Source organism: Terrimesophilobacter mesophilus (assembly GCF_014200375.1).
In the GTDB taxonomy this organism is placed as follows: domain Bacteria; phylum Actinomycetota; class Actinomycetes; order Actinomycetales; family Microbacteriaceae; genus Terrimesophilobacter; species Terrimesophilobacter mesophilus.
Genome location: NZ_JACHBP010000001.1, coordinates 1,703,143 through 1,760,225 on the forward strand (window position 1 = coordinate 1,703,143; position 57,083 = coordinate 1,760,225).

49 protein-coding genes, 1 tRNA gene and 1 riboswitch (2 of these 51 only partly in view) are annotated in these 57,083 nt (G+C 67.9%); of the genes, 32 read left to right on the forward strand and 18 right to left on the reverse strand.

The features are described from left to right. A protein-coding gene (locus BKA04_RS12285; protein ID WP_134542275.1) for a helix-turn-helix transcriptional regulator crosses the window boundary here: on the reverse strand, positions 1-590 show its beginning. The gene continues 1,033 nt to the left of window position 1, outside the view; 590 of the gene's 1,623 nt are visible here — the first part of the coding sequence; the start codon lies at positions 588-590; its stop codon lies off the left edge, out of view. Between the two features lie 184 nt (positions 591-774). Next, positions 775-1,839 (reverse strand): LacI family DNA-binding transcriptional regulator, encoded by a 1,065-nt coding sequence (locus BKA04_RS08515; RefSeq protein ID WP_104096031.1) that lies wholly within the window; start codon positions 1,837-1,839, stop codon positions 775-777. Between the two features lie 328 nt (positions 1,840-2,167). Between BKA04_RS08515 and BKA04_RS08520 the strand changes: the two genes are divergently transcribed. The 9 genes from BKA04_RS08520 (at position 2,168) to BKA04_RS08560 (ending at position 15,207) form a co-directional block, all read left to right on the forward strand. Further along, the gene (locus tag BKA04_RS08520) at positions 2,168-3,508 is read left to right on the forward strand and encodes an ABC transporter substrate-binding protein (RefSeq protein WP_104096032.1); all 1,341 of its coding nucleotides are present in this window, start codon (positions 2,168-2,170) and stop codon (positions 3,506-3,508) included. Positions 3,509-3,625: 117 nt separating this feature from the next. Further along, complete coding sequence (locus BKA04_RS08525; protein WP_104096033.1) at positions 3,626-4,759, forward strand: carbohydrate ABC transporter permease; 1,134 nt, start codon at positions 3,626-3,628, stop codon at positions 4,757-4,759. Next, a complete protein-coding gene (locus BKA04_RS08530) occupies positions 4,756-5,736 on the forward strand; it encodes a carbohydrate ABC transporter permease (protein WP_104096034.1) in 981 nt (326 codons plus the stop codon). Before BKA04_RS08525 ends, BKA04_RS08530 begins: the two co-directional genes overlap by 4 nt. Positions 5,737-6,048: 312 nt before the next feature. Next, a complete protein-coding gene (locus BKA04_RS08535; protein WP_104096035.1) occupies positions 6,049-7,365 on the forward strand; it encodes an ABC transporter substrate-binding protein in 1,317 nt (438 codons plus the stop codon). An 18-nt stretch (positions 7,366-7,383) separates the two neighbouring features. Then, positions 7,384-8,760: an ABC transporter permease gene (locus BKA04_RS08540; RefSeq protein WP_104096036.1), complete on the forward strand. Its 1,377-nt coding sequence runs from the start codon at positions 7,384-7,386 to the stop codon at positions 8,758-8,760. Beyond that, positions 8,757-9,638 carry a carbohydrate ABC transporter permease gene (locus tag BKA04_RS08545; RefSeq protein ID WP_232842012.1) on the forward strand — a complete coding sequence of 294 codons (882 nt, stop codon included), beginning with the start codon at positions 8,757-8,759 and terminating at the stop codon, positions 9,636-9,638. The genes BKA04_RS08540 and BKA04_RS08545 overlap by 4 nt, the downstream gene beginning before the upstream one ends. A 41-nt stretch (positions 9,639-9,679) precedes the next feature. After that, entirely contained in the window at positions 9,680-11,530 is a 1,851-nt protein-coding gene (locus tag BKA04_RS08550; RefSeq protein WP_104096037.1) for an ABC transporter ATP-binding protein, read from the forward strand. Positions 11,531-11,615: 85 nt separating this feature from the next. Then, complete coding sequence (locus BKA04_RS12290; protein WP_104096038.1) at positions 11,616-13,781, forward strand: adenylate/guanylate cyclase domain-containing protein; 2,166 nt, start codon at positions 11,616-11,618, stop codon at positions 13,779-13,781. After that, positions 13,774-15,207 carry a mechanosensitive ion channel family protein gene (locus BKA04_RS08560; RefSeq protein ID WP_104096039.1) on the forward strand — a complete coding sequence of 478 codons (1,434 nt, stop codon included), beginning with the start codon at positions 13,774-13,776 and terminating at the stop codon, positions 15,205-15,207. Before BKA04_RS12290 ends, BKA04_RS08560 begins: the two co-directional genes overlap by 8 nt. Before the next feature lie 12 nt (positions 15,208-15,219). Here BKA04_RS08560 and BKA04_RS08565 read toward each other — a convergent pair whose 3' ends face one another. Together BKA04_RS08565 and BKA04_RS08570 are read right to left on the reverse strand one after the other, a co-directional pair. Next, positions 15,220-15,915, reverse strand: a complete 696-nt coding sequence (locus BKA04_RS08565) for a DUF305 domain-containing protein (RefSeq protein ID WP_198413313.1) — start codon at positions 15,913-15,915, stop codon at positions 15,220-15,222. Next, positions 15,893-16,597, reverse strand: a complete 705-nt coding sequence (locus BKA04_RS08570; protein WP_104096040.1) for a DUF3105 domain-containing protein — start codon at positions 16,595-16,597, stop codon at positions 15,893-15,895. Before BKA04_RS08570 ends, BKA04_RS08565 begins: the two co-directional genes overlap by 23 nt. 156 nt (positions 16,598-16,753) lie before the next feature. Here BKA04_RS08570 and BKA04_RS08575 point away from each other — a divergent pair, with 156 nt between their 5' ends. Together BKA04_RS08575 and BKA04_RS08580 are read left to right on the forward strand one after the other, a co-directional pair. Beyond that, a complete protein-coding gene (locus tag BKA04_RS08575) occupies positions 16,754-18,109 on the forward strand; it encodes a cystathionine beta-synthase (protein ID WP_104096041.1) in 1,356 nt (451 codons plus the stop codon). Positions 18,110-18,119: 10 nt separating this feature from the next. Further along, positions 18,120-19,259, forward strand: a complete 1,140-nt coding sequence (locus BKA04_RS08580) for a cystathionine gamma-synthase (protein ID WP_104096042.1) — start codon at positions 18,120-18,122, stop codon at positions 19,257-19,259. On the opposite strand, the gene BKA04_RS08585 is transcribed toward BKA04_RS08580, so the two are convergent. After that, the gene (locus tag BKA04_RS08585) at positions 19,256-20,140 is read right to left on the reverse strand and encodes an EamA family transporter (RefSeq protein WP_232842013.1); all 885 of its coding nucleotides are present in this window, start codon (positions 20,138-20,140) and stop codon (positions 19,256-19,258) included. The genes BKA04_RS08580 and BKA04_RS08585 overlap by 4 nt on opposite strands. A gap of 133 nt (positions 20,141-20,273) precedes the next feature. Between BKA04_RS08585 and BKA04_RS08590 the strand changes: the two genes are divergently transcribed. Further along, positions 20,274-21,584, forward strand: a complete 1,311-nt coding sequence (locus BKA04_RS08590) for an APC family permease (protein ID WP_104096044.1) — start codon at positions 20,274-20,276, stop codon at positions 21,582-21,584. Positions 21,585-21,680: 96 nt separating this feature from the next. Here the strand turns inward: BKA04_RS08590 and BKA04_RS08595 are convergent, their stop codons facing one another. Further along, positions 21,681-23,159 carry a xylulokinase gene (locus BKA04_RS08595; RefSeq protein ID WP_104096045.1) on the reverse strand — a complete coding sequence of 493 codons (1,479 nt, stop codon included), beginning with the start codon at positions 23,157-23,159 and terminating at the stop codon, positions 21,681-21,683. A 32-nt stretch (positions 23,160-23,191) separates the two neighbouring features. After that, complete coding sequence (gene xylA / locus BKA04_RS08600; RefSeq protein WP_104096046.1) at positions 23,192-24,379, reverse strand: xylose isomerase; 1,188 nt, start codon at positions 24,377-24,379, stop codon at positions 23,192-23,194. A gap of 30 nt (positions 24,380-24,409) precedes the next feature. Between xylA and BKA04_RS08605 the strand changes: the two genes are divergently transcribed. The 6 genes from BKA04_RS08605 (at position 24,410) to BKA04_RS08630 (ending at position 31,119) form a co-directional block, all read left to right on the forward strand. After that, positions 24,410-25,576: an ROK family protein gene (locus BKA04_RS08605; protein WP_104096047.1), complete on the forward strand. Its 1,167-nt coding sequence runs from the start codon at positions 24,410-24,412 to the stop codon at positions 25,574-25,576. Positions 25,577-25,669: 93 nt separating this feature from the next. Continuing rightward, complete coding sequence (locus BKA04_RS08610) at positions 25,670-26,899, forward strand: multidrug effflux MFS transporter (RefSeq protein ID WP_104096048.1); 1,230 nt, start codon at positions 25,670-25,672, stop codon at positions 26,897-26,899. Positions 26,900-26,914: 15 nt separating this feature from the next. Further along, positions 26,915-27,583: a phosphatase PAP2 family protein gene (locus BKA04_RS08615; protein WP_104096049.1), complete on the forward strand. Its 669-nt coding sequence runs from the start codon at positions 26,915-26,917 to the stop codon at positions 27,581-27,583. 43 nt (positions 27,584-27,626) lie between these two features. Continuing rightward, positions 27,627-28,892 (forward strand): saccharopine dehydrogenase family protein, encoded by a 1,266-nt coding sequence (locus tag BKA04_RS08620; protein ID WP_104096050.1) that lies wholly within the window; start codon positions 27,627-27,629, stop codon positions 28,890-28,892. A gap of 78 nt (positions 28,893-28,970) precedes the next feature. Next, complete coding sequence (locus BKA04_RS08625; protein ID WP_104096051.1) at positions 28,971-29,303, forward strand: hypothetical protein; 333 nt, start codon at positions 28,971-28,973, stop codon at positions 29,301-29,303. A gap of 37 nt (positions 29,304-29,340) precedes the next feature. After that, a complete protein-coding gene (locus BKA04_RS08630; protein ID WP_104096052.1) occupies positions 29,341-31,119 on the forward strand; it encodes a helicase HerA-like domain-containing protein in 1,779 nt (592 codons plus the stop codon). A gap of 84 nt (positions 31,120-31,203) precedes the next feature. Here the strand turns inward: BKA04_RS08630 and BKA04_RS08635 are convergent. After that, a tRNA-Ser gene (locus tag BKA04_RS08635) sits at positions 31,204-31,291 on the reverse strand. Between the two features lie 111 nt (positions 31,292-31,402). On the opposite strand from BKA04_RS08635, the gene BKA04_RS08640 reads away from it, so the two are divergent. From BKA04_RS08640 to BKA04_RS08650, 3 genes are all read left to right on the forward strand, one after another. Then, positions 31,403-32,590: a hypothetical protein gene (locus BKA04_RS08640; RefSeq protein WP_232842014.1), complete on the forward strand. Its 1,188-nt coding sequence runs from the start codon at positions 31,403-31,405 to the stop codon at positions 32,588-32,590. Positions 32,591-32,593: 3 nt separating this feature from the next. Then, a complete protein-coding gene (locus BKA04_RS08645; protein WP_104096053.1) occupies positions 32,594-35,206 on the forward strand; it encodes a multicopper oxidase domain-containing protein in 2,613 nt (870 codons plus the stop codon). Between the two features lie 220 nt (positions 35,207-35,426). Then, a complete protein-coding gene (locus tag BKA04_RS08650) occupies positions 35,427-36,935 on the forward strand; it encodes an HNH endonuclease signature motif containing protein (protein WP_104096054.1) in 1,509 nt (502 codons plus the stop codon). Between the two features lie 18 nt (positions 36,936-36,953). On the opposite strand, the gene BKA04_RS08655 is transcribed toward BKA04_RS08650, so the two are convergent. Continuing rightward, positions 36,954-37,688 (reverse strand): ferredoxin--NADP reductase, encoded by a 735-nt coding sequence (locus BKA04_RS08655; protein ID WP_198413314.1) that lies wholly within the window; start codon positions 37,686-37,688, stop codon positions 36,954-36,956. A gap of 175 nt (positions 37,689-37,863) precedes the next feature. Here BKA04_RS08655 and BKA04_RS08660 point away from each other — a divergent pair, with 175 nt between their 5' ends. The 5 genes from BKA04_RS08660 to BKA04_RS08680 all read left to right on the forward strand — a co-directional run bounded on the left by BKA04_RS08660 (position 37,864) and on the right by BKA04_RS08680 (position 41,857). Next, complete coding sequence (locus tag BKA04_RS08660) at positions 37,864-39,285, forward strand: MmgE/PrpD family protein (protein ID WP_104096055.1); 1,422 nt, start codon at positions 37,864-37,866, stop codon at positions 39,283-39,285. A gap of 38 nt (positions 39,286-39,323) precedes the next feature. Continuing rightward, complete coding sequence (locus tag BKA04_RS08665) at positions 39,324-40,145, forward strand: phosphosulfolactate synthase (RefSeq protein WP_104096056.1); 822 nt, start codon at positions 39,324-39,326, stop codon at positions 40,143-40,145. Between the two features lie 146 nt (positions 40,146-40,291). After that, complete coding sequence (locus tag BKA04_RS08670) at positions 40,292-40,744, forward strand: iron chaperone (RefSeq protein ID WP_104096710.1); 453 nt, start codon at positions 40,292-40,294, stop codon at positions 40,742-40,744. A gap of 57 nt (positions 40,745-40,801) precedes the next feature. Next, positions 40,802-41,311, forward strand: a complete 510-nt coding sequence (locus BKA04_RS08675; protein WP_104096057.1) for a MogA/MoaB family molybdenum cofactor biosynthesis protein — start codon at positions 40,802-40,804, stop codon at positions 41,309-41,311. Between the two features lie 87 nt (positions 41,312-41,398). Next, entirely contained in the window at positions 41,399-41,857 is a 459-nt protein-coding gene (locus tag BKA04_RS08680; RefSeq protein ID WP_232842015.1) for a luciferase domain-containing protein, read from the forward strand. 28 nt (positions 41,858-41,885) lie between these two features. Here BKA04_RS08680 and BKA04_RS08685 read toward each other — a convergent pair whose 3' ends face one another. The 3 genes from BKA04_RS08685 to BKA04_RS08695 all read right to left on the reverse strand — a co-directional run bounded on the left by BKA04_RS08685 (position 41,886) and on the right by BKA04_RS08695 (position 44,102). Then, positions 41,886-42,203 carry a DUF2249 domain-containing protein gene (locus tag BKA04_RS08685; RefSeq protein WP_104096058.1) on the reverse strand — a complete coding sequence of 106 codons (318 nt, stop codon included), beginning with the start codon at positions 42,201-42,203 and terminating at the stop codon, positions 41,886-41,888. Positions 42,204-42,282: 79 nt separating this feature from the next. Continuing rightward, on the reverse strand, positions 42,283-42,771 hold the full coding sequence (gene moaC, locus BKA04_RS08690; protein WP_104096059.1) for a cyclic pyranopterin monophosphate synthase MoaC: 489 nt from the start codon (positions 42,769-42,771) through the stop codon (positions 42,283-42,285). Further along, positions 42,768-44,102 carry a molybdopterin molybdotransferase MoeA gene (locus BKA04_RS08695; RefSeq protein ID WP_104096060.1) on the reverse strand — a complete coding sequence of 445 codons (1,335 nt, stop codon included), beginning with the start codon at positions 44,100-44,102 and terminating at the stop codon, positions 42,768-42,770. Before BKA04_RS08695 ends, moaC begins: the two co-directional genes overlap by 4 nt. An 88-nt stretch (positions 44,103-44,190) precedes the next feature. On the opposite strand from BKA04_RS08695, the gene BKA04_RS08700 reads away from it, so the two are divergent. The 5 genes from BKA04_RS08700 to BKA04_RS08720 are packed head-to-tail and all read left to right on the forward strand — an operon-like array spanning position 44,191 to position 47,916. Then, positions 44,191-44,592: a TOBE domain-containing protein gene (locus BKA04_RS08700; RefSeq protein WP_104096061.1), complete on the forward strand. Its 402-nt coding sequence runs from the start codon at positions 44,191-44,193 to the stop codon at positions 44,590-44,592. Between the two features lie 2 nt (positions 44,593-44,594). Then, positions 44,595-45,398 carry a molybdate ABC transporter substrate-binding protein gene (gene modA / locus BKA04_RS08705; RefSeq protein ID WP_167309706.1) on the forward strand — a complete coding sequence of 268 codons (804 nt, stop codon included), beginning with the start codon at positions 44,595-44,597 and terminating at the stop codon, positions 45,396-45,398. Beyond that, positions 45,395-46,213 (forward strand): ABC transporter permease, encoded by an 819-nt coding sequence (locus tag BKA04_RS08710; RefSeq protein WP_104096062.1) that lies wholly within the window; start codon positions 45,395-45,397, stop codon positions 46,211-46,213. The genes modA and BKA04_RS08710 overlap by 4 nt, the downstream gene beginning before the upstream one ends. 1 nt (position 46,214) lies before the next feature. Continuing rightward, a complete protein-coding gene (locus BKA04_RS08715; protein WP_104096063.1) occupies positions 46,215-47,333 on the forward strand; it encodes an ABC transporter ATP-binding protein in 1,119 nt (372 codons plus the stop codon). Continuing rightward, a complete protein-coding gene (locus tag BKA04_RS08720; protein WP_325052433.1) occupies positions 47,320-47,916 on the forward strand; it encodes a vitamin K epoxide reductase family protein in 597 nt (198 codons plus the stop codon). Before BKA04_RS08715 ends, BKA04_RS08720 begins: the two co-directional genes overlap by 14 nt. Positions 47,917-47,925: 9 nt before the next feature. Here BKA04_RS08720 and BKA04_RS12295 read toward each other — a convergent pair whose 3' ends face one another. The 6 genes from BKA04_RS12295 to BKA04_RS08750 all read right to left on the reverse strand — a co-directional run bounded on the left by BKA04_RS12295 (position 47,926) and on the right by BKA04_RS08750 (position 56,512). Then, a complete protein-coding gene (locus tag BKA04_RS12295; protein ID WP_198413315.1) occupies positions 47,926-49,122 on the reverse strand; it encodes a cytochrome P450 in 1,197 nt (398 codons plus the stop codon). Beyond that, positions 49,109-51,952, reverse strand: a complete 2,844-nt coding sequence (locus BKA04_RS08730) for a vitamin B12-dependent ribonucleotide reductase (RefSeq protein WP_104096714.1) — start codon at positions 51,950-51,952, stop codon at positions 49,109-49,111. Before BKA04_RS08730 ends, BKA04_RS12295 begins: the two co-directional genes overlap by 14 nt. Positions 51,953-52,051: 99 nt before the next feature. Then, positions 52,052-52,927 (reverse strand): ECF transporter S component, encoded by an 876-nt coding sequence (locus BKA04_RS08735; RefSeq protein ID WP_232842016.1) that lies wholly within the window; start codon positions 52,925-52,927, stop codon positions 52,052-52,054. Then, positions 52,924-54,609 carry an ABC transporter ATP-binding protein gene (locus BKA04_RS08740; protein ID WP_104096065.1) on the reverse strand — a complete coding sequence of 562 codons (1,686 nt, stop codon included), beginning with the start codon at positions 54,607-54,609 and terminating at the stop codon, positions 52,924-52,926. Before BKA04_RS08740 ends, BKA04_RS08735 begins: the two co-directional genes overlap by 4 nt. Next, on the reverse strand, positions 54,606-55,724 hold the full coding sequence (locus tag BKA04_RS08745) for an energy-coupling factor transporter transmembrane component T (RefSeq protein WP_167309707.1): 1,119 nt from the start codon (positions 55,722-55,724) through the stop codon (positions 54,606-54,608). Before BKA04_RS08745 ends, BKA04_RS08740 begins: the two co-directional genes overlap by 4 nt. A 2-nt stretch (positions 55,725-55,726) precedes the next feature. Further along, positions 55,727-56,512, reverse strand: coding sequence for a hypothetical protein (locus BKA04_RS08750; RefSeq protein ID WP_134542276.1), 786 nt, complete (start codon positions 56,510-56,512; stop codon positions 55,727-55,729). Positions 56,513-56,622: 110 nt separating this feature from the next. Beyond that, positions 56,623-56,751, reverse strand: a riboswitch (cobalamin riboswitch). A 37-nt stretch (positions 56,752-56,788) separates the two neighbouring features. Between BKA04_RS08750 and BKA04_RS08755 the strand changes: the two genes are divergently transcribed. Beyond that, positions 56,789-57,083, forward strand: the 5' portion of a protein-coding gene (locus tag BKA04_RS08755) for a cob(I)yrinic acid a,c-diamide adenosyltransferase (protein WP_167309708.1). 257 nt of this gene lie beyond the right edge of the window; 295 of the gene's 552 nt are visible here — the first part of the coding sequence; its start codon is at positions 56,789-56,791; its stop codon lies off the right edge, out of view.

Below are 57,083 nucleotides of genomic sequence, written 5' to 3' on the forward strand. Positions count from 1 at the left end.
ACGACTTCGGGTAAGGCGAGGATGCCGACGCCGAGCCCCAGGCAGAGCCGGAGTCGATCGTGGGCGAGATCGTAGTCGCCCCCGTGGATGGCAACCATTCCCTGTTGCAGCGCCGCACTGGCCTGGCTCGCGACGCGCGTCTGCGGCGCGAGGGTGAGGTCGTCCTCCAGGAGCGCCCACGCCGATTCGAGCGATTCGATGGCTTCGGCGAACCTCCCCAGAGACCGCAGGGCCGCCGCGTGCTGGATCCGCAGCTCCGCGACGGTGTCGACGGTTGTCGTGCCGGATGCCGCTACAAGCGCATCCGCCGTGCGGAAGTATGGAAGGGCGGCCGACCGGCTGGGGGAGCCGATCGACCGAAAGCTCGCGCCCATGGCCGTGAGAATTCTCGGATCCGAAGCCCAGGACTCCGCGGGAAGGCTTTCGATCACCGACCTGAGCGCTGCACCGTCCAGGGGCGCCCACATCCGCCATCCGGAGGACACGACCTCCACCGCGCCGGGGATGTCGCCCGCGGTGAGTGCGGCGGCGACCTCGACCGCTGCCGCCTCGAACGACTTCGTGTGCTGCACTGGACCCCCGACGCTCACTTCTGCTCACTCCGGTGCGCTCGGTGATCGCCCGGCGTTCCCCCTGGGTGTTCCCGATTCACGGGCCGAGGGCACAGGTGAGATTCCGATCGCAGGCATGCGCCATCGCGCAATGACCCTGACCTTGAGACTAGTTGCCCGAGACCACCGTGTCCACCAAAATGCGGACAAACCTTTGCCTGATCTACGGCCTTTCCCGTGAGGCACGTCGTGACTTTGTACCCCGATCCTCCGATGCCGGGGCTGTGGTGCTGCCGCGCACCGCCAGGGAGACCGGCATGGTCCTGCGCAGTTCCCTGGGAGCCTCGCCCTGGTCGGTTCCCGCGAGCGTCTCGAGGATGATGGATGCCGCGGTCGAGCCCTGGCGCGACGGGTACTGTTCGAACGTCGTGAGCCCGAACATGGGAGCGAGCGAGTGGCCGTCGATGCCGACGACGGACAGCTGCGACGGAATCTGGATGCCGAGTTGCCGCGCCGCGACGATGACCCCGACCGCGACCTCGTCGCAGCCCGCGACGATGGCCGTCGGTCGCTGCCGCGGATCGGCGAGAACCTTGAGCGCCCCTTCGTATCCGCCGGGGATGTCGAAGGGCACTGCCCGGAAGTTGTCGTCCGAGTCGAGCCCGGCGGCGGACATCGCGAGCCGGAACCCGGAGAGCCGTTGCGCGTGGACCCGGAAATCCATCTGCTCGTCGAGGTCGCCACCCAGGTGCATGATCTTCCGGTGCCCGAGGTTGATGAGCAGCTCCGTCGCCATCCGCGCCACGTCGACGTCGTCGATGTTGACAGTGGGGATGCCCTCGATGGGGCCGCCGAGGCCCACGATGGGCTTTCCGAGCGAGCGGAGCTGGTCGACCTCCCGGGCCGTCAGCTCGATGCCGATCGCGATGACCGCGTCGACGCGCTTGCGCACGAGGAAGTAGTCGAAGACCCGCCGACGCTGTTCCGCATCCGGGCTCAGGCGATACAGCGTGAGGTCGTATCCGGAACTGATGAGGGCGGATTCGATCCCGTCGAGCACCTCGGCGAAGAACCAGCGGTTGATGAACGGGATGACGACGCCGACGTTCCTCGTCTGCCCCGTGACGAGGCTTGCAGCGTTCGACGACACGACGAATCCGAGATCCGCTGCCGCCTGGACGACGCGCTCACGGGTCGCATCCGAGACATATCCGCGTCCGCTGAGCGCTCGGCTCGCCGTCGATTTCGAGACACCGGCGAGGCGCGCGACGTCTCCGATTGCGCTCACACGGCACCTCCTCTGGGGCTCGGTGCACAGCATATCCAGATTGCCGACGATATGGAACCGGTTCCACACTGGAGCGCTCTCATTTCGATGGCCGGTGCGAAGAAGCAACCGCGTCCGCTGGCGACAAACCGGCTGGTGTGACCGAAACGTTAGCAGTCCGGCCCAGTTTTGCGCTTGCAGTGCGTTCGCTATGTGCCGTACCTTGTGACATGGAACCGGTTCCCGACGGAGGGCACGATTGGCCGTCAGGGGGCACGACCGCACACCACTGAACCCGCGGGTCCTCATACTTCACCCGACGGGATGACCTCACTGAGGAGGGAAGTACATGAGTTCCACCTTGCACAGACGGCTCACGGCTCCACTGGCGGTACTGGCGGTATCGAGCCTGGCCCTGGTCGGCTGCTCCGCCGGCGGCCCGGGCGGCGGGGATACCCACGGCCCCGGCGATGCCGGAAAGGCGGATGGCGTCGTCACCATCTACGGCACCATCTCCGACACCGAAGCCGAACTTCTCCAGCAGTCCTGGGCGGACTGGGAGAAGGCCAACAACATCGAGATCAAGTACGAAGCGAGCAAGGAGTTCGAGACCCAGATCAGCATCCGGGCCCAGGGCGGAAACGCTCCGGACATCGCGATCTTCCCGCAGCCGGGACTTCTGGGCGACCTCGCCTCGCGCGACCTCATCCAGCCGGCCCCCGACGAGGTCAAGGCCAACGTCGAGAAGTACTGGTCGAAGGACTGGGCCAACTACGGCACCACCGACGGCGTCCTGTACGGCGCACCGCTCATGGCGAGCGTCAAGGGCTTCATCTGGTACTCGCCGAAGCAGTTCGCCGACAACGGTTGGACCGTTCCGACGACGTGGCAGGAGCTCCTCGACCTCACGCAGAAGATGCGCGACAAGCTCGGCACTGCGCCGTGGTGCGCCGGATTCGGTTCCGACGCCGCCACCGGATGGCCGGGCACCGACTGGATCGAAGACCTCGTGCTTCGCCAGGCCGGCCCGGAGACCTACGACAAGTGGGTCAGCCACGACGTGAAGTTCTCCGACCCTGCGATCAAGGCCGCGTTCGACTCACTGGGCAAGATCCTGCTGAACCCGGACTACGTGAACGCCGGATTCGGTGACGTCAAGTCGATCAACGCGACGCCGTTCGGCGATGTCGCCCGCGCCATGGGCAACGGAACCTGCTCGCTCACCCACCAGGCATCGTTCTTCGACGGGTTCCTCACGGACCCGAAGAACGGCAACGCCACGGTCGGTCCCGACAAGGACATCTGGGCCTTCATGACCCCGTCCGTCGAGGCCGGCGGCAACGCGGTGACCGGTGGTGGCGAGATCGTCGCGGCGTTCTCCAACGACGCCGACACGATCAAGGTGCAGCAGTACCTGTCGAGCCCGGAGTGGGCGAACAGCCGGGTGAAGCTCGGCGGCGTCATCAGCGCGAACAACGGCCTTGACCCGGCCAACGCGTCGAGCCCGATCCTGTCGGAGGCCATCAAGATCCTTCAGGACCCGAAGACGACGTTCCGCTTCGACGCCTCCGACCTCATGCCGGGGGTTGTCGGCGCGGGTTCGTTCTGGACCGGAATGGTCGACTGGATCAACGGAAAGTCGGTGGATGAGGTTCTCACCACCATCGACGGATCGTGGCCATCCAGCTAGTAACCGGTTGACGGTGGGGCCGACGGAGACGTCGGCCCCACTGTTCCCCCGTCGCGGGCCACTGGTACGCTCGCGGAACACCCCATAGAGTCCGACGACGCACTCGAAAGGTTGCCCATGTCACAGTTCCTCGGCTGGATCGCAACGCTGCCCGCCTGGTTGCAGATCATTCTCGTCATCGCAGCGTTCCTCGCGGTCATCGGGCTTCTCCTGTTCTTCATCGAGATCGCACCCCGCACCGGAAGGCGCTACACGGCGGTCCGGCTCGCGGTCTGCGTGCTCGTTCCCCTCATCGCGATGCTCATTCTCGGTTCCGTCATCTGGGCCGCACTCATCGCAGCCGTGCTCGGCGGCCTCTTCTTCCTTCTGGACTACCGATCCAGACAGGGTGCCGGATACCTGTTCCAGCTGGTCGGATTCCTGGCACCGGCGGTCATCCTCCTCGCCATCGGCCTCATCTACCCGACGATCGGGACGACGATCCAGGCGTTCCAGGACAACCGGAGCAGGAACTTCGTCGGGTTGGACAACTTCATCTGGATCTTCACCCAGCCGTACGGCATCCGCGTCGTCGTCAACACGATCGTCTGGGTCCTCATCGTCCCGACGCTCTCCACCATCTTCGGCCTCGCCTACGCGGCGTTCATCGACAAGTCGCGCGGGGAGAAGATCTTCAAGGCGCTCGTCTTCATGCCCATGGCCATCTCGTTCGTCGGTGCGAGCATCATCTGGAAGTTCGTCTACGACGCGAAACCTGTCGGCCAGGAGCAGATCGGCCTGCTCAACCAGATCGTGGTCTGGTTCGGAGGGGAGCCGGTGTACTGGCTGCAGAACTCGCCGTGGAACACGTTCTTCCTCATCGTCGTCCTCATCTGGATCCAGACCGGATTCGCGATGGTCATCCTCTCCGCGGCGATCAAGGGCGTGCCCGCCGAGCAGCTCGAGGCCGCAGAACTCGACGGAACGAACGCCTGGCAGCGATTCATGAACGTGACGGTTCCGGGCATCCGCAGTTCGCTCATCGTCGTCCTCACCACGATCTCCATCGCGTCGCTCAAGGTCTTCGACATCGTGCGGACGATGACGGCGGGAACGAATGAGACGAGCGTCATCGCAAACGAGATGTACACGCAGTGGAAGGGCTTCGAAACCGGGCGGAGCGCGGCGTTCGCCGTCGTGCTGTTCCTGCTCGTGATGCCGATCATCATCTACAACGCGAGACAGATCAAGAAGCAGAGGGAGATCCGATGAGCGCCGTCACCCCCATCGACCTGCCCATCGACCGGTCGACCGAGAAGCAACTCGCCCGTGGGGAGGCGAAGATCGAAGGGTCGACTGCGGCCAGGCGCACCAAGCGGCGTCTGACGAGCAGATCCGCGACGATCGCCGCACTCATCATCGCGATCCTGTGGACGACGCCGACGCTCGGGCTTCTGATCTCGTCCCTGCGCCCGGCCAAGGAGGTCGCCACCACCGGCTGGTGGACGATCTTCTCCAACTGGGGGTTCACGTTCGACAACTACGTGCAGGTACTCGCAGCGGGCAACACCCAGCTCACGATGAGCGAAGCATTCCTGAACTCGATCGCCATCACGCTGCCGGCGACGGTCATCCCGCTCGTCATCGCATCCCTCGCCGCCTATGCGTTCGCGTGGATCGACTTCAAGGGCAAGGACTGGGTCTTCATCGGGGTGTTCGCGCTCCAGATCGTTCCGCTGCAGATGGCACTCGTGCCGTTGCTCAGCCTGTTCTCGCGCGGAATCACGATCGGCGGAGTCCAGTTGTTCAGCGGCCTGAACCAGGGCACGTCCTACTCGCAGGTGTGGATCGCGCACACCATCTTCGCCCTGCCGCTCGCGATCTTCCTGCTCCACAACTTTGTCTCGGAGATTCCGCGCGAGCTGATCGAGGCGGCGCGGGTGGATGGGGCCGGCCACGGGCAGATCTTCTTCCGGATCATCCTTCCGCTCACGATGCCGGCGATCGCCGCCTTCGGCATCTTCCAATTCCTGTGGGTGTGGAACGACCTGCTCGTCGCACTCGTGTTCGCCGACGGCACCGTCGCCCCGATCACGAAGCTCCTGGCGGAGGTCACCGGTAAGTACGGCCAGGAATGGCACCTGCTCACGGCCGGGGCGTTCATCGCCATCGTCATCCCGCTCGTCGTGTTCTTCGCCCTCCAGCGCTACTTCGTGCGCGGATTGCTCGCGGGTTCGACGAAGGGGTAACAAGCCGACCGGACCCGGCGAAACCGTCTGAACCGTGCGTGGTAAGGGTGCGTTCTCGCCGGGTCCGGTCTTTTCCATGCAGAACTTGTGTCGGCTCTCGACGGATGCTCAAAGCGGGCTGAGAGCGACCTATGAGTACCTGAAAGTCCGGCCGCTCGGCTTGAGCGAATAACTTAGCAAGCCTAACGTTGTGCCCACTATCACCAACCGATTGTCTGCCACAGCGACGAGACACCACAGCGCCCGAGACACCAACCGGCGAAGGACGGGACTCTCCCGCCCGTGTGATTCGACTCCCTAGAAGGAGGAGACATGCGGTTGCCAAGTCAACATAGATCCCTTGCCGCGCTCGCCGTGGCCGTCGTCGCCGGAGTGACGCTCGCCGGCTGTAGTTCAGGCGGCGCGACGCCCGGGACATCGTCGCCGCCGAAAGCGGACCTCTCCGGGGTCACTCTCAACGTCGCAGCCGACTGGTCGGGAGCGGAGCAGGCGAACTTCGAGAAGGTCCTCGCACAGTTCGAGAGCGACACCGGGGCGAAGGTCAACTACACCAGCTACGGAAGCAACGTTGCGACGACCCTGAACACGAAGATCGCCGGAGGGGACCCGCCGGATGTCGCGGTCATCCCGCAGCCGGGGCTTCTGACATCCCTCGCGAAGGCCGGAAGCCTCATCCCGCTCTCCGCAGACACGCTCGCCACGGTCAAGAAGTACTACTCGCAGGACTGGGTGGACCTCGGTTCGGTCGACGGCAAGACCTACGGCGTGTGGTTCAAGGGCTCGAACAAGTCCACCGTCTGGTACAACACGAAGGTCTACGACAACGCGGGTGCGACAGTCCCCAAGACCTGGGATGACTTCGTCGCCGCTCTGCAGAAGGTCTCCGACTCCGGCGTTCCCGGCCTGTCCATCGGGGCGGATGTCGGCTGGCCGCTGACCGACTGGTTCGAGAACGTGTACCTCAGGACGGCGGGTCCGGAGAAGTACGACCAGCTCACCCAGCACACGATCCCGTGGACCGATCCGTCCGTGATCGACGCGCTCACCATCCTGTCGAAGCTGTGGAGCAACAAGGCACTCATCGAGCCGGGTGGAGCGCAGCGGACGTTCGGCGATTCCGTCACCGAGGTGTTCGGCAACCCGCCGAAGGCGGGCACCGTCTACGAGGGGGACTTCGTGGCCGGCAACATCACCTCGCAGACCAAGTCGGTCATCGGAACGGATGCGAAGTTCTTCGACTTCCCTTCGATCAATGGCTCAGGGCCGGCGGTGGTCGGCGGCGGTAACGCTGCCGTCCAGCTGAAGGACAACAAGGGCGCCGCGGCGCTCATGGCCTACCTGGCGAGCCCTGAGGCGGCCACGATCTGGGTGAAGCTCGGCGGATTCACGTCGCCGAACAACGGCGTCGACATGTCGGCGTACCCGGATGACACCTCGCAGCAGATCGCCGCAGCGCTCGTCAACGCGAAGACGTTCCGTTTCGACATGTCCGACCAGGCACCGAGTGCGTTCGGAGGCACTGCGGGTTCGGGCGAGTGGAAGATCCTGTTGGACTTCTACTCCAACCCGACCGACATCCAGGGCACCGCGAAAGCGCTGGAGGCTGCCGCCACGGCTGACTACAAGTAGCCGACGGGTTCGGACATCGTGTCCACAGCAACGGTGCCGGCCAGGGCACCGAAGCGGGGAGGGGTCACGGTTGCTGCTTCAGGCAGCAACCGGCCCTCCCGCTCCCGCGCCCGACGATCGCTCCTGACGGCGATCATCTTCCTCGCGCCCGCGCTGTTCCTGCTGGGTGTTCTCATCGGATATCCGGTGGTCTATTCGGTGTGGCGCTCGCTGTTCGATGCGAGCGGGGACAACTTCGTCGGGGGTGCGAACTACGCCACGATGTTCACCGACCCCGCGACGTTCGTCGCCATCCGCAACAACGTCATCTGGGTGATCGTTGCGCCCATCACCTGCACCGTCCTCGGGCTGATCTTCGCGGTGCTCATGAACCGCATCCGCTGGGCGACGGCGTTCAAGCTCATCATCTTCATGCCGATGGCGATCTCGATGGTCGCCTCCGGCGTCATCTTCCGCACCCTGTTCCAGGAGAATCCGGATCTGGGCGCCGTCAACGCGGGCCTCGTCTCGGTGCACAGCGCCTTCTCGGGCGGCTCGGCCTACCCGGGCGCCCGGCCACGCGACGATTCGGGACTGGAAGGCACCGGAGGATCGATCCGGTCGAGCACGTCGGTGCCCACCGGCGGCAGCCAGAACTTCCCGCTCGTCGGCATCCTCGGCTCGACGCTGCCGGCCGGCGCGACGGATGCCGTGGAGGCTCCCACCGCGAAGCCGACCGACATCTCCGGCACGGTGTGGCTCGATTTCGTGAAGGGCGGCGGCGGGACGAACGGCCAGGTCGGCGACGGCAAGAAGGGCCTGCCCGGCGTCACCGTCGACGCGATCGACGCGTCGGGAGCGGTCGTCGCATCCGCCACCACCGCGAACGACGGCACGTACGACATCACGGGCCTCGCGAGCGGCAGCTACCGGGTGGGGCTGCCGGCAACGAACTTCGCCGCGGCATACTCCGGGGTCTCCTGGCTCGGCCCGACGCTCGTGACGGCGGTCATCATCCTCGCCTACGTGTGGATCTGGGCGGGATTCTCGATGGTCATGATCGCCTCCGGCCTCTCGGCCATGGACATCTCCCTGCAGGAGGCGGCCCGCATCGACGGCGCGAACGAGTGGCAGGTGTTCCGGCGCATCACGGCTCCGCTGCTGTCCCCCGTGCTCATCGTCGTGTTCATCACCCTCATCATCAACGTGCTCAAGATCTTCGACCTCGTCTATGTCATCCCGCCCGGTTCCTCGCTGCCGGATGCCACGGTCATCGCCGTGCAGCTGTGGACGGTTTCGTTCGGCGGCGGCAACGACCAGGGTCTCGGAAGCGCCCTGGCCATCTTCCTGCTGATTCTCGTCCTGCCGTTCATGATCATCAATGTCCGGCGATTCCGGATGGAGCGCGAACAGTGACCGTGGACCTGGGCATCGTGAAGGCGAAGCGCTCCGTCGCCGGGCGCATCCTCGACTTCTTCGGCAAGGGCGTCATGAACGTCGTCCTCATCATCGTCGCCGTGTTCTGGCTCGTACCGACGATCGGGCTCTTCCTCTCCTCCCTTCGCTCGAGCACCGACAACAGCCAGAGCGGATGGTGGACCGTGTTCACCCGACCGGCACAGCTCACGATCGAGAACTACACGAACCTGCTCGGCAACTCGCAGTTCATGGGCTCGTTCCTGAACACGATCGAGATCACGGTCCCCGCAACGATCCTCGTGGTCGTCATCGGGTCGCTGGCCGGGTACGCGTTCGCGTGGATCCGGTTCCCCGGGCGGGACTGGCTGCTCGTCGTCGTGATCGTCCTGCTCGCCGTGCCGCTTCAGGTCTCGCTCATCCCGATCGCCCGGCTGTACGGCAGCATCGGGCTGTTCGGATCCATCCTGGGCGTCATCCTGTTCCACACCGCGTACGGGCTGCCGTTCGCGATCTTCCTGCTGCGGAACTTCTTCACCCAGATCCCGGGGGAGATGCTGGAGGCGGCGCGCATCGACGGGGCGAGCGAGTGGCGGATCTTCGCCCGCATCATCCTGCCCCTCGGCCTGCCGGCCATCGCGAGTCTCAGCATCTTCCAGTTCCTGTGGACATGGAACGACATGCTCGTCGCCCTGATCTTCACGAATGCGACATCGCAGCCGGTGACGGTGGCCATCCAGAGCCAGTTGCGGCAGTTCGGCGCCAACATCGACATCCTCTCGGCGGGCGCCTTCCTGTCCATGATCATCCCGCTCATCGTGTTCTTCGCGTTCCAGCGGTTCTTCGTCTCCGCGCTCCTCGCCGGCTCCACGAAATAGCCTGCTGAACCCTCGGGGAGGTGACAAGGCACAATGAGGGGATGAGCGGAATGCGCGGCGGCGGCAGAAGTCGCATCAGCAGCGGGGATGTCGATGTGCAGCGGGCGGCCAACGCGGCCGCACCGAAGGTGGACGGCCTGTTCCGACGTATCACCGAACTGTTCATCCCGCATCGAACGGCCCTCATCACGACGGGCATCCTCGTCGTCATCGGAGCCGCGCTGTCCGTCCTGCCACCGCTGCTCACCCAGCAGGCCTTCGACCACGGTCTGTTCCCCGCCGGCGGCCCGAACCTCCCGGTGCTGGGCGGCATCGTCGCGCTCATGGTCGCCATCTATCTCACGTCCGGTGCGCTCGGAGTCTGGCAGACCTGGCTCACCTCCACGGTCGGCAACAGGGTCATGGGCTCGCTGCGCGTCAAACTCTTCGACCACCTGCAGCGCATGGAGCTCGCCTTCTTCACGCGGACGAAGACGGGCATCATCCAGTCCCGGCTGCAGAACGATGTCGGTGGCGTCTCCGGCGTTCTGACGAACACCGTCTCGAGCGTGCTCGGCAACACCGTGACGGTCATCGCCGCCTTCATCGCGATGGTTCTGCTCTCCTGGCAGCTCACGTTCGTGGCGCTCGTCCTCATGCCGATCCTCGTCGTCGCCCAGCGCCGGGTCGGCCAGGTGCGGGCACGCATCGCGACGAAGACGCAGGAGTCGCTGAGCGAGCTCACCGCGATCACGCAGGAGACGCTCTCGGTGTCCGGCATCCTGCTGGCGAAGAGTTTCAACCAGCAGCCGGCCGAGGTGGCGCGCTACCAGGGCGAGAACGACAACCAGGTGCGCCTGCAGGTGCGCCTGCAGATGAGCGGCCAGTGGTTCTTCGCGATGGTGCAGATCTTCCTCGCGATCATCCCGGCCATCATCTACCTGTGCGCCGCGTGGCTCATCCTCGGCGACGTGCCGGTCACCGCGGGAACGATCGTCGCGTTCACGACCGTGCAGGCGCGGCTCATGTTCCCGCTGCTCGGCCTCATGCGCGTCGCACTCGATCTTCAGACATCCGGTGCGCTCTTCGCCCGCATCTTCGAGTACCTTGACCTGAAGCCGGCCATCGTCGACGCTCCGGATGCCCGTTCGGTTCCGGCGGGAGGCACACTGGGAACGGTCGAGTTCGATCGGGTGGTGTTCGGATATCCGGACGCATCCGGCGAGGCGAACCCGACCCTCAGGGACGTCTCGTTCACGATTCGGCCCGGCCAGTTCGCCGCTTTCGTCGGGCCGTCGGGGGCCGGCAAGACGACGATCTCCTACCTCATCCCCCGCTTCCACGACGCGACATCCGGAACGGTCAGGTTCGCCGGCGACGACGTTCGCGAACTTCAGCAGGAGTCGTTGCTCGAGAACATCGGGATCGTGAGCCAGGAGACCTACCTCTTCCACGCGACGATCGGCGACAACCTCCGCTATGCGAGGCCGGATGCCACGGCGGCGCAACTGGAGCAGGCATGCCGGGCGGCGAACATCCACGACACGATCGCCTCGTTCCCGGATGGCTACGACACGGTCGTCGGCGAGCGGGGTTACCGCCTGAGCGGCGGGGAGAAGCAGCGCATCGCGATCGCGCGCGTGCTGCTGAAGGACCCGGCCGTGCTCATCCTCGATGAGGCGACGAGCGCCCTCGACTCGATCTCCGAGCGCGTCGTCCAGCAGGCCCTGGATGCCGCATCCAGAGGCCGCACGACGATCGCGATCGCGCACCGCATGTCGACGATCGTGGCCGCGGATGTCATCTTCGTACTCGAGGCGGGGCGCATCGTGGAACGGGGAACGCACGCGGAACTCATGGCCGCCGGTGGTGCGTACGCGCGGTTGTATCGCGAGCAGGTGGATGTGCACTGAAGCAGTTTCTTCCCGCCACTGTTGAGGGGCGCCGGCATTCACTACAGTGAGTCCCACCCTGTCGCATGGCCCCTTGGGAGTCCCCGTGTCGCACGTCACCACCGAGCCGTCCCCCGGTCGCGGTGAAGCGCGGACATCGGGCAGGCGGGCCGGCCTGAGCATCCAGTCTGCTCTGCTCATCATGCTGCTTCTCGTGAGCCTGCTCTCGAGCGTCGTGGTCGGGCTCATCGGTTACGTCAACGGGTCGGATTCGCTGCGGGATGCCGCGTTCGACCGGCTCGTCGGCGTGCGCGATTCCCGTGCCCGCGAGGTCGCGGAACTCTTCTCCCGCATCAAGAACACCGTCCTCGTGCAGAGCAGGAGCTCGGAGACGATCGACGCGACGAAGGCGTTCACCGACGGCTTCGACGCGCTCGGCACCGCGGAGTTGACCCCGGATGACACGGCCGCGATCCGGGACTACTTCGCCGGACCGTTCTCGGAGAGGCTCGGCGCGGCGACCGGCACCGATGTCGATCCGACGAGTTTCCTGCCGTCAAGCCCGGCGCAGAGCTACCTGCAGCTTCACTACACGCTGCCGTACGAGGACTTCGATGTGGCGATCGCGAACGACGACGCAGGTGACGGGAGCGCGTGGTCGGCCGCCAACGCCGCCTACAACGACCAGTTCCGGCGGATGACCCAGCTGTTCGACTTCGAGGACATCCTGCTCATCGATCTGCACGGCAACGTCGTCTACACCGCGTACAAAGGAGTGGACCTCGGCACCAATCTGCTGACCGGCCCCTACGCGTTCAGCAACCTCGCGTCGGCGTATACCAAAGTGCTCAGCACGAACATCCTCGACACGGTCGAGTTCACCGACTTCGGCGAGTATCCGCCCTCCCTCGGCGTTCCGGCCGCCTGGGCGGTGTCGCCGATCGGGTCCGGCGGGCAGGCGGTCGGCGCGCTCGCCGTGGAGATGCCCATCGACTCGATCAACGCGGCGATGACGGGTGATCTGTCGTGGAGCGCGAAAGGGCTCGGTGAGACGGGGGAGACCTACCTCGTGGGCGACGACCACCTGATGCGGTCGACGTCCCGGATGCTCGTCGAGCACCCGAAGGACTACCGGAACAAAGTCGTCGCGACCGGGACGAAGCCGGAGCTCGCCGATCGCATCATCTCGTCGGGGAGCACGCTCCTGGCGCAGCCGATCGACACCGAAGCGGTCGATCATGCCCTGAACAGCGAGACCGGGACGATCATCGGAACTAACTACCTGGGCGACGAGTCGCTTGCCGCGTACACGCCGGTGCAGATCGACAACCTCGACTGGGTCATGGTTGCGGAGATCAGCACCGAGGAGGCCTTCGCCCCGGTTCGGGAGTTCACGCGGAACCTCGTTTTGTCGTCGACGGCGCTCATCATCCTCGTCGCCCTTCTGTCGCTCCTGCTGGCCCAGATCATCGTGCGGCCACTGCGCAGGCTGAAGGTCGCCGCCGGGAGGATCGCCGCGGGCGAGGAGGGCGTCCAGGTGGACGCCGGGCGCAGCGACGAACTCGCGGATGTCGGCACGGCATTCAACGACATGAGCCGGAGCCTGCAGGTGAAGGCCGCTCTCCTGGACGAGCAGGTGGCGGAGAACGAGCGACTCCTCCTCACGCTCATGCCCCCCGCTGTGGCGAAACGCTATCGCGACGGGGACCAGAACATCGTGCAGGATCACAAGGATGTGACGGTCCTGTACGCGGACATCGTCGGCTTCGACGAATACAGCAGAGGACTGGCATCCGATACGGCGCTCAAACAGTTGAACGACATCCTGAGGAGCTTCGATGAGGCGGCCGACCTGCACGGCGTCGAACGCGTCCGCAACAATCGGAGCGGATATCTGGCCAGCTGCGGTCTCAACGTCCCGAGGGTCGACAACGCGCGCCGAACCGTCGACCTCGCCGTCGAGTTCCAACGCATCCTCGAACGATTCGGTGCACAGTTCGGAGCGTCTCTGAACCTGCGCGCCGGCATCGACACGGGAACCGTGACGAGTGGTCTCGTGGGCGAGTCCCACATGGTGTACGACCTGTGGGGCGATGCCGTGAGCCTCGCCTTCCGCGTTCAGGGGGAGACCGCGGAGGCGGGGATCCTCCTCACCCAGCGCGTGCTCGACAAGCTCCCGGGGAGTCAGGACGTCGCCATGACGGGGGTTGTCCAGACGTCGAACGGCGAGCAGCGGGTGTGGCGGCTGAACCCGGCGACAAACCATGGCTGACTTCCTGGGGCAGCCCTGGTTCTGGCCGGCGGTCACGATCGTCGTCGGGCTGCCGATCCTGCTTCTGATCCTCACGGAGGCGCACAGTTCGCTCATTCGCCGTGGCAGTCGGGCCGCGCGGATCGTTTCCCTTCTGAGGAACTTCATCGTCCCTGTCGGTGCCCTCCTGCTTCTCATCAGCCAGACGACGTACCTCAACATCGACTGGAACTGGACTCGGATCGTCGCGACCGTCTTCGGCTTCCTGATCATCCTGCTGCTCGTGAACGGGCTCAACCTCGCGCTCTTCGAATCGGCACAGAAGGGCACCTGGCGTCAACGAGTGCCGTCCATCTTCGTCGAGATCGTGCGGCTCATCATCATCATCGTGTGCCTCGGTGCGCTCTTCGCGTTCGTGTGGGGCGCGGATATCGGCGGCCTGTTCACGGCTCTCGGCGTCGGGTCGATCGTCATCGGGCTGGCCCTCCAGAATGCGGTGGGGTCGGTCATCTCCGGACTGCTGCTGCTGTTCGAGCAGCCGTTCGAGCTCGGCGACTGGCTGGATGCCGACGGCGTACGCGGCCGCGTGGTCGAGGTGAACTGGAGGTCGGTGCACATCCAGACGGATGAGGGCATCCGGATCGTGCCGAATGCGCACCTCGCGGCGAGCTCGTTCGTGAATCTGAGTCGGAGCCCGGACTCGTTCTCGGCGGGGCTGGAGGTCAAGTTCTCCACCGACGATCCTCCTCAGACGGTCATCGCCGTCTGCCAGCAGGTCGCCCGCGGCCTTCCGCAGTCGGTGCCGGGACAGGATGCGACCGTCACGCCGATGCGGAAGGGCAATTACAAGATCTCCCTGAGCCTCAGGTCACCGAGCGACGAGTTCAGTGGACCGCGACTGTTCAAGACCCGCATCTGGTACGCGGCACGACGCGCGGGCCTGCACTACGACAACGACCTGACGGACAACTACCAGTCCGACGAGAACTACCGGGCAGCGTTGCTCGAGGTCGCTCACGCCCTGTACCTGTCGAACGAGGATGCGATGAAGTTCCGTCATGCGGTGACGCTCGAGCGTTACGGCGCCGGCGAGGTGGTGCAGCAGCGCGCCGCCGTCCCGGACGGTATGCGGTTCATCCTGTCCGGCACGGCGGCGTTGGGCGCGCAGGGGTCGGATGGCAGTGAGGTGGTCGTCTCCGAACTCGCGCAGCGCGACATCATCGGCCTGGCTAGTCTCACCCGTCAGGCCGTCGCGGCGACGGTGACGGCAGTGAGCGATCTCTCGGTCCTGTTCGTGCCGAACACGGTGCTGGATGTTCTGGTCAGTTCGAATCCGGAGCTGGCGCTGGACATCGGTACGGAGATCGACAACAGGCGCGCGAAGACCATCGCACGGCTCAAGGAGTTCGGGCTCGAACCGCGTCAGGACAACCGGCTCAGTGCGTGAGTCGGCTGCGCGTCACTGCCGAAGGGCGAGCAGTTCCTGCATGTAGTCGATCTCGCTCTGCTGGGCGGCGATCATGCCGCGTGCGAGGTTCGTGACGACGCGGTTCGTCGAGCGGTCGAGGATCGCCTCGGCCATGTCGACCCCGCCGACGTGGTGCGCGATCATGAGCGTGAGATAGAGCTTCTCGGCCTCGACCCCGGTGGCGGCGCGCAACTCGGCCATCTGCTCGTCGGTTGCCAGGCCCGGCATGGGCTGCCCCGGAATGTGCGCCTCCCCATCCGCGCCGTGGTTGTGGCCGGTTCCGCTGCGACCGGGGCGAACCATCCAGGTCATCGACGGTTCGCTCGCAGCCTGGGGCAGCCCCCACACGGTGAGCCAGGAGAACATCTGGCCCACCTGCTGTTGTTGCGCGAGGGCGATGTCGAACGCGAGCAACCGGATGTCCGGATCGTCGGTCGCGTCGCGCACGATCATCGACATCTCCACTGCCTGCTGGTGGTGGAGTTGCATATCGCGCGCGAATCCGGCTTCGGCGCTCGTGTTGTTGGGAACCACCTCGGTGGTCGCGGTCATCCGCCCGGTGATGAAGCTCGCGATGATGAGCACGGCGACGCCGACGATCGCCAGGACGATGGTCCTGGTCGGAACCGGGTGTGCTGCCGCGTCGGCGACGCCACTCGGCGGGTCAGCGGATCCTTCCTGGACCATCCACCGCTCCCGTGCATGCCGCGCCGAGCTCCGGCGCCGTGCCGGACTGCCAGTACTTCGCGACGAACGCGTCGAGTCGCTCATCCTTGACGTCGTCCATGGTGATCTGGGCGCCCCACGCCGAGGCGACGACCGGGGAATCGAGCCCGGGGTACGGCGACAGGATGCTGTAGGTCTTCGGCATCCGGTCGCGCAGCGTGTCGAGCTCGCCACCGGTGACCTGGTCGGGGTTGTAGGTGACCCAGACCGCGCCGTGTTCGAGGGCGTGCACCGCGCGCTCGTTCTCCTGCGGCTCCGTGTAGATGCCGCAATTCAGCCAGGCGCCCCAGTGCGGGCCGCCGGCTGGTGGGTTCATGCCGTAGTCGGCCTCGTAGTCGACGGGCTGCGGGTCGACGTGGACGGCGCCCGGGACATCCCAGGTCTGCAGGCCGGTGAGTTCGATCGTCGACGGATCCGTCTTGGGGATGCTCGTGACGACCACGATGGCGGCGACGAGGCCGACTGCGAGAACACTGCCGGCAACGGCGCCCCAGATGCCGATCATCCGGTTGCGCTTCGACCGCGCCTGCTCTTTCTTGAAGGCGGCGACTTTCACCTGGCGACGCTGCTCGCGCTCCTGCTTCACGGTGAGCTTGCCGGTCGTGGGGGCGGCATTCTTCGCCGGGTCTTTGCTGGGGGCCATGGGCGTCGTCCTGTCGGTGGGGCGGCGGGTTTCTTCTAACAACCTAGACGGTTCTCCTGAGGACAAGCCTGCCGGCGGTGCGAATATTCCCTGCCTGGTACGAGGCCGTTCGACCACGGGTGACGCCCACCGCGCCGCTGGTAGATTTGGCTCACCATGACGTACGCCAATAGCATCCTCGACCTCGTCGGAAACACGCCTCTCGTCAAACTCAATCGCGTGACGGATGGCATCGCCGCGACGGTGCTCGTCAAGCTCGAATACCTGAACCCCGGCGGGTCATCCAAAGACCGCATCGCGACGCGGATCATCGACGCTGCGGAGCGGGAAGGCAAGTTGAAGCCGGGCGGAACCATCGTCGAACCGACGAGTGGGAACACCGGAATCGGTCTCGCCCTCGTCGCCCAGCAGCGCGGCTACCGGTGCGTCTTCGTGCTGCCCGACAAGGTGGGGGAGGACAAGCGCAGCGTGCTCACGGCATACGGCGCCGAGATCGTGGTGACCCCGACCGCCGTGGCTCCGGAGAGCCCTGAGTCCTACTACAGCGTTTCTGATCGACTCGTCCGCGAGATCCCTGGCGCCTTCAAACCCGACCAGTACTCGAACCAGAACGGTCCGCTCAGCCACTACGAGACCACCGGACCCGAACTGTGGCGGGACACCGACGGCCGCATCACCCACTTCGTCGCCGGTGTCGGCACCGGCGGGACGATCAGCGGCGCCGGGCGCTACCTCAAGGAAGTGTCCGACGGGAAGGTCGTCGTCATAGGCGCCGACCCCGAAGGCTCCGTCTACTCGGGCGGAACCGGACGGCCCTACCTCGTGGAGGGCGTCGGCGAAGATTTTTGGCCGACCGCATACGACCCCGACGTCGTCGACGAGATTGTCGCGTCGACTGATGCCGAGTCGTTCGAGATGACCCTCCGACTCGCCCGCGAAGAGGGCATGCTCGTCGGCGGATCGAGCGGGATGGCGGTCGCCTCGGCGCTCAAAGCCGCGAGAAGCCTGCCCGCCGACGCGGTGATGGTCGTGCTGCTTCCGGATGGCGGCCGCGGCTACCTGGGCAAGATCTTCAACGAGCGCTGGATGGCCTCGCACGGGTTCGCCGCAGCCGGGGCAGGGCCGACCGTCGCCGACGCACTGGACTCCCCAGACCCGGCCGCTCTGCCCCACGTGCTGGCCGGCGACGCCGTCGGTGACGCGCTGCGCATCCTGTCCGAGAAGGGGGTGTCCCAGCTTCCCATTCTCGCGGTCGCGCCGCCCGTCGTCCTCGGCGAAGTCGCAGGCACCGTCGACGGGATGCGCCTGCTCGAGGCGCTCGCGAACGGCACCGCGGCATCCACCGACCCGGTCGGCGACCACGCCGGCGCGCGACTGCAACTCGTCGGGATCAACGAGCCCCTCGACGTCGCCCGCCGGGCCCTCGAGACGGCCGAGGCAGTGCTCGTGCTGCGCGACGGCACACCCATCTCTCTCCTCACCCGCACCGACCTGCGCCACGGCACAGCCTGAAAGCGACACCATGACCCACGACTTCAGTACCCGCGCCGTGCACGACGGCCAGGCATTCGACCCGACGACGGGCGCCGTCATCCCGCCCGTCTACCTCACGACGACGTTCGTGCAGAAGAGCGTCGGCGACCTTCGCAACGGCTACGAATACACTCGGGGAACCAACCCGACGCGAGACTCGCTGCAGGTGCAACTCGCCAGCCTCGAAGGCGGCAGGCACGGACTGAGTTTCTCCTCAGGGCTCGCCGCGGAGGACGCACTCCTGCGCACCGTGCTCGCACCGGGCGACCACGTGCTCATGGGCAACGACGTCTACGGCGGCACGCACCGCCTCGTCCACCGGATCTTCGTGCCGTGGGGCGTCACCCTGAGCGTCGTCGACATGAGCGACCTGGATGCCGTGCGCGCTGCCCTCCGCCCGGAGACGAAGGTGCTGTGGGTCGAGACGCCGAGCAACCCGCTCATGACGATCTCCGACATCGCGGCCCTCGCCGACATCGGGCACGCGGCCGGCGCTCTCGTGGTGGTGGACAACACCTTCGCCTCGCCGTACCTGCAGACACCGCTCGCCCTCGGAGCTGACGTCGTCGTGCACTCGACGACCAAATACCTGGGCGGCCACTCCGATGTGCTCGGCGGCGCCATCGTGCTGAACGACGACGACCTCGCGTCGCGCGTCGGATTCGTCCAGTTCGCAGCCGGGGCAGTGTCCGGCCCGATGGATGCCTGGCTCACCACCCGTGGGGTGAAAACGCTGTCGCTGCGGATGGCCAGGCACTGCGAGAACGCGCAGGCGATCGCAGAGAGCCTTGTCGGGCATCCGGCCCTCGAGCGGGTGTACTACCCCGGCCTGCCGGATCATCCCGGTCACGAGCTCGCCGCGCGCCAGATGCGCGGGTTCGGCGGGATGCTCTCCATCACCTTCCGCGGGGGCGCAGCTGCGGCGAAGAAGTTCGCAGAGTCGACGACGCTCTTCCAGCTCGCCGAGTCGCTCGGCGGAGTCGAGTCGCTTGTGAACTACCCGGCGGAGATGACGCACGCCTCCGTGCGCGGAACGGAGCTCGAGGTGCCGGATAACCTCATCCGGCTCTCCGTCGGCATCGAGGACGCAGCCGACCTCATCGAGGATGTGCGTGCCGCGCTCGGTTAGGGCGTCGACACCGCAGTCGCCTCGAGTTCCGAGACCGGGCGGTCGCGCTGGGTCGCGAACGCCGTCGCTGCCGCAACGCACACCAGTACGATCGCCAGTACCTGCTGCAGGGTGAGCGACTGCGACAGAATGAGCCAGCCGAAAAGGGCAGCCATGACCGGTGCACAACTCGTGACGATCGCGTACAGGCGGGGCGTGATCCTGCGCAGCACGACACTGTCGAGGCTGTACGGGATGGCGGAGCAAAGCACACCCGTCGCCACCAGGAGCCCGAGAACGCGCCAGTCGATCGTCGAATAGTCGATGACCGCGAGCGCGGCGGGCAGGATGGCGACCACCGCGACGATGCTCGCGAGGGTGAGTCCGTCCAGGCCGGCAAACCGTGTCGCGACGATCCGGGCGACGAGGATGTATGCCGCCCAGGCGGCCCCCGCGACGAGCGCGAGCATGATGCCCACGGCATCCAGTCGGCCGTCGGTGCCCGCGAGGAGCCAGACCCCCAGGCCCGCGCCGAGAGCGCAGGCGACATCGAGAATCCGGCGCGAGGTGATGAGCGCGATCGCGAGGGGCCCGAGGAACTCGATCGTGACGGCGATGCCGAGGCCGATGCGGCCGACGGCCTCGTAGAAGCTCAGGTTCATGCCGGCGAGGATGATGCCGAGTGCGAGGACCGGCCAGAGGCTTCTCAGGCTCCGACCGCGGATGCGCGGCCGCACGGTCGGCACGAGGACGAGGGCGATGACCACCTGACGAACGGCCACCACGATGACACTGCCGACGATCGGGATCAACAGCCCCGCGATGGACGAGCCGAAGTTGATGCTCGCCTGGCTGGCGAGCTGGGTCGTCACCCCCACCGTCCGGTCGCGCTGCGTGCTCACACCACTGACACTAGGGCCTGAAAACTCCGGCATAATTCAGGAGAGGCCCGCTGTGCCGAATCGCGGTACGCCGGCCGCACGACCGCGACCTGAATCCCCTGCGCGCGTCAGTGGTCACAGCGAAACTGGAGCAATGAGCATACGGACTGCCGACCCGCTGGCCGCGCCCGCCCCCCACCTGGGAACCGTCGGCGTGCTGCAGGGCTCGTCGCTGTACATCGCGTCGGTGCTGGGGACGGGCATCCTCGTCCTGCCGTCGCTCGCCGCCACGGCGGCGGGTCCGGCATCCATCCTTGCGGTGCTCGTCGTTCTCGTCATCTCCATTCCGCTCGCCGGGACGTTCGCGGCGCTCGCGGCGCGGCATCCGGATGCCGGGGGCGTCGCCACGTTCGTGCGTCTCGCGCTCGGGCCGACGGCCGCGCGCATGGCCGGGTACTGGTTCTATTTCGGGGTCTCGGTTGGCGCACCGGTGGTCGCGGTGCTCGGGGCGTCCTACATCGGCGCGATCGTCGGAGCGCCGCAGTGGGTGGTCGTGGTCATCGCGATCGTCATCTTCGTGCCGCCGCTCGTCTCCAACCTGTTCGGGCTTCGCGTCTCGGGAGCAGTTCAGCTCGCCCTCACGGGCCTGCTCGTGGCGATCGTCGTCGGAGTGGTCGTGGTCAGCGCGCCGGCCGCGCATCCCGCGAACTTCACGCCGTTCCTGCCGCACGGCTGGGCAGGCGTCGGCGCCGCGATCAGCCTGTTCGTGTGGGCGTTCGCCGGGTGGGAGGCCGTGACGCACATCGCGGGGGAGTTCAAGAACCCGCGCAGGACCATCCCGCTCGCGACGGCCATCGCGATCGCCACCGTCGGAATCGCCTACCTCGCTCTGCAGGTCGTCACGATCGCCGTTCTCGGCTCGGATGCGGGCACGGGACCCGTGCCGCTGCTCGATCTCGTCGCCACCACGGCGCCGGGGGTCGGGCCGGTGGCCGTCGCCGTCATCGCCGGCGTCGTCTCAGTCGGTGTGCTGAACACGTACCTGGGTGCATTCGCGAAACTCGGAGCATCGCTCGGGCGCGACGGCGACCTGCCCCGGTGGATGGCGGCCGGAGCGCACACGGGCGGCATCCCGCGTCGCAGCCTCCTCGTCATCGCGGTTCTGGCCGCGGGGTACCTGGTCGCACTGATCCTCACCGGGCTGGACCTCGCCGCGTTCGTCCTCATCCACACGAGCTGCATGGTCGCGATCTACGCGGTCGGGATGACGGCTGCGCTTCGGCTGCTCGAGCGCTGGTCGGTCGGATGGTGGATGGCGGTCATCGCGTGCATCCTCGTGGTCGGCCTCCTGCTTCTCGCCGGAGCGCACCTCCTCGTCCCGGCGAGCCTCGCGCTCGCGGCGGTCGTCCTCACCGTCGTCAAGCGGATGCGGGCGCGGTCGTCGCGCCCTGTGCACCTCCGTTGACTCGGGTCGAACTGTGGGTGCAGCGGCACCCGAAGTCACGGATTGACCCGAGTCAACGGGAGAGAGGTCAACCACAGTCGTCAGGACAGAGGGGGACTAGCGGGAGGCGTACTGAGCGCGGATGACGGGGCGGTGGTCGGATGCCGGCCGGGACGCGATCGTGACCTCCCACGTCGGCCGCTCGCCGGTGAGAGCCCATGCCGCCTGCGCCGCAGCTCCCCCAGCGACGTACTCTCCCGGCGTCGGAACCACGACCGGCAGATCGAAGACCTGCCCTGCGATCGTCGCGACCGCCGTGCTCTGAGCGGCGCCTCCGATGAGCAGGATGCGCCGGGTCGCCACGCCACAGCGCCGCAAGGCGTCGAGGCCGTCGGCGAGACCGCACAGCATCCCCTCGATCGCCGCCCTCGCGAAGTTCTCGCGCGTCGTGGAGGAGAGTGTCATGCCGGTGAGCCTCGCGGTCGCATCCGGTAGATTCGGGGTCCGCTCGCCCTCGAAGTACGGGGTGAGGACGAGGCCGCCTGCGCCCGGTTCTGCGGCGAGGGCCATGGTGCCGAGCGCCTCATAGTCCACGCCGAGGAGTTGCGAGGCGGAGTCCAGGACGCGGGCGGCGTTCAGGGTGGCGACGAGCGGGAGGAATCCGTCGGCGGCATCCGCGAAACCCGCGACGGCACCGCTCTCATCGCGCACGGGCGTCTCGCTGACCGCGAAGACCGTGCCGCTCGTCCCGATCGACACGATGACGTCGCCCGTTCGCGCGCCGAGTCCCAGGGCGGCGGCGGCGTTGTCTCCCGCGCCGGCGCCCACCACGAACTCGCCGGTGCTCACGGACCCGCCGCCGTGGTCCTCCCCGCCCTCGGGCGTGAACGAATACGAAGGAGAATCGGCCGGAATCGTGACAGATTGTGCCGGATCCAGCACCGTTGGCAGGATAAGTCCTTCAATTTCGTTCGGCGCGCGGCGGAGGGCCAGGGCCAGCAGGTCGCGGTCGTAGAGATTGGTCACCGGGTCGAAGTAGCTCGTGCCGCTCGCGTCGGAGCGGTCGGTCGTGAGCTCCCCGAGCACCGGCCCGAGCGGGCTCCGATCGCCAGGACCGAACCCGCGCAGGCGCCAGGTGAGCCAGTCGTGGGGGAGCGCGACAGCGCGCACGCGCGCGGCATTGTCCGGCTCGTGGTCGGCGAGCCAGCGCAGCTTCGTGACGGTGAAGGAGGCGACAGGCACCGACCCCGTCCTGCGGGCGAACTCGGCGGCCCCAATCTCGTCGACGAGGTCCGCGGACGCCTGAGCTGAACGGGTGTCATTCCACAGCAGGGCGGGTCGGATGACGTGCCCAGAGGTATCCAGAACCACCATGCCGTGCTGCTGCCCGCCGATGGAGGCCGCGGCGACGTCATCGAGCCCGCCGGCCTTCTCGATCGCGGTGAGCATGGCCCGCCACCAGGCGTCAGGGTCGACCTCGGTTCCATCCGGATGCGCTGCGCGACCGGCGCGCACGATCGCACCGGTGGTGAGCTCTCGGATGACGACCTTGCAGCTCTGCGTCGACGAGTCGATTCCCGCCACGAGTGTTGTCATGGGTCAACCTTGCTGCGCCAACGCCGCCGCGGTCAGCGGGCGCCGAGGAGGTGTTCGGTCGCCAACTGCTGGAGGCGGACGAAGCCGAATCCCTTCGCACCGAAGTAGCTGCCGGCGTCGAAGTCCTCGAACGCGGCGCGGTCGGCGAGCAGGTCGGTGTACGTCTCGCCCTCGGCGAGCGTCGGAACAGAGAGCTCCGGGACCTTCGCCGCCGCGAGCGCGGCCTGAACCTCCGGGTCGGCGCGGAACGCGGCCGCCCGCTCCTTCAGGAGCAGGTAGTTGCGCATGTTCGCCGCGGCGGAGTCCCACACGCCGGTCATGTCCTCGGTGCGCGACGGCTTGTAGTCGAAGTGCCGCGGGCCGTCGTACGCCCGTCCGCCACCGGGGGCGCCGTTCTCCAGCAGGTCGACGAGCGCGAACGCGTTGTACAGGTCGCCGTGCGCGAACACGAGGTCCTGGTCGTACTTGATCCCACGCTGCCCGTTGAGGTCGATGTGGAACAGTTTGCCGTGGTACAGCGCCTGGGCGATGCCCGCGGCGAAGTTGAGTCCCGCCATCTGCTCGTGCCCGACCTCCGGGTTCAGCCCGACGAGCTCCGGGCGTTCGAGCGACTGGATGAACGCGAGCGCGTGCCCGACGGTCGGCAGCAGGATGTCGCCTCGCGGTTCATTCGGCTTCGGCTCGATCGCGAACCGGATGTCGTAGCCCTTGTCGGTGACGTAGTCGCCGAGCAGGTTGACGGCCTCGCGGTAGCGCTCGAGCGCGGCGCGGATGTCCTTGGCCGCGTCGTATTCCGCGCCCTCGCGCCCGCCCCACATGACGAATGTCGTCGCGCCGAGCTCTGCGGCGAGGTCGAGGTTGCGCAGAACCTTGCGGAGGGCGAACCGGCGCACCGACCGGTCGTTCGAGGTGAAGCCGCCGTCCTTGAAGACGGGTTGGCTGAACAGGTTGGTCGTGATCATCGGAACTGTCAGTCCGGTGTCGGCGAGAGCCTGCTTCAAGCGGTCGATCTGGGCCTGCCGCTCGGCATCCGTCGACCCGAACGCGAACAGGTCGTCGTCGTGGAAGGTGAGCCCCCAGGCGCCGAGCTCGGCCAGGTGGTCGACGGCCTCGACGACGTCGAGGTGCGGCCTGGTCGGCCCGCCGAAGGGGTCGTTCCCGTTGTATCCGATGGTCCAGAGGCCGAAAGTGAACTTGTCGGCGGGGGTGGGTGTTGCCATTGCCTGCTCCAAGGTACATTTGTTGTTGCCATGAACATATCCCCTCTCGCCATCGGGCGCAATCACACCGACGATGTTCACCGCCACAATCTGTCCGCCATCCTGACGGTCGTGCATCGCAGCGGGGGCGTCCCCCGGGCCCGCCTCACCGAGTTGTCGGGTCTCAACCGTTCCACCGTCGCCGCTCTCGTCGCTGAACTCGTCGAAGCACGGCTCGTGGTCGAGGCGGAACCCGATACGCGCGAAACCGCGGGCCGACCGAGCCGATATGTGCGGCCGGGCACGCTCCCGGTGGCCATCGCCGTGAACCCCGAGGTGGATGCGATCACCCTGGGGGTCGTCGGCCTCGGCGGCACGGTCATCCAGAGGATGCGGCGACCGGTGGAGGACGGGTCGGATGTCGCCGGCGTCGTCGAGCAGATCGTCGGCATGATCGGTGAGCTCGATCTTCGAGAGAGGCGAGTCGTCGGGATCGGAGCAGCGGTTCCGGGGCTCGTGCGCCGATCGGACGGCGTGGTGCGGCTCGCCCCACACCTGCAGTGGGTCGATGTGCCGTTCGCTCGGATGCTGGAGGATGCGACCGGACTCCCCGTCCGCGCCGCCAATGACGCATCCCTCGGGGCGACCGCCGAACGCGCGTTCGGTGCGGGCATCGGCGTCGACGATCTCGCCTACCTCAACGGCGGGGCCAGCGGAATCGGCGGCGGCATCGTGATCGCCGGCGACCCGCTCGTCGGCGCCGCGGGCTACGCCGGTGAACTCGGCCACACCCTCGTCAACAGTGAGGGGCGCGCCTGTCACTGCGGCGCGCGGGGCTGCCTGGAGACCGAGGTCTCCCAGAAGGCCCTTCTTGCCGCAGCGGGCGTCAAGGACATGAGCGGGCTGCGGTCGCTCCTGGCGATCGGCGCGAGCAGATCGGTCGATGCGGAGATCGGTCGCCAGCGCCGTCACCTCGCAGTGGCACTCCGCAACATCGTCAACGTGTTCAACCCCTCCAGGGTGGTGCTCGGCGGTTTCCTCGGGTTGCTCATCGGAACCGAGGAGGAGAGCCTGGCGGCGCTCGTCGGCGACACCGCGCTGGGGGCGCCATTCGAGTCGGTCGTGATCCTGCCCGCGGCCCTCGGTGCGGACACTCTCATGATCGGCGCGGCCGAGCTGGCCTTCGAGCAGGTGTTGGCCGATCCGCTGGGCCGCTGACGGTAAAGTTGACGTCGTGCGCGCACCAGGGCCGCTTCGCGCAAGTCCGTACTTCCGCCGCGAGCACCTTCGCGCCCGACCCTGGGAAATTCTTTGACCACCGTCGTCCATCCCGGGGATTCGCTCTCCGGCCGCCAGCGCCTCGTCTACGTGCTCGTGCTCGGCGCACTCACCGCGCTCGGGCCGTTCACGGTCGACCTCTACCTGCCCGCGTTCCCCGCCCTCGAGCATGAGTTCGCAGTGTCGACGGCACTCATCCAGCTCACCCTCACCGCGACCGCCGTCGGGTTCGGAGTCGGGCAGCTCGTCGTCGGACCGTGGAGCGACCGGGTGGGGCGCCGGCTGCCGCTCATCCTCGCCACCGCACTGCACGTCGCTGCGAGCTTCGCCGTCGCACTCGCACCGGATGTGCTGTGGCTGGGCCTGTTCCGCGTCCTGCAGGGCATCGGTGCGGCGGCGGGCGGTGTCGTCGCGATGGCCATGGTGCGCGACCTGTTCGGTGGCGTGCCTCTCGTCCGGATGCTGTCCCGCCTCGCGCTCGTCAACGGGCTCGCCCCGATCCTCGCCCCCGTCATCGGCTCGCAGCTGCTGCGCATCCTCGACTGGAGGGGCATCTTCTACTTCCTCGCCGCCTACGGAATCCTCGTCGTGGTCGCCACGGCCATGTTCATCGTGGAGACCCTGCCGCCGGCGCGGCGCGTCGACACCGGCCACTCGACCGTGTGGGAGAGGTACCGGGCGATCTTCCGTGATCGGATCTTCGTCGGGGTCGCGATCATCTCCGGAATGACGTTCTCCGGGCTCTTCGCGTACCTCTCCGCGTCGTCGTTCCTGTTCCAGCAGGTCTACGGGCTCAACCCCCAGGAGTTCGGCATCCTGTTCGCCGTGAACTCGATCGGTGTCGTCGCCGGGGTGCAGATCTCCGCCAGGATCGCCACGCACGTCGGACCGCAGTGGATCCTGTCGGTCTCGACTGCGGTGCTTCTCCTGTCCGCGGTTGCGATCGTCACCGTCGACCTCATGCACCTCGGTCTCATGGCCATACTCATCCCGCTGTGGTTCTTCATCACCGCATGCGGGTTCGGGTTCCCGATGGTCCAGGTGCTCGCGCTCGCGAACCATCCGAAGGAGGCCGGCACTGCCGCATCCGTCCTCGGCGCGCTCAACTTCGGACTGGCGGGGGCGATCTCCCCGATCGTCGGCGTTCTCGGGATCGACTCGGCCATCCCGATGGGCGGCGTCATGGCCTGCACAGCTGTGCTTTCGGTGCTCTCCCTGTGGTTCATCGTCCGGCCGCGCACGGTGCCCGCACTCGTTCGTTAGCCCTAGGCTCTCATCATGGAGCGTCACCCCGGGCCGGCCTCGGCCAGACGGGCGACCAGGTCGTGGCCGTGGGTCAGCGGCGTTATCGCTGTCGCTGTCGCTGTGGCGCTCGGGGCGATCATCCTGAGCCGCCAGAACGGCCCGCTCCCGGTCGACTCTGCGTGGATGGCGGAGCTCCTCCGGCTTCGCACACCGTGGCTCGACGCCCCGGCCTTCACCCTCAGCTGGATCGGCGGTGGCTGGTTCGCACGGTACGCCGTTCCGCTGGCCATGATCCTCGTACTCGTGCTGGTCAGGCGACGCTGGGCGGCGCTCTACTTCGGGCTCGTCTCACTCGCCAGCGTCGTCGTCGTTCAGGTGCTCAAGGCCGTGTTCGGTCGCGCCCGCCCGGAGGAGATCCTGGTGGCGAGCGACGTCGGCTCGTTCCCGTCCGGGCATGTCGCGAATGCGGCGACCATCGCCGTGGCGCTCGCGCTCATCTTCGGTCGAACCTGGATCTGGTACGTCGGTGCCGTGTACACGGTCGTCATGGCCCTCAGCCGCACCTACCTCGGCGCGCACTGGCTGAGCGACACGATCGGAGGTGCCCTCGTCGGCGCGGGGATTGCCGTGATCGTCTGGGCTCCCCTCGCTTCACGACTGAATCGCGACAGAAAGCCTCACCAGACGACGGAATCAGAATGACCCGCAATAGGCTTCCGCTGCCCTGACCGGCTACCGTGGTTGCATGAGAATCCTCCTCGTCGGCGCCGGCGGCGTCGGCAACGCGATCGCGAAGATCGCCGCCAGGCGCTCCTTCTTCGAGACCATGATCGTGAGCGACTACGATCTCGCGCGGGCGGAGGCGACCGTCGCCTGGATCGCCGAGAGGCATCCGGATGCCGCAGGGCGATTCCTGGCCGCCCGCATCGACGCGTCGGACCCGGATGATGTCGCAGCGGTGGCGAAGGAGCACGCGGCGACCCACGTCATGAACGCGGTCGAACCCAAGTTCGTGCCCACGATCTTCACGGGAGCGCTCGCGGCGGGGGCGGACTACCTCGACATGGCGATGAGCCTGTCGGAGCCGCATCCGACGAATCCGCACGAGGAGACCGGCGTGAAACTCGGAGACGACCAGTTCGCGCAGTCGGGCGACTGGGAGAAGTCCGGGCGCCTCGCCCTGGTCGGCATCGGCGTCGAGCCTGGACTCTCGGATGTCTTCGCGCGCTACGCCGTCGATCACCTGTTCAGCGACGTCGACGAGCTGGGCGTGCGCGACGGCGCCAATCTCGTCGTGCGGGACGAGGCGGGCAACGAGATCTTCGCGCCATCCTTCAGCATCTGGACGACGATCGAGGAGTGCCTGAACCCCCCGGTCATCTGGGAGAAGGACAAGGGCTGGTACACGACGGCGCCGTTCAGCGAGCCGGAGGTCTTCGACTTTCCCGACGGCATCGGCCCGGTCGAGTGCGTCAACGTCGAGCACGAGGAGGTGCTGCTCATGCCGCGCTGGCTCCCCGCGAAGCGGGTCACCTTCAAGTACGGTCTCGGGAACGAGTTCATCGGCATCCTCAAGACCCTCAACCAGCTCGGCCTCGACAAGACGCAGCCCGTGCGGGTTCGATCTGCGGACGGCCCCGTCATGGTCGCGCCGCGCGATGTCGTGGCGGCGGGGCTGCCCGACCCCGCGACAATCGGGCCGCGGATGACGGGCAAGACCTGCGCGGGCGTGTGGGTCACGGGCACGGGCAAGGACGGCGCACCGCGCTCGAGCTACCTGTACCACGTGAGCGACAACGAGTGGACGATGGCGGAATACGAGAGCCAATGCGTCGTATGGCAGACCGCGCTCAACCCGGTCATCGCGCTCGAACTGCTCGCATCCGGGACCTGGACCGGCTCCGGCGTGCTCGGGCCCGAGGCGTTCGACGCGAAGCCGTTCCTCGACCTCATGGCGCGGTCCGAGGCCGAGGGCGGATACGGGCAGGCGTGGGGCATCCGCGAGTTGTGAACGGATAGCCCCACGGCTCCGGTGACTCCCAGCCGATCGTCGTAACCTTCCCGCGAGACCAGGGAAGTGGTGAAAAGGATGTCGCGCTCCGAAAACCGGGACTCCACCCGGATCGGCGACCAGCCCGCGTTGCGAACCTCGCGCGGTGCCACCTGGCTCATCGTCGGGGGCCTGCTGGCCGCCCTCTCGATCGGGCTGCTCGTGGCGCTCGATGCGCTTCAGCCGCCGGTGGGCCTCATCGGCGCCGCCGTCCTGTTCGTGCTGTACATGCTCATGGTGGTGGCGGTGCTTGCGATTCCCGTCCGTCGAGCGAAGCTCGTGACCCTCGCCGGGCTCATGGTCGCGATGGCTGTCGTCGCGCTCGTGTTCGTCGTGGCGATCAACGTCGCGGAGTGGTCGGCCGTGCGCTGAGCGTCGAACCGGTCAGCCCGAGAATAGGCTTGACGCCATGACGGATGCAGCGGACGAGGTAGCGGCGGCGAAGAAGGCGCTCGAAGAGGCGCAGGCTGCGCTCGCGAAGGCCCAGGCCGCGGCCGCCGACGCCTCCGCGGCCGCCGCACCCGGAACCGCCACGGAACCGGATGCCGCCGGCGCGCCATCGGCAGCGACCGCTGCAGCCGCCCCGCTGAAGTCCGAGGACGTCGCAACCATCAAAGCCGGTTACGCCTTCGACGGGTCGGTGATCGAGGTCGGCGCCCTCGTCAACGGCGAGGCGGATCCCGGCGTGCAGGTGCGCATCCCGATCGGCATGCTCAACCGTCACGGCCTCGTCGCGGGCGCCACGGGTACCGGCAAGACGCGAACGCTCCAGGTGCTCGCAGAGCAGCTCTCCGCCGCAGGGGTGCCGGTCTTCGCCGCCGACATCAAGGGCGACCTCACGGGCGTCTCGACCCCCGGACAGTCGAGCGACAAACTCCTCGCCCGCACGCGGGGCATCGGCCAGGACTGGGTTCCGGCGAGCTTCCCGACCGAATACTTCAGTCTCGGCGGCATCGGGATGGGGGTTCCGGTCCGCGCGACGCTCTCCGGTTTCGGACCGACCCTGCTCTCGAAGGTGCTCGGGCTCAATGAGACGCAGGAGTCGTCACTCGGACTCGTCTTCCACTACGCGGCGAACGCCGGCCTGCCGCTCGTCGACCTCGCCGACCTGCGGGCCGTGCTCACCTGGCTCACGGACGAGGGCAAAGACGAACTGAAGGATCTCGGTGGCCTCTCGAGTGCCACCGTCGGCGTCATCCTGCGCAACCTCATCGCGTTCGGCGACCAGGGCGCCGACGTCTTCTTCGGCGAGCCGGAGATCGACACGGCGGACTTCCTGCGCACAGCATCCGATGGCCGAGGCGTCATCAGCCTGCTCGAGGTACCGGGCGTGCGCGACAAGCCGGCGCTGTTCTCCACCTTCCTCATGTGGCTGCTCGCGGACCTCTTCAACGACCTGCCCGAGGTCGGCGACACCGACAAGCCGAAGCTCGTGTTCTTCTTCGACGAGGCGCACCTGCTGTTCCAGGATGCGTCCAGGGACTTCCTCACGGCGATCATCCAGACGGTGCGGCTCATCCGCTCGAAGGGCGTCGGAATCATCTTCGTGACGCAGACGCCGAAAGACGTTCCGGATGACGTGCTCGCCCAACTCGGCTCGCGCATCCAGCATCAGCTGCGCGCTCACACCCCGGATGCGGCGAAGGCGCTGCGCGCGACCGTCTCGACGTACCCGATCTCGGGTTACGACCTCGAGCAGGTGCTCACGCAGTTGGCGATCGGAGAGGCGATCGTCACGGTCATGAGCGAGACCGGAGCGCCCACCCCTGTGGCGTGGACGCGCCTGCGCGCGCCGGAGGGATCGATGGATCCGGCGTCCGCGGATGCCGTGAAGGCCGCCGTCGCCGGGTCGCCACTGCAGGCGAAGTACGGCACTGCGGTCGACCCGGAGTCTGCGCGCGAGATCCTCGCGAAGAAGCTGGCAGCGGCATCCGCGGCGGCGTCGGCCCAGGCGGACGCCGCGGCCGCCAGGGATGAGGCGGCGCAGGCGCAGGCCGACTACGAGCGGATGCAGCGCGAGTGGGAGAAGTCGCGCCCGAAGACCAGGACGTCGACGCCGCGCACGACGACCCGCACCTCGTCGCGGGGGGAATCGAATCCGATCTCCGACTTCATGCGCTCACGGCAGGGGAAGTCCATGATCAACACGGTCATCAAGGGGATCTTCGGGACGCTCAAGCGCCGCTGATCTACGGAGAATGGGGGAATCGTCCCCGCCGCATCCAAAAATCGGCTTCGCACGCCGACCCTGCAGGCCGACGCGCAAAACCGGTGGCGGAGAATGGGGGATTCGAACCCCCGAGGGCTTGCACCCAACACGCTTTCCAAGCGTGCGCCATAGGCCACTAGGCGAATTCTCCAGGTCGCGCCGCGATGCTGCTGCGGCGGCCTCCAAGAATCTTACGGGATCAGCCGTGGCCACGTGTTCGTCGTCCTGCTTGCGGAGCCGGCGAGACGGCTACGATCGAAGAGTGACTTCCGCCCTGCGGCCGACCGGCCAGGGGATCGGAACCGGGGCATCCGAACGACCGGTTCTCGACCGAACTGCGCTGCGGCTCGTCTTCCTCATCCCCGGCGGTCTGGCGTTGCTGCTCGGGCTCGACGCGGCGCTCCTCCTGCTCGGGGTGTGGGCGCCCCTCTCCATCGCCCAGGTGGCGCAACTGCACGGCCCGCTCATGGTGTTCGGCTTCGTCGGCACGCTCATCGTGCTCGAGCGTGCGGTCGCTGCCCGCCGCGTGTGGGGCTTCGCTGCGCCCGCGCTTCTCGGGCTCGGCAGCCTGCTCCTCCTCTCCCCGCTTCCGGATGCCGTGGGCAAGACGATGGTCCTGCTCGGCTTCTGCGCGCTGCTCGGCGTGTATCTCGTCATCCGGAGGCGCTCGCCCGCAGCGGCCATCGACATCCAGATCCTCGGTGCAGTGGCCGGAGTCACCGCGTCGATCCTGTGGCTCTCCGGCGCCTCGATCTCCGCCATGGTGCCGGGGATGGCGGCGTTCCTCATCCTCACGATCGCGGGCGAGAGGCTCGAGCTCGCGCGCATCTCGCCGGTCGTCGACGCCAGGGCCGAATCGCTCGGTCTCGCCGCCTCCATGCTCGTGGTCGCGACGGCCGCGATCGCGCCGCTCTGGCCGGAGCCGGGCTATCCGCTCCTCGGCGTCGCGCTCGCGCTGCTCGTGGTGTGGCTGTTCCGCTACGACGTCGCGACCCGGCTCGCTGCGACGACCGGCCTGCCCCGCTACATGGCCATCTGCCTGCTCGCCGGCTACGTCTGGCTCGTCGTCGCGGCCGGCGTCTGGGTCGTCGCGGGCGAGGCCGGCGACGGGCCGCGCTATGACGCCGTCCTGCACTCGATCTTCCTCGGCTTCGTCATGTCGATGATCATGGCTCACGCCCCGGTCATCCTTCCCGCGGTACTGCGCAAGCCACTGCCATACCGCTGGTTCCTCTACCTGCCGGTTGCGCTCCTGCACCTCTCGCTCGTCGTTCGGCTGCTCGGAGGGGACGCCTGGGGTTCGGCGGATGCCATCCGCGTCGGCGGCGTGCTCAACGTCATCGCCGTGCTGTTGTTCGCCGCGCTGGCCGTCACGACCGCCGTGATGGGGCCACCGGCGTCTCGAAAGGCGCGAGGAGAGAAGGGGCCCGACAGTGTCCGGAAGGACTGAAGAATGAGCCGTAAGCTCTGGTACCTGCTCATGAACGGGCTCATCGGCCTGTGGCTCGTCGCGGCCGCGGTCATCGTGCTCGTGCACCGGTTCGTGCCGTCCGGCAGCTGGCTCATGGTCCACCTGCTGCTGCTCGGCGCCGTGAGCACAGCCATCCTGGTCTGGAGCCAGCACTTCGCCGACACGCTGCTGCGCCGCCCCGCCCCCGGTGGCCGGGCCTTCCACGGTGTGCGGCTCGGCGGCCACACGCTCGGCGCCGGCGTCGTCGTCGCGGGCATGGTCACCGGGTTCTGGCCGCTCGTGCTGGCCGGCGGCATCCTCGTCGGGCTCGTCGCGGTCGTCCACGCCGTCACCTTGTTCATCCAGTCGCGCGGTGCGCTGCCGGCCAGGTTCGGTCCCCTCGTCTGGTACTACATCGCGGCCGCAGTCGCCCTCGTCATAGGCGTGGGCCTCGGCATCGTCATGGCGCGCGTCGCACTGCCCGAGGGGCTGCATGACCGCATCTACCCCGCCCACCTCGCCTTCAACCTGCTCGGGTGGGTGGGGCTCACGGTCGTCGGCACGATCATCCTGCTCTGGCCCACGGTGCTGCACACGCGGGTCTCGGATGCCGTGGACGCGATCGCCCGCCGCGCCCTCCGGCTCATGGTCGGCGGCCTCGTCATCCTGGGCGGCTCGGTTGCTTTCGACGTCCGGCCGATCTTCGCTCTCGGCGTCCTCGTCTATCTCGTCGGGGTCGGATTCGTCGTCGTCGAGGGGGTGCGGCAGGCGAGGCGCTCTGCGCAGGGCACGTTCGCGAGCTGGAGTCTCGGCGCCGGCGTGCTGTGGTTCGTGTTCTGCACCATCGCGTTCGGCGTCGTGGTGGCCACGGCGAAGGACTGGGCGGATGCCGCATCCGGCGTCGGCTGGCTCGTCGGCCCGTTCGCGGTCGGCTTCGCCGCGCAGGTGCTCGTCGGCGCGCTCAGCTACCTGCTGCCCGTCGTGCTCGGCGGCGGACCGGAGGCGAGCAGGCGCACGGCCCGCGAACTCGACCGTGCCGCGCTGTATCGCATCGCCGTCGTCAACCTCGGAATCGTCGTGTACCTGCTGCCGGTGCCGAGCTTCGTGAAGGTCGTCGTCTCGTTCGTCGTGTTCGCGGTGCTGCTCGTCTTCCTCGTGCTCGCCGTGCGCGCGGTGCGCGGCTCGCGCGTGACGGCCACGCCCGCGAAAGCGGCTCCGGCAGACGGTGCAGCGCCACCGGCCTCCCGCCGCGGCGCCGCGCTCGCGGCGGCCGTGTCGACCGTCGTCATCGCCCTCACGATCGGGATCGCGCTCGACCCGACGGCCGCCGGGCTGAACCTCACGGCGCCCGCAGCGTCCGTGACCCCGACCGGCCACACGACGACCGTCGAGGTCAGCATGAAGAACATGCGATTCAACCCCGATGTCGTCGAGGTGCCCGCCGGAGACAAGCTCGTCATCCGCCTCACCAACAAGGACGACCAGGTGCACGACCTCGTCCTGGCGAACGGGGCATCGTCCGGGATCATGAACCCCGGCACAACCACCGATGTCGCGGTGGGCGTCGTCGGCTCGAACATCGACGGTTGGTGCTCGATCGCCGGACACCGGCTCCTCGGCATGGTCATGACGGTCAAGATGGTCGGAGGGGCGTCGGCGGAACCCGGACCGTCCGGCGCCCCCCTGCCGGGTGGCCATGATCACGGGGCGCAGACGGGGCCATCCGCGGCGCAGGACATCGACCTCATGAAAGAGCCGGATGCGAGCTTCGAGGCGCGCGACGCGGTGCTGCCTCCGGCGGCATCCGGCACCACCCACGAGTACACCTTCACGGTGCGCGAGGGGATGCGCGAGGTCGCGCCCGGCGTCAAGCAGACGCTGTGGACCTATGACGGCACGGCACCCGGCCCGACCCTGCGCGGACACGTCGGGGACACCTTCGTGATCACGCTCGTCAACGACGGCACGCTCGGGCACTCGGTGGACTTCCACGCGGGCTCGCTCGCACCGGACAAGCCCATGCGCACCATCCAGCCGGGCGAGCGCCTCACCTACACCTTCACGGCGACGCGGTCGGGGATCTGGCTGTACCACTGCTCGACCATGCCCATGTCCCTGCACATCGCGAACGGCATGTTCGGCGCCGTCATCATCGACCCGCCGGGGCTCGCACCGGTCGACCAGGAGTTCGTGCTCGTCCAGTCCGAGTACTACCTGGGGGCGCAGGGTGCGATAGCGGATGCGACGCGCATCGCGACGCAGAACCCGGACCTCGTCGTCTTCAACGGCTACGCGAACCAGTACAAGTACCGGCCGCTCCAGGCGAAGGTCGGCGAACGGGTGCGCATCTGGGTGCTGGATGCCGGACCGAATCGGCCGAGCTCGTTCCACGTCGTGGGCGGCCAGTTCGACACCGTGTACTCCGAGGGCGACTACCTGCTGCGCGAGGGGGGCAGTACCGGTGTCGGCGGCGGTCAGGCTCTCGCGCTGCAGCCGGCGCAGGGCGGCTTCGTCGAGCTGACGTTCCCGGAGGCCGGCAACTACACGTTCGTCACGCACATCATGTCGGATGCGGAGAAGGGCGCCGCGGGTGTGTTCCACGTGACCGGGCCCTGAATCCGAAGGGCTGAGACCGCCGATCCGGGCTCAGTGGCCCGCTGGTCGAGTGCGTGGCGTGGTCTGGCGCCCGCCTGGCCGAGTGCCGGACGTCGCCCACGTGTCGAAACCCGACCCCCTCGCTCGCCCTCTAGTCCTCCACAGGCCGGGATTGAATGACTTATCCCAAGATTGTCCTCAACCCCTTCCGCACTATCTTCGAAACTGGGAGAGTAGCTGCATGGCGATATCCGTAGCTATCTTCACGACACCGCTCGACGCGGTGGATGCCGCGGTCGCTACTGTGCCCTCCTCACTTCCCGAGGTCAAGGGGTTGGATGACGATTCTCTCCTTGAGGTGCAGCGTCGCATCGGTGACGCTCGCCATGCGCTGGATGCCGTCGCGTCGCTCGTCGCGGGGGAGGTGGCCTTCCGATCACGTCCCGATCTCGGGTACCGCGGGCTCGCCCAGAAGAACGGATTCTCCTCCCCGCAGAAGCTCGTGCAGAGTGCGACGGGTTCGACCGGGCGGGACGCCTCCACGCTCGTCACCGTGGGCGCGATGGTGCACGAGGCGCGGGCTGCCGAGCTCGCGGACCCCGAGACGGGCGAGCTCCCGCCGGAGTACCGGCCTGCTGAGCCGTGGCTCGCAGCGGCCGGAGCAGCTGTCGCGTCCGGTGAACTCTCCGTGGAGGCGGCGCGAGCGATCCGTACCGGTCTCGGTGAACCCTCCGTCGACGCCGCAGGGGTCGGGGTGAGCGCGGACGACCTGACCGGAGCGGTCATCCGCCTGCTCGCCGAGGCCACAGGAGTGAACGCCGACCGAATGCTCACGCTCGCGCGGCGGGTCCGCGATGAACTCGACGCCGCAGGCATCGCCACTCGCGAGAGACTCATCTACGAGCAGCGGTCGTTCCGGCGGAGCATGCGGCCCAATGGTCTTCCCCGTTACACGATCGACCCCGACATCGAGACGGCGGCCTATCTTGACGACCTCTACGACAAGCTCACGTCGCCCCGGCGCAACGGTCCGCGCTTCGTCGATCCCGAGGACCAGGCGTGGGCGCAGAACGTCATCGACGACGCGCGCACGAACGAGCAGTACCTGCACGATGCGTTCGCCGGGCTCATCCGACTCGGTGTCTCTGTCGACCAGGGCGGTCGGCAGGGGTTTCCGCGTATCGTCGGCTCGCGTACGCCCGCCGTACGCGTGCTCGTGACCGAAACGGCCCTGAGCACGGGAGCGGGCGCCGGCCGCATCGAGGGAACGGGCCTGCCCGTCTCGATCGACACCGTCAACCGCATCGTGTGCGACGCGGGCATACTACCGATCCGCTTCTCCGAGACGGATGATGTGGTCGCGCTCGGCCGGGAGGAGCGCCTCTTCACCGGTCGCCAGAAGATCGCGCTCGCGGCCCGCGACGGCGGATGCGTCTGGCCGGATTGCGATCGTCCGCCGAGCTGGACCGAGGCCCACCACATCAACCAGTGGGGGCGTGACCGGGGCAACACCGACCTGTGCGACGGGGTTCTCCTCTGCCGGTACCATCACATGCTCCTCCATAACAACCACTGGGAGATCGAGCGACGAGGAAGCGAGTACTGGCTTCACCCGCCACCGGATGCCGGGGTCGGCCACGTGCCGAGGCGACTCGCATTCAAGAGCGCCGCGCTGCGCGATCTTCAGCGCGAACGAGCGCGCAAGAGCGAACGACCGCGCAAGAGCGAACGACAGCTCGCCCAAGCGTGACCCGGCAGTACCCCTAATTCAATAGCCGGTGAACTCCTCGGTGCGGATGTCGTCGCTGTCGACTCCCGCGGCATCCAAGACACCGCGCATGGCCTTGACCATGGCGCCGGGCCCGCACACGTAGTAGATCGGCGCCGCGAGGTCGTCGACATACCGCGACAGCATCGCCGCGTCGATGTGGCCGGTCTCGCCGGCCCACTGATGCCGGGAATCGCCCAGCCCGCTCATCGTCGGAACGTAGGTGATTCGGTCATTCTCGGCGGCGACCCGGGTGAGCTCGTCCAGGAAGGCCGCCTCCTGGGGTGTGTGGTTGGAATCGAAGACGGTGATCGAGTGGCCCGTCACATCGTGGACCGACTGCAGAACGATGGAGCGCGCCGGTGTGATCCCGATGCCCCCGGTGAGGAACACGGCCGGGCGCTCGACCTTGTGGTGGAGCGTGAAGGACCCCCACGGGGCGTCGAGGAGCACCTCCGTGCCGATGGCCGCATCCCGGAGCACGTGCTTGAACGCGGTGTCGCGAAGTCGGGTCGTGGCCTGCAGGAACGGTTCAAAGGGCGCGCTCGAGAACGAGAAGCCGCGGATGTCGCCCTCGGCATCCGTCTCCGGCGGGTTCAGCAAGGTGTAGTCGGCGAACTGGCCGGCGGTGTACTCGAATCCGGTGGGTTTCTCGAATCGAAAGGACATGGTGTTCGACGCGACCGCCTCCTTCGCGAGAAGTTTGACGGCCGGGAGCGACACGGGTTCAGACATGGTGATTCATCCGATCAGGCGGAGAAGCGACGGGGGGAGTTCTCCGCGGCACCCGCCCACATTTCTAAGAATACCATTTTGAGTTTTTAGAAACCGAGCGTTGCAGCAGGCCAACGGCTCGGCACGTTTTCTAAAAAGAGCGTACGGTGATTTTAGAAGTGAAAGGTGGTCCGCGATGACCGAAGTGCACGACCTGGCAGCGTTCGTCCACGGCGCGACGTTCTCCCGGCTGAGTCCCGCCGCGGTGGAACAGCTGAAGATCCGCGTGCTCGACACCGTCGGCATCGCGATCGCAGCCCTGGACGCACGGCCCCTCGTCGCCATCCGCGAGCTCACCGAATCGCTCGGCGGAAACGGGGAATCGACTCTCATCGGCGGCGGGACATCCGCGCCCGACCGCGCCGCGTTCTACAACATCGCGCTCAGCCGCTACCTCGACTTCATGGACAGCTACCTCGCCGCGGGCGAGACGAACCACCCGTCCGACAACATCGGCGCTGTGCTCGCCGCCGCGGAGAGCGCCGATGCCGGCGGAGCCGACTTCCTCACTGCCGTCGCGGTCGCCTACCAGGTCCACACGAGGCTGTCGGATGTCGCCCCCGTCCGCGCGAAGGGCTTCGACCATACCGTGCAGGGCGCATACGCGGTCGCCGCCGCCGTCTCGAAGGCGCTCGGGCTGAGCGTCGACCAGACCGCCAACGCGATCGCGATCTCCGGGACGGCCAACAACGCGCTGCGGGTCACCCGCACCGGGAATCTCTCCAACTGGAAGGGTCTCGCCTACCCGCAGGTCGGCAAAGAGGGCACGTTCGCCGCGCTCCTCGCACGCGCAGGCATCACCGGCCCGGAGCGGGTGTTCGAGGGCAACAAGGGGTTCAAGGAGACCATCGCGGGCGACTTCACGATCGACTGGTCGAAGGAGGACCTCGAGAGCGTGCTGCGCACGATCATCAAGAAGCACAACGCGGAGATCCACTCGCAGTCCTCGATCGACGCCGCCATCGGCATCCGCTCGCAGGCCGGATTCGACGCGACGAAGATCGCGGCCGTGCGGGTCACGACCTTCCAGGTCGCCTTCGACATCATCGGTGGCGGCGAGGAGGGCAGCAAGCGCGAGATTCGCACGAAGGAGGAGGCCGACCACTCCCTGCTGTACATGGTCGCCGCGGCGCTCCTCGACGGCGAGGTACAGCCGGCCGCGTACGAGCCGGAGCGCATCGCGCGCGCGGACGTGCAGGAGCTCCTCCAGAAGGTCACCGTGACCCCGGATGCCGGATATTCGGCCAGGTTCCCGAACGAGATGCCCGCCCGCGTCGAGGTCGAACTCGCCGACGGCACCGTGCTCAACGCCGAGACCGCATCGTATAAGGGCTTCTTCACGAACCCGCTCGACTGGGCGGATGCGCTCGCCAAATTCACCGGGCTCGTCACGCCGTTCACGGGGGCGACCCTGCGCGACGAACTCGCAGGCGTCATTCACGACCTGGATTCGAGGCCGGTCAGGGAGCTCACCACGCTCCTCGCCCGGGTGCCGCTGCGACGCACGCCGTCGACGCGGGATAACGGATCCACCCAGAAGGCAGGTCACCGCCCGTAGGGCGGAGCAGGCGAGCCATAACCCACAAGGAGAACATCATGGCAAACACGAGTTTCGACTTCATCCCGCGCGCATTCCGCCCCGAGAAGCCCCGGACGTTCGGACTCACCGAGGTGCGCGGTCCGTACTACTCCACCTACGGAACCCGGCACCTCGCCGACGTGCTCGACGTGGCCGGCCAGTGGGTCGACGGCGTCAAGTGGGCGGGCGGATCCTTCGCCCTTCTCCCACGTGAGCAGGTACGCGCGTTCAGCGACCTCGCCCACGAGCACGACGCCTACATCTCCTCCGGCGGATGGCTGGAAACCGTCCAGCGCTACGGAACGGATGCCATCGACCACTACCTCAAGGAGGCCAAGGAGGTCGGTTTCGACGTCATCGAGATCTCGGCCGGCTTCATATCGATTCCGACATCCGGTCTGCTGCGCCTGATCGAGCGGGTCAAGAAGGCCGGCCTGAAGGCCAAGCCGGAGCTCGGCATCCAGTTCGGGTCCGGCGGAGACTCGACGGAGGAGGAGCTCGCCGCGGAGGGCAAGAAGGATGTCGGCGACCTCGTCGCCCGCGCCAACAAGGCTCTCGAGGCCGGCGCCGACATCATCATGATCGAGTCGGAGGGCATCACCGAGAACGTGACGACCTGGAACACGGCGCCCGTCGCCTCCATCATCAACGGTGTCGGTATCGAGCACGTCATGTTCGAGTCCGCAGACCCGCTCGTGTTCGAGTGGTACATCAAGAACTACGGCAACGAGGTCAACCTCTTCGTCGACCACTCGCAGGTGCTGCAGCTCGAAGGGCTGCGCCAGAACATCTGGGGCAACAAGTCGACGTGGGGACGCATCGCGAACCCCGCCTTCTGAGCCGCATCCGTCGCCCGTGGATTCTGCGTAGAGACTGCTCGGACGACTGAGCAGGAATCGAGAAGCGCAGGCACGGGCGACGCTTGTAACGTGGGTCTCACGACGATCGTGAATCACACGGGCGACGTGATGAAGGAGTGGGGATCATGGCAGGCAGGTCCGGCAATACGGAAGGCAAGTTCACCGCAGAGGAACGCGCGGCGATGAAACAGCGCGCCGCCGAGTTGCGCGAAGAGGGCAAGGGCGGCAAGGCAGCGGAGAAGAAGGAGCGGGAGGCGCAGGCCTGTCGTGACGCGATCGCCGCGCTCACCGGTTCCGACCGCGCGATCGCCGAAAAGCTGCACGCGATCGTCACCGAGGTCGCGCCCCAGCTCGAGCCCAAGACCTGGTACGGCTTCCCGTCCTACGCCCGCGACGGCAAAGTCGTCGTGTTCTACCAGTCGGCCGCCAAGTTCAAGACCCGCTACGGCACGATCGGTTTCAGCGAGGATGCCATGCTCGACGACGGCGTCTTCTGGCCAGCGGCCTACGCCGTGCTCGAGGTCACGAGTGCGGTCGAGAAGGAACTTCGCGGCCTCGTCAAGCGCGCGGCCGGCTGACCAGCGCCACGGCCGGGTCTCGCGCGGGCAGAGTGCCGGGGTCGTACGGTAGTGGTCATGGAACATCGTCACGACGGCCCTGAGTCCCCCGTCCATGCGAGGGTGATCACGGTCTCCGATCGAAGTTCGCGCGGCGAGCGTCCGGATGCGTCGGGTCCGCGGGCGGTCGAGCGCCTCGAAGCAGAGGGCTACCTCGTCGACTCCGTGCTCGTTCCGGACGGCGCGGACAGTGTCGCGGATGCGATCGGCTCCGCCATCCGGAACGGGGCGCGTCTCGTCATCACGAGCGGAGGGACCGGCGTCGGACCGAGGGATCTCACCCCGGAAGGCACGCGGCCACTTCTCACGCGCGAACTCCCCGGGATCGCGGAGGAGTTGCGCCGGGAGGGTGCGCGGAACACGAAGATGGCCGTGCTCACGAGGGGTCTGGCCGGCATCGCCGGGGACCCGCCCGGCTCACTCGTGGTCAATCTGCCCGGGTCCGTGAAAGCCGTCGACGAAGGTCTCGACGTGCTGTTGCCGCTCGTGCCGCACATCCTGAGCCAGCTCGACGGCGGAGACCACTGAGCGGTCCCACGTCGACAACCTGCCCGGCCTCATTTTCACGGCCCGAGGCCGGGCTGAACGGAACCGCATGAGCATATCCTCGGTGGCATGTCCGATCTTCCCGGCCGGCCGGGTGTGCGACCGAAGACATCGGCGTCAGGTCCCCACCGGCAGTTGAGCCAGCAGTCCCGCCCCGCGACCTGGGGCCACACCGCGGCTGCGATCTTCGCACTTCAGGGGGTCATCGAGGGGCACAGTTCCGTGTGCCCGCCATCATCTCGCGCGGTGCTCCTGGACGGACTGCCCATGGCCCGCATCGCAGAGTCGTCGCTCGCGTCGGAGGGGGACCCGCTCGAGCCGGTCCACCTTCACGGGGTGTTCGACACGAGCCTGCACCTGTGTCTGCCCATCCACCGTGCACGGGAGGTGTGTGCGCTGGGCTGGGGAGAGCCGCATCGTTACGTCGGGCACGGCACCGAGATCATGGTCTATGGCCCGCGGGACCGCGAAGAACTGCTCGTGGTCATGCAGCTGATCGGTGAGAGCATCGACTTCGCGAGAGGTTGAGAACCAGCCGGTCTGGTGACCGTGTAGGTCAGGCGGCGTGCTGCCTCGTGATGTGGAGCGTCCAGATCTCGGGGCCCTCCGTGAGGTAGGACACGCTGAACCGCCCCGGCTCCCGCTGCTCGAGCTGGGCGAGAAGCGGCAGCGGGTTGTGGTCTGCGACGAGATCGATACTGATCCCAGGAGCGATCGAGCCGAGAGCCCCGAAGATGGTCGCGTGCCGGATCGCGTGCGGAATCTGCCGCACATCCAGGACGATCTCGCTCTCGTTCTCCTGTCCGCAAGCGCATCCGGAGTGTGCCGTGCCGCTCGGGGCGTGCCGTTGGAGGTCTATCGGTTCCGCAGTCATGCTTCCACGATAGGCACGATGCCGATTCAGTGCCGAGCGCGCGACCGTGACAATTCGTTTCGCTCCTTCGGGGGAGGATTCAGTGAGCGGATGCCGGCCGGTGCCAGTCTCCCGAGCGGCCGCCGGACTTCGCGAGCAGCCGCACGTTCTCGATCTGCACCGTCTTGTCCATGCCTTTGACCATGTCGACGACGGCGAGCGCCGCGACGGCGACGGCCGTCATGGCCTCCATCTCGACTCCGGTGCGGTCGGCGGTGCGCACGGTGGCTTCGATGCGCACTCCGTCGTCGACGACCTCGAGGTCGACGCTGGCCCCGTGCACCCCGATGACGTGGGCAAGAGGGAGCAGGTCCGGCGTGCGCTTGGCGGCCTGGATGCCGGCGATGCGCGCCACCGCGAGAACATCGCCCTTGGGTGCCGTGCCGGAGCTCAGTGCATCGATCACGGCCGGTGCGCACCGCACGAACCCTGCGGCGGTTGCCTCGCGCACCGTCGGAGTCTTGGCAGTCACGTCCACCATGCGGGCCTCGCCGGCGGAATCCAGGTGGGTGAAGGGCTGTTCGCTCATGGAACCAGTGTGACATCCACGAGGTCGCCCGCCTGCACCATGGTCACGTCTTCCGGCACCGCGGCCACAGCGTTCGCCCCCGCGAGGCTTGCGACGAGGTAGGAACCGGAGCCGCCGCCGCTGGCCGGACGAACGGCGAACGTGCCATCCGAATGCCGTTCGGCGACGACCGGCATGTACTGCGCACGGCCTGCCGGGCTTCGCCACTGTTCTGAGGCGACGCCGCGCACCACCTCGCGCTGCACATCCGTCCGCCCCTGCATCGCGAGGAGAGCCGGGCGCACGAACTCCTCGAACGAGATGAACACGCTCACCGGGTTTCCGGGGAGCGCGAAGATCGGGGTGCCGGCATTGCGGTCGCGGCCCGGCCAGTCGCCGAACCCCTGCGGCTTGCCCGGCTGCATGCGCACGGGACCGAACCAGACGCCGAGCGGGGCGAGCACGGCCTTGACGACGTCGTAGGCGCCGACGCTCACCCCGCCCGAGGTGACGAATGCGTCCACGCTGCCCGCGTGCTTCTCGAGTGTCGCCCGTAGCGCATCCTCGTCGTCGGGCACGGAGCCGAGCTGCACGGGGATACCGCCGCACTCGGCGACGGCCGCGGCGAGCAGGATCGAGTTCGAGTCATGGATCTGGCCGCGCGCGAGCGGTTCGCCCGCCGGGCGCAGCTCGGTGCCGGTGGAGAGCACTCCGACGCGTGGCGCCGGATGGACGAGCAGCTCCCGGACACCGACTGCGGACGCCGCGGCGAGATCGCGCGCTCCGAGCATCCGGCCGGCTGGCAGCACCGTCTCGCCTGCTCGGACGTCGGATCCCGCGTGGCGGATGTGCGCTGCGGGCTCCGGGGCGCGACGGATGAGCACCGTCACGGTGCCGCCGTCGGTGTCCTCGACCGGAACGATGCAGTCCGCGTCGTGGGGGACCGGCGCGCCGGTCATGATCCGGGCGGCATCTCCGACGGCGAGCGGCGGGTCCTCGGCGGAACCGGCCGGAAGGTCGGCGACGACCTGCAGCGTGACGGGCGCATCCGGTGTCGCCGCCGCGGCGTCGGCCTGGCGCAGTGCGTAGCCGTCCATGGCGGAGTTCTCGAACCCCGGCACGTCGACGCGCGCCACGACATCCGCTGCGAGCACCCGACCCTGCGCGAGTGCGAGCGGCACGGTGCGAGCGGGGAGTGACGACACCGCTGCGAGGATGCGCGCCCGATGCTCCGCGACGCTGATCGTCGCCGGGCCGTGCTGGCCGTGCCCGTGACCGTCGTGCCCGTGACCGTCGTGACTCTCGCCGCCGGGGCCATGCCCATGCTCGCCGTGGCCGTCCCGCTGTGTCATGTCTCAACCCTATCGACGCGCAGGGTGCGGACGTGCAGCTACTCGATCTGCCCATTCCACCCGCAGATGCGGTGATAACCTGTGATTCATGACGCAGTATCGGATCAGCGAAGCGGCCAGGCTGCTCGGCGTGAGCGATGACACCGTCCGACGCTGGGTGGTCGCGGATGTCGTGGAGGCGACGCAGGACGACGCAGGTCGCCAGGTCATCGCCGGCACCGAGCTGGCGCGCCACGCGCAGGCCACCGCGGTCGCACCCGGCGACCCGTCCGGCATCGGCAGCAGCGCACGCAACCGGATGGTCGGGCTCGTGACGGCCATCGTGAGCGACACCGTGATGTCGCAGGTCGAGCTGCAGTGCGGTCCCCATCGCATCGTCTCGCTCATGTCCACCGAGGCCGTGGGCGACCTCGGGCTCGAGATCGGGTCCCTCGCCGTCGCCGTCGTCAAGGCAACCATGGTCATCGTCGAGACGCCGAACGGTTCGTGACTGTGCGCGGCACCTCAGCCCGTCGCACACGATCCCTGGCGCTCAGGGCCGCAGCGATCGGAGTCTCGGCACTCCTCCTCTCTGCGTGCGCTCCGACCGCGTCGGATCGCCAGGGCGCGAGCGCCACGGGACTCTCCGGCAGTCTCACGATCTTCGCCGCCGCCTCGCTCTCGGCATCCTTCACCGAGCTCGCGAAGGAATTCGGGGCCGACAACCCTGCCGTGACCGTGAATCCGATCTCCTTCGACGGCTCCGCAAGTCTCGCGACGCAGATCGCCGAGGGCGCACCGGCCGACGTGTTCGCCTCCGCCGACGAGGCGAACATGGCGAAGGTCGCGAGCGAGCTCGACGGGTCACCGGTGGACTTCGCATCCAACACCCTCGAGATCGTCGTCCAGGCGGGAAATCCGCTGCACATCACCGACCTCTCCGATCTCGCGAAGCCGGGCGTGCAGGTCGTGCTGTGCGCGTCAGAGGTGCCGTGCGGCGCGGCATCCCACACGATTCTCGACCTCGACGGTGTCACGATCACGCCGGTGAGCGAGGAGCAGAACGTGAAGGCCGTGCTCGCCAAGGTGCAGGCCGGTGAGGCGGATGCCGGTCTCGTCTACGTGACCGACGTCGCGGCGGCGGCCGGATCCGTCGACGGTGTGACGATCCCCGGCGCGGAGCGGGCAGCCAACACCTACCCGATCGCCGCGCTCGCGGATGCGGCCGACCCGGATGTCGCGAGGGCCTTCATCGCGTTCGTGCTCTCGGCCCCGGGCCAGGCAGTGCTCGCGACGTACGGATTCGCGAAGCCATGACCGGGTGGGCGGCCGGCGCGCGGCCGGTGGGGATCCCGAGACTGCTGTACGTGCCGGCGGCGATCGGGTTCGCACTGCTGCTCCTCCCTGTCATCGGCCTGGTCGTCCGGGCCGACTGGCCGAGGGTTCCGGCCGCCATCACGTCGCCAGAGGCGCTCTCCGCGCTCGAACTCTCCCTGCAGACCGCCACCACCGCGACCGTGCTCTGTGCGATCGTCGGGGTGCCCCTCGCTCTCGTCATCGCGCGGTCGGGGGATCGGGTGGCGGGTGTCCTGCGCGCGCTCACGACGCTTCCGCTCGTCATGCCGCCCCTCGTGGGCGGCATCGCCCTGCTCTACCTGCTCGGGCGCAACGGGCTCGTCGGGGCCGTGCTCGAACCGGCGTTCGGCATCCGCATCCCGTTCACGACCGCAGCCGTCGTCATCGCGCAGTCGTTCGTCGCGCTGCCGTTCCTCGTGATCGCCGTCGAGGGGGCGTTGCGCACGGCCGGGACCCGGTTCGAGACAGTCGCCGCGACGCTCGGTGCCGACAGGTGGACCGTGTTTCGCAGGATCACGCTCCCGCTCATCCTGCCCGGCCTCGTGTCGGGGACGGTCCTGTGCTTCGCCCGCGCGCTCGGCGAGTTCGGTGCGACGGCACTGTTCGCGGGCAATGCGGCGGGCATCACGCGCACCATGCCCCTCGCGATCTACACGGCGTTCAACGGCGCCGGCGTGAGCCAGGACTCCGCCGTCGCCCTCTCGCTGCTCCTCATCGTCGTCGCGGTTGCCATCCTGCTCCTCATGCGGAGCTGGCGGTCAGAACCGGAGCGTTGATATGACTCTGAGCGCGGAGGTGGTGGTCCGCCGTGGAGATTTCGTCCTCGACGCGGGTCTCGTCGTGGGCGCGGGCGAGGTGCTGGCTCTACTAGGGCCCAACGGTTCCGGCAAATCGACGTTCCTCGGAGCTCTGGCCGGCCTCGTCCCCGTAACGGCGGGGAGCGTTTCGGTGAACGAGCGCGCGCTGACCCGCATGAGCGCCGGCGAGCGGATGTCGGTGCCCCCGCACGCGCGCCGGGTGGGCCTGTTGGGGCAGGAACCGCTGCTCTTCCCACACCTGAGTGCGATGCACAATGTGGCCTTCGGTGTTCGCGCCGGGCACGGGAGGAGAGTCGCCGCCGACAGGTTGGCCGAGCAGTGGCTTGCGGATGTCGGACTCGCCGGGTTCGAGGAGCGGCGGCCGGCCGAGTTGTCCGGCGGGCAGCAGCAACGGGTCGCCATCGCGCGGGCACTCGCAGCGGAACCCGATCTCCTGCTGCTCGATGAGCCGATGGCGTCCCTCGACGTCGAGGCCGCGTCGAGCATCCGGACCCTGCTGCGGGAGCGGTTGTCGAGCACGAGGACGACGACGGTGCTGGTCACCCACGATGTGGTCGACGTCGTCGTGCTGGCCGACCGTGTCGTCACGCTCGAGCGCGGCCGCATCGCCGACAGTGGAAGCGCCTCCGATGTCCTCGGTCGACCGGTCAATGGTTTCGCGGCGTCACTGGCCGGTCTCAACCTCCTGGCCGGGCGAGTAACCGGCCGTGGACTGGTTGCCGTCGCCAACGGCCACATCTTCGCGGGCAGCGGTGATCTCCCGCCCGTCGGCAGTGAGGCCTGGGTGGCCTTTCCGCGGTCGGCGGTCACCGTCCGGGAGCCGGGCGCGGAGCCGAATCCTGCCGTGGAGAACTCGTGGGTGGGCACGGTCGCCGCGCTCGAGCCTGCCGCGGGCGGCATCCGGATCGTTCTTGCCGGCGACGAGGTCATCGCCGAAGTTCCGTCATCGCAGGTACTTGCGCGGCGGCTGGGTTCGGGGTCCGCCGTGTCGCTGCACGTCGAACCGGAGTTTGTCACGGTCTACCCTCGACACGGCCAGGCCCAGGATGCGACAGACTGGAAGCGTGCCTCTGACTGACTCCGTGCGCAGACCGGTCGGCCTGCCGATCACGCTCCTCGTCACGGGGGCGATCGGTCTTCTCGCCTCCCTCGCGCTGACGCTCGACAAGATCGCCCTCCTCGAGAACCCGAACGTCCAGCTGGGCTGCAACTTCAGCGTGCTCATCGGGTGCAGCGACAACCTGAACTCCGTGCAGGGTTCCGTCTTCGGGTTCCCGAACCCGATTCTCGGACTCGTGTTCTGGGCGGCTGTCATCACGGTCGGCGTCGGGATGCTCGCGGGCGCCCGGTTCGCGGGGTGGTTTTGGGCACTGTTCAGCATCGGCACGGCCGCCGCCCTCGCTCTCGTCGTCTGGTTCATCATCCAGAGCATCTTCGTGCTGCGGGTGCTGTGCCCGTGGTGCATGGTGACCTGGGTGGTCACCATCCCCGTCTTCTTCGTCGTCGTGCTGCACACGCTGCGGTCGGAGCCGGTTCCGGCTCCGCTTCGCCGGGTGGCTTCGGTCGGGTTCTTCTGGATCCCCGCCGCAACGCTCGTCTGCTACGTCGTCATCGCCGTGCTGGCCCAGGTGCAGCTCGACGTGCTCGGCGAGTTCTTCTGATCGACGCCGCTACCGGGTGATCCGCAGCAGAAGCGTGTGGAAACCGCTGGCGGGGTAGGCGGCATAGTCCGGTGGACCGGGGACGAGTTCCATCCGGCGCGTTCCGGCCAGGAGCGCGGAAAGAGCAACGCGCAGTTCCAGTCGCGCGAGACCCGCGCCGGGGCAGGCATGGATGCCGCGCCCGTACAGCACGTTGTGCGGGGCGTTGACCTCCGGCCGGTAGGCATCCGGATCTCCGAACACCGCCTCGTCCCGATTCGCGGACGCCCAGAAGATCGTGATCCGCTCGCCTGCATCGATGCGGCGACCGCCGAGCTCGACGGGTCGCGTCGTCACCCGCCGGTTCGACACGAGCGGGGAATGGATGCGCAGGATCTCGTCGATCGCCGCGGTCAGCTCCTCGGGGGAGTTCCGCAGGCTCTCCTGCAGGTCGGGATGCCGGGCTAGGTGGTCGACGAGGATCCCGACGCTGGCCGCCATGGTGCCCAGCTCGCCGACCGTCCAGTTGCGCAGGATCGACACGATGAGCTCTTCCGACAGGGGCTCGCCGTCGATCGTCTCGCGCAGCAGGCGGCTCGTGGGGTCGTCGCCCGAGCCCGAGCCCGAGCCCGAGCTCGTCGCCGGCTGCGCTCGCCGGTCCGCGATGACCCGGCGCACGGTGTCATCGAAGTCGCGGGCGACCTCCTCGATCGCCGCGCGATCGCCGGCGAGGGTTGCGCGCTGGTTGCGGGCGACCCAGTCACGAAGGGCCAACTGGGTGTAGTCGGGCCAGTGGAGCCAGGCCTGCTGGGTGCGCAGGGCGTAGTCGAGGGCGAAGCCGTCGATGAACTCGACGTCGGCGTCGTCGGGCAGCGCGTCCGTCAGTTCGCGGGCGATCGTCTGGAACGACGATGCGTAGCCGGCCACGTCCCCGTCATCGAAGTAGCGATCGACGAGGGTGCGGTACTCGTCGTGGTCCGGCGGATCGTAGCCGTTCGGCACCGCCGGATGTGCGGCGGAGACCCTGCTCGAGTATGTCGCGTGGTCGAGGGCGATCGCCTCGACATCCGCGTGCCGGAAGACCGACCACCCGAGGTGCTCGCTGTGCGCCACCGGGCAGCCGGCGCGCATCCGGTCGTAGGCGCGCAATTGGTCGGCCTGGACCTCGGGGTCGCGCACATCCCAGTCCCAGGCCGGCCCAGCCGACGCCGGGTCAGCTGCAGCCACTCGTGCTCCCACAGCTCTCGCACACGTAGCACGAGCCGGAGGGACGCATCTTGACACCGCATGACAGGCACAGCGGAGCATCCGCCACGAGGCCCTGCTGAGCCTCGAGCAGTTGCGCGCTCGAGTGCACCGCCTCCGGCGCGGGTGGCATGGTGGCAGCAGGCGAGGTGGCGGGTGGCACGACCGCGACGGGCGCATCCTCGGTGACAGCCGCCGCGGGTGTCTCCTCGGCCAGGTCCGCCGTTCCGGGTTGCGGTGGCGCGTACTCCCCCGCGTTCAACTGGGCCGTGCGCTCAGCGGTCGTGTACACGCCGAGGCCCGCGCGGGTCTCGTACGGCAGGTGGTCGAGGGCCAGGCGCCGGAAGATGTAGTCCATCATCGACTGGGCGATCCGGATGTCCGGGTCGTCGGTCATGCCCGCCGGCTCGAAACGCAGGTTCGTGAACTTCTCCACGTAGGTCGTGAGCGGCACGCCGTACTGCAGGCCGATCGACACGGCGATGGAGAACGCATCCATGACCCCGGCCAACGTCGAGCCCTGTTTGCCGAGCCTCAGGAAGATCTCGCCGAGCCCGTTGTCGGGGTAGGAGCCTGCCGTCAGGTAGCCCTGGGCGCCGGCGACCGTGAACGAGGTGGTCATCGACGGGCGCGTCTTCGGGAGGCGGCGGCGAACGGGTGCGGCGTGCTCTGCCGTGGTCGTCGTCGCGGCGGTCTCCCTCTTGCCGTCGGAGAGCGGCTGGCCGACCTTGCAGTTGTCGCGGTAGATCGCGAGGGCCTTGAGGCCGAGCTTCCAGCCCTGGTAGTAGACCTCCTCGACCTCGTCGATCGTGGCCGCTTCCGGCAGGTTCACGGTCTTGGAGATCGCACCGGAGAGGAACGGCTGCACGGCCGCCATCATCCGCACGTGCCCCATGGGCGCGATCGAACGCCGACCCATGGCCGTATCGAAGATCTCGTAGTGCTCGGGCTTCAGCCCCGGCGCATCCACGACGTGGCCCTTGTCGGCGATGTATTCGACGATCGCCTCGACCGTCTCCTCCGGGTAGCCGAGTCGGCGCAGGGCCCGCGGGATGGTCTGGTTGACGATCTGCATCGAGCCGCCACCGACGAGCTTCTTGAACTTGACGAGCGAGAAGTCCGGCTCGATGCCGGTCGTGTCGCAGTCCATCATGAAGCCGATCGTGCCGGTCGGTGCGAGCACGCTCGCCTGGGCGTTGCGCCAGCCGTGCTGGGCACCCATCTCGATGCCGCGCTTCCACTCCTGCTCTGCACGAGCGTGGATCGTGCCGTCCATGGCTCCGAGCGGATGCAGTTCGTCGTTCGCCGCCGCGTGCTTGCGCATGATGCGCTCGTGCGCCTTCGCGTTGCGGGCGAAACCCGCATACGGACCGACGATTCCCGCGAGCTCGGCAGACCTGCGGTAGGACGCCCCCGTCATGAGCGAGGTGATGGCGGCGGCGAGCGCGCGTCCGCCATCCGAGTCGTAGCCGTGGCCGGTCGCCATGAGCAGGGCGCCGAGGTTCGCGTAGCCGATGCCCAGCTGCCGGTAGTCGCGGGTGTTCGTCGCGATCGGCTCGGTGGGGAAGTCGGCGAAGCAGATCGAGATGTCCATGGCCGTGATGATGAGCTCGACGGCAGCAGTGAAGGCCTCGACGTCGAAGGTGTCGTCGGCCTTCAGGAACGCGAGCAGGTTGAGCGAGGCGAGGTTGCACGAGGAGTTGTCGAGGGACATGTACTCGGAGCACGGGTTCGAGCCGTTGATCCGTCCGGATTCCGGGTTGGTGTGCCAGTCGTTGATCGTGTCGTCGTACTGGATGCCGGGGTCTGCGCACGCCCAGGCGGCATCCGCGATCTCACGGAACAGCTCCTTGGCCCGCACCGTCTCGATGACCCGGCCATCCGCTCGCGCGGTCAGGTCGAAGCTGTCGTCCTTCTCCACAGCCCGCATGAACGCGTCGCTCACGCGCACCGAGTTGTTGGCGTTCTGGTACTGCACGGAGGTGATGTCCTGGCCGCCGAGATCCATGTCGAATCCGGCGTCGCGCAGGACGCGGATCTTCTCCTCCTCCTTCGCCTTGGTCTGCACGAATTCGCGGATGTCGGGGTGGTCGACGTCGAGCACGACCATCTTCGCCGCGCGCCGCGTCGCCCCTCCGGATTTGATCGTGCCTGCGCTCGCATCCGCACCGCGCATGAAGGAGACCGGACCGCTCGCGGTCCCGCCCGAGGAGAGCAGCTCGGCGGCCGAGCGGATGCGGGAGAGGTTCACACCGGAGCCGGAGCCGCCCTTGAAGATCATTCCCTCTTCGCGGTACCAGTTGAGGATCGAGTCCATGGTGTCGTCGACAGAGAGGATGAAGCACGCGCTCACCTGCTGCGGAGATTCTGTGCCGACGTTGAACCATACGGGGGAGTTGAACGAGAACGCCTGGTGCAGCAGGAGCCAGGTGAGCTCGTCGCCGAACGCGGCCGCATCGTCTGTCGTGGCGAAGTAGCCGTGCTCGATGCCCGCGGCGACGTACTTGTTCACGACCCGGTCGATGAGCTGGCGCAGGCCCGATTCACGCTGCGGCGTGCCCGGGGCGCCGCGGAAGTACTTCGTGGTCACGATCGTGGAGGCATTGAGCGACCACGTGGTCGGGAACTCGACGCCGCTCTGTGAGAAGATCGTCTCTCCGGTCCTCCAGTTCGTCTGCTCGACGTCGCGGCGTTCCCACTCGACCTCGTCGTACGGGTGGATGCCGGGGGTGCTGAATCGTCGCTGAATGCGGAGACCGTTCGCACCCGTCCTGTGCTCCGTCTTCTGCGTGCCGCCGTGCTCGGTCGCCATCTCCCACTCCCCGTCGTGCTGGAGAACCGTCGTTCCCGCTGCCTTCGTCAACCGCCAGATATTGCGGTAGTCAGATCATCTAAGCACCACATATTGTGATTATCGAGTGTTCTGGCCGGGTTTAATCGGGTTCGAGAACGAACCAGTCCGCGCGGTACGTCGCAGCGCTCTCAGCACCGGTCGGCCGAGCAGCGCGACGCCCATCGCGAGAACGATGGCGCGCATCAGGTCCCACCCGAGGGATGTCGTGATGCTGAACAGCGCGAACCGCTGGAGGTTCTCCCACACCGGCGCATCCGCCTGAAAACTCAGGGCAGTACCGGCCCCGATCGCGAACGGCCAGAACGACAGGTTCATGAGCTGGCCGTACAGGAAGCCGCTCACGGCGGCGAACGCGGCGAGGCAGGACAGTTCGCCCGCGCCGCGCATCCGCCGGGGGAGCAGACCGGCGCCCATCCCGATCCAGGATGCCGCGAGCATCTGGAACGGCAGCCACGGCCCGAACCCGCCGGTCAGCAGCGCGGACGCGAAGAGGGTGACAGAACCGAGGGCGAACCCGAACCCTGCGCCGAACACGCGCCCGCCGAGGATCACGAACAGGAACACGAACTCGACGCCGGCGCTGCCGGCCGACAGGGGCCGCAGCACCGCGCCGATCGCGGCGAGCAGGCCCAGCATCGTCACGGTCTTCGCATCGATGCTGCGGTCGCCGAGTGCGACGAACGTCACGAGGACGACCCCGAGGAGCACGCCGGCGAGCACGACGGGTGCCGCGGCATCCTGCGCGAGGATCGAGCCCTGCCCGACCATGAGCGGCCAGGTGAATGAGAGCGCGCCGACCACGGAGGTGGCGGCGAGCGCGACGCTCGTGCGGGCGCCGAGCGGGATCAACCGGACGGTCGCCGGCCGGGACCCCATGCGGCTGGTCGCCTCGGGGTCGATCCCTCTGCGGTCGATTGCAGTACGGCCGGTCACGGCGCACCCGCCAGCGTCGAGCGCACATCCTCCACCGTGAGGAACGGCAGCGGTCGCAGAATGCGGGCGACCTGCGGTGCGAAGCCGGGGCTGGCCGTGAGCACGACGGAAGCCGGCCCGTCGGTGATGATCTCACCCTCGGAGAGCACGACGACCCGATCCGCCACCTGCGCGACGAACTCCACGTCGTGGCTGGACAGGAGCACGGCGGTTCCGGATGCCGCCAACTCGGCCAGCAGAACTCCGAGGCGACGCTTGGCCTCGTAGTCGAATCCGCGAGTCGGCTCGTCCAGCAGCACGACCCCCGGGGAACCCGCCAGCTGGATCGCGAGCACGAGCGCGAGACGCTGCCCCTCGGAGAGATCACGAGGGTGAACCGAGTCCTGCACACCCGGCCAGAGGCGCCCGAGGGTTGCGGATGCGGTGCCGGGCGCGGCGCCCGTCGCGTGATCCGCCTCCCGGCATTCCTCCTCGACGTTTTCGAGGTAGAGGAGATCCGCCGGCGCGTGCGGGACGAGGACGATGCTCCGGATCCGCGCATCTGGGGCGAGCGTGACCGGGTCGACACCGGCTCCTCGACCGGCTCCCACCGCCGCATCGGGCGGGTCGGCGACCCGCACCGTACCCGCCGTTCGCGTGCCCGTGCCCTGCAGCGCCCACAGGAGAGACGACTTGCCGGACCCGTTGCGCCCCATGAGTGCCGTGACCTCACCGCACAGAAGATCGATGTCGAGGTCATCGATCGCGGTCATTCGGCCGTACCGGACCTGAAGTCCGCGAGCATGGAGCGCGAGCGGGGATGTCGGGGTCTCGGTCGAGCCGGATCGGAAACGCGGTTTCTCCTCCGACAGTGGCTCACCCTCCTGTGCCGCTCTGAGTCGCTCGCGCAGTGGCCCTGCGACGCGGCGCGCATCGCGGATGGAGAGCGGCAGCGGCTCCCATCCGGCGAGGCGACCCAGCTCGAGGATGGGCGGCGCGATGGGGCTCGACGCCAGCACCGCGGCAGGCGGCCCGTAGGCGAGCGAGCCATCCGCATCGAGGCGCAGCACGGAATCCGCGTACTGGATGACCCGTTCGAGCCGGTGCTCCGCCAGCATCACCGTGACGCCGAGATCGTGGACGAGGCGAAGGAGCGCGGCGAGCACCTCCTCCGCGGCGTGCGGGTCGAGTGCGGAGGTCGGTTCGTCGAGGACGAGCACGCGAGGACCCGCGGTCAACGCAGAGCCGATCGCGACGCGCTGCTGTTCACCAGCCGAGAGGGTCGAGAGGGCGCGGTGCCGGAGCCGGTGCAGACCGAGCAGGTCGATGACCTCCTCCACGCGTTGCCGCATGACCGGTGCCGCTACCCCCAACTGCTCCATGCTGTAGGCGAGCTCGTCCTCGACGCGTTCGGTCACGAACCCGGCGAGCGGGTCCTGTCCGACCACGCCGACCGTGCCGGCGAGGTCGCGCGGAGGGTGGGTGCGCGTGTCGAGCCCGCCGACCGTGACGGTCCCGGTCAGGTGACCGCCGGAGAAGTGCGGCGCGAGGCCGTTCACGAGCCGCAGCACCGTCGACTTTCCCGACCCCGTCGCGCCGACGACGAGGCACAGTTCACCCTCCGCGATCGACAGGTTCACGTCTTCGAGCACCGGAGGATCCGCCTCCGTGTACCGGAACGTCACCGCATCGAAGGTGATCATCGCCTCACCGCCACGAGGACAGGGACGATCGCGAGCGCACCGCAGACGACGAACGGGAGAGACCAGCCGAGCGGATCATCGCCGGCCATGGCGAGTGACTGCGGCAGGATGGCCGGGCCGACGACGGCCAGCAGGGCGACGGCGACGCCGCATCCGGAGATCACGTTCTCGCGCGCACCCCAGGCGTCTGGGCGGTAGGTCGTCGTCGCGATGCGGCGGGACGCGATGACCGACCCGACGATCGCGGCTGCGGCACCGCTGACCAGCAGGGGAACCGCGAGCACGGGTACGGCGAGCACTCGCGGCCCCGACCCGTCCAGCAGCGCGTAGGTGCCCAGGGCCGCACCCACGAGCGCCATGAGCAGGAGAGCGATCACCGCCCGACTGCTGCCCCCGTGCACCCTCGCATACCCGCGCGAATCCATGGACGCGGCGAGCGCCATCGAGCGCTCGAGCGCATCCTCCAGCACGGGCACGGTCGTCGCGGCCACCGCTCGCCGTCCGCTCAGCGCCCTTCCGCGCAGCGCCTGCGCCCTGCGCACCCGGTGCCAGGACTCCACGAGCTGGGGCGCGAGGGTCATGGCGATGACCGCTGACGTGCCCAGCAGGTGCAGCGAGGCCGGCAGGATCCGAAGGGTTCTCTGCGGGTTCGTGAGAGCGACCGCCGCACCGAAGCAGACCAGGAGCGCCGCCAGGGCGAGCCCGGCAGACACCGCCGACAGGAGTCCGGATGCCGTCACCGGGCCGAGCAGCGCGATGCCCCCCGCCCAGTCCGGCAGCGGGATGCGGGGCAACGGAACGAGCACGTCCCCGCCGGTCTTGATGCCGACGAGCACATAGAAGACGACCCGGATGATCACGACAAAGGCGGCAAGCGCGAGGTAGGCCGGAAACGCGCGGGAGAACGCCGAGCGCTCATGACAGATCCACACGACTGCCACGAGCGCCGCGAGGAGGATCACCGTCGAGACGATGCCGGGGGATCGAGTCGTGGCGACCGCGATCCCGATGGCCCAGATCCACCAGGACACCGGATGCGGGCTTACGCGTCGGAACCCGCGCTCGTCGAAGTTCGCGTCGAGTCGCGTGGTCGTTCCGGCTGGTGCGCTCAGCACCCTCAGTCACTCGCTCCCGGACCGCGGTGCCGAGCGCGCACGGCGAAGATCACGACGAGGGCCACGATGACGGCCAGGAACCCGATCGCGGTCACGGTGAGCGCGAGCCCCTGTGCCGCCTGGGCCCGGGCCTGTTCGGCGGCCTGGTCGGTGCTCGGCGTTCCGGTGCCGTTCTGGTCGGCGCTGCTCTGGTTGCTGCCGCTCTGGTCCGAACCCGTCTGCGCGGGGCCGGCCGCGAGTGCTGCGGCGACCTCGGCGGGGGCGATCCCCGGCGGGGTGGTCCCGTCGTTGTACCTCCAGCCCTCGATCTGACCTGGCACGGGGTCGCTCGCGTCCGCTCCGACCTGGTAGCTCGTCCACTCCCCCTGGGGGGTCGCGTGCCAGTAGGCCCAAAACGACCCATCGAAGGTCTCGGGGCACGGGTCCGGCCTCGAGTCGATGGCGCACAGGAAGCCGGGCTGCGAGTCGGTCGCCGTGAAGCCGGCCGCGGTGAGCGCCGCACGACCGTCCTGCGGATCGCCCGGGGCGCATCCGACCTCGACCGTTCCGCTCTTCCCGTCCACCGTGAGGTCGGAGAAGTCGACGACGACGGTGACACCGTCACTACAGGATGCGTCTGCTGCCACCGCGGCCGTGCTCCCGACCACGCCCTGCGCTCCCAGCGTTCCGATCGCGATCGCCGCGACCGCGAGCATCCGGATGCCCGGGCGCGCGACGCCCATGCGCGCGTGGCAGGATCGGCCACCGTTCCCGGAATGAATCCCGCGTACGGAGGTGGACGAAGTCATGGCTGGCCTTCCCGGTGGGGCCGGCGAGCGTGTCCGGTACCGCGGAGCGGTGGCGGCGGTGTCGTCGCCGGGAGACCGGACTCCGTCACGCAGACCACGGCGATCAAGAGTTTCACTGCCCTCCCGTGGCAGGTATCCCGGCTCGACGGTTCACACCGTCCTACGGTTGCGGGTCAGCACCGGAATTCGACCGGTTTCCCCTCCGCGGGAGTTGTGCCACCCTGAGTAGGGGTGACTCTCCTCACCCTAGTGTCGGGGCCGACGGGAGGCCAGAGCGTGAGCCGTGTTTATACGAGGACGGGCGACGGAGGCACGACCGGGCAGCTCTACGGCGGCCGAATCGAGAAGGGCGGCGCACTCGTCGAGGCCCTCGGGGACATCGATGAGGCGGTCTCTGCGCTCGGAGTCGCGCGCGCAGGATGCGGCGACGAACGCATGTCCGAGATCCTCCTCCGCCTCCAGCGGGAGCTCTTCGTCGTCGCGGCGGACCTTGCCGTCAACCCGAAGCACCGCGATCGGCTGAAGCCGGGGATCTCGCTCGTCGAACCGCAGCTCATCACCGACATCGAGC

What these genes read in the sequence shown, in the direction of transcription:
- BKA04_RS08530 (WP_104096034.1), top strand. Translation starts at nt 4,756, where the DNA reads ATGAGCGCCGTCACCCCCATCGACCTGCCCATCGACCGGTCGACCGAG.
- BKA04_RS08520 (WP_104096032.1), top strand. Translation starts at nt 2,168, where the DNA reads ATGAGTTCCACCTTGCACAGACGGCTCACGGCTCCACTGGCGGTACTG.
- BKA04_RS08650 (WP_104096054.1), top strand. Translation starts at nt 35,427, where the DNA reads ATGGCGATATCCGTAGCTATCTTCACGACACCGCTCGACGCGGTGGAT.
- BKA04_RS08750 (WP_134542276.1), bottom strand. Translation starts at nt 56,512, where the DNA reads ATGACTTCGTCCACCTCCGTACGCGGGATTCATTCCGGGAACGGTGGC.
- BKA04_RS08660 (WP_104096055.1), top strand. Translation starts at nt 37,864, where the DNA reads ATGACCGAAGTGCACGACCTGGCAGCGTTCGTCCACGGCGCGACGTTC.
- BKA04_RS08645 (WP_104096053.1), top strand. Translation starts at nt 32,594, where the DNA reads ATGAGCCGTAAGCTCTGGTACCTGCTCATGAACGGGCTCATCGGCCTG.
- BKA04_RS08525 (WP_104096033.1), top strand. Translation starts at nt 3,626, where the DNA reads ATGTCACAGTTCCTCGGCTGGATCGCAACGCTGCCCGCCTGGTTGCAG.
- BKA04_RS08655 (WP_198413314.1), bottom strand. Translation starts at nt 37,688, where the DNA reads ATGTCTGAACCCGTGTCGCTCCCGGCCGTCAAACTTCTCGCGAAGGAG.
- BKA04_RS08605 (WP_104096047.1), top strand. Translation starts at nt 24,410, where the DNA reads ATGAACATATCCCCTCTCGCCATCGGGCGCAATCACACCGACGATGTT.
- BKA04_RS08620 (WP_104096050.1), top strand. Translation starts at nt 27,627, where the DNA reads ATGAGAATCCTCCTCGTCGGCGCCGGCGGCGTCGGCAACGCGATCGCG.
- BKA04_RS08570 (WP_104096040.1), bottom strand. Translation starts at nt 16,597, where the DNA reads ATGGCCCCCAGCAAAGACCCGGCGAAGAATGCCGCCCCCACGACCGGC.
- BKA04_RS08565 (WP_198413313.1), bottom strand. Translation starts at nt 15,915, where the DNA reads ATGGTCCAGGAAGGATCCGCTGACCCGCCGAGTGGCGTCGCCGACGCG.
- BKA04_RS08590 (WP_104096044.1), top strand. Translation starts at nt 20,274, where the DNA reads ATGAGCATACGGACTGCCGACCCGCTGGCCGCGCCCGCCCCCCACCTG.
- BKA04_RS08670 (WP_104096710.1), top strand. Translation starts at nt 40,292, where the DNA reads ATGGCAGGCAGGTCCGGCAATACGGAAGGCAAGTTCACCGCAGAGGAA.
- BKA04_RS08580 (WP_104096042.1), top strand. Translation starts at nt 18,120, where the DNA reads ATGACCCACGACTTCAGTACCCGCGCCGTGCACGACGGCCAGGCATTC.
- xylA (WP_104096046.1), bottom strand. Translation starts at nt 24,379, where the DNA reads ATGGCAACACCCACCCCCGCCGACAAGTTCACTTTCGGCCTCTGGACC.
- BKA04_RS08740 (WP_104096065.1), bottom strand. Translation starts at nt 54,609, where the DNA reads ATGATCACCTTCGATGCGGTGACGTTCCGGTACACGGAGGCGGATCCT.
- BKA04_RS08675 (WP_104096057.1), top strand. Translation starts at nt 40,802, where the DNA reads ATGGAACATCGTCACGACGGCCCTGAGTCCCCCGTCCATGCGAGGGTG.
- BKA04_RS08685 (WP_104096058.1), bottom strand. Translation starts at nt 42,203, where the DNA reads ATGACTGCGGAACCGATAGACCTCCAACGGCACGCCCCGAGCGGCACG.
- BKA04_RS08595 (WP_104096045.1), bottom strand. Translation starts at nt 23,159, where the DNA reads ATGACAACACTCGTGGCGGGAATCGACTCGTCGACGCAGAGCTGCAAG.
- BKA04_RS08535 (WP_104096035.1), top strand. Translation starts at nt 6,049, where the DNA reads ATGCGGTTGCCAAGTCAACATAGATCCCTTGCCGCGCTCGCCGTGGCC.
- BKA04_RS08710 (WP_104096062.1), top strand. Translation starts at nt 45,395, where the DNA reads ATGACCGGGTGGGCGGCCGGCGCGCGGCCGGTGGGGATCCCGAGACTG.
- BKA04_RS08665 (WP_104096056.1), top strand. Translation starts at nt 39,324, where the DNA reads ATGGCAAACACGAGTTTCGACTTCATCCCGCGCGCATTCCGCCCCGAG.
- BKA04_RS08680 (WP_232842015.1), top strand. Translation starts at nt 41,399, where the DNA reads ATGTCCGATCTTCCCGGCCGGCCGGGTGTGCGACCGAAGACATCGGCG.
- BKA04_RS08625 (WP_104096051.1), top strand. Translation starts at nt 28,971, where the DNA reads ATGTCGCGCTCCGAAAACCGGGACTCCACCCGGATCGGCGACCAGCCC.
- BKA04_RS08730 (WP_104096714.1), bottom strand. Translation starts at nt 51,952, where the DNA reads ATGGCGACCGAGCACGGCGGCACGCAGAAGACGGAGCACAGGACGGGT.
- BKA04_RS08560 (WP_104096039.1), top strand. Translation starts at nt 13,774, where the DNA reads ATGGCTGACTTCCTGGGGCAGCCCTGGTTCTGGCCGGCGGTCACGATC.
- BKA04_RS08700 (WP_104096061.1), top strand. Translation starts at nt 44,191, where the DNA reads ATGACGCAGTATCGGATCAGCGAAGCGGCCAGGCTGCTCGGCGTGAGC.
- BKA04_RS08715 (WP_104096063.1), top strand. Translation starts at nt 46,215, where the DNA reads ATGACTCTGAGCGCGGAGGTGGTGGTCCGCCGTGGAGATTTCGTCCTC.
- BKA04_RS08550 (WP_104096037.1), top strand. Translation starts at nt 9,680, where the DNA reads ATGAGCGGAATGCGCGGCGGCGGCAGAAGTCGCATCAGCAGCGGGGAT.
- BKA04_RS08575 (WP_104096041.1), top strand. Translation starts at nt 16,754, where the DNA reads ATGACGTACGCCAATAGCATCCTCGACCTCGTCGGAAACACGCCTCTC.
- BKA04_RS08615 (WP_104096049.1), top strand. Translation starts at nt 26,915, where the DNA reads ATGGAGCGTCACCCCGGGCCGGCCTCGGCCAGACGGGCGACCAGGTCG.
- BKA04_RS08695 (WP_104096060.1), bottom strand. Translation starts at nt 44,102, where the DNA reads ATGACACAGCGGGACGGCCACGGCGAGCATGGGCATGGCCCCGGCGGC.
- BKA04_RS08630 (WP_104096052.1), top strand. Translation starts at nt 29,341, where the DNA reads ATGACGGATGCAGCGGACGAGGTAGCGGCGGCGAAGAAGGCGCTCGAA.
- moaC (WP_104096059.1), bottom strand. Translation starts at nt 42,771, where the DNA reads ATGAGCGAACAGCCCTTCACCCACCTGGATTCCGCCGGCGAGGCCCGC.